Below are 54,846 nucleotides of genomic sequence, written 5' to 3' on the forward strand. Positions count from 1 at the left end.
GAAGAAGGCCGCGACCGTATCCGGCCCTTCGGCCAGGATCAGCGCCTCGAGGTTGGCGGCCATGCGATCGGAGAACTGCTCCTCCGTCTCCCCCTCGGTGTGGAAGCGGTAATAGTGCGGATTGTCGGTATGCTTGAACATCGGCAGCGGGATGTCGAAGCCCGCCCGCATGTGCGGCTGCCCCGAGACGCTGACCGAGGCCACCGTGTTGCCGTGATAGCCGCGCTCGCGGCCGATGATCTTCTTCTTCTCCGGCTTGCCGATGGCGTTGTGATAGTACCAGACCAGCTTGATGGCGGCGTCGTTGGCCTCGGAGCCCGAGCACTGGAACAGCACGCGGCTCATGGGCTTGGGCGCCATCGACAGCAGCTTCTCGGCGAGATCGACGCTGGCCAGATGCCCCTTGTCGAAGAACGTATGATAGTAGGGCAGATCGAGCAGCTGCTTGTAGCCTGCCTCGGCCAGCCGCTTCTCCGAGAAGCCCAGCGACGCGCACCACAGGCCGGCCATCGCCTCGATATATTCCTTGCCCGACTCGTCGATCACGTGGATCCCGTTGCCGCGCGCCATCAACGTACCGCCCTGTTCGCGGTAGGTCTTCAGCTCCGTCTGCTGGTGCACCAGATAGCGCTGGTCGCGCGCGTGCGGCGAGTTGGCGTGCAGTCCGTCCATGATCATCCTCTCTCGATGTAGAAAATTGAGCGCCTGGGCCCGGGCCCAGGCCCGCGCAGCCCTATGTGAGAACTATCCTATCACTCCCGGCCTCATCTCAGGGGCCGCCGGATCGCTGCGCCGACCGCCTCGACCCGATGGCAGCGTACCCACTGACCCGGCACGAGTTCGCGCAGCTCGGGCATGGTCTGGCGACAGGCCGGCTCCGCCACCGGGCACCGTGCGGCAAAGCGACAGCCGGGCGGCGGATTGATGGGACTGGGCGGATCGCCGGTCAGGCGAATGCGCCGTTCCGCCCGCTCGCGTCCGCCGCGCACGGTCGGCACCGCCGACATCAGCGCCACGCTGTACGGATGGAGCGGGCGCGCAAAGAAGGCCGAGCGCGGGGCGCGCTCGACGATCTGGCCGAGATACATGACCGCAACCTCGTCGGCGACGTGCTTCACCACGGCCATGTCGTGGGAAATGAAGAGATAGGTGATGCCGAGCCGACGCTTGAGCTGCTGCAGGAGGTTCAGGATCTGGGCGCGGATCGCCACGTCGAGGGCCGACACCGGCTCGTCGCAGACCAGCAGGTCGGGTGCCGGCGCCAGCGCGCGGGCGATGTTGATGCGCTGGCGCTGGCCGCCGGAGAATTGATGCGGGAAGAGGCCCTGGCTCTCGGGCCGCAGTCCTACCGCCGCGAACAATTCGCTGACCCGCGCCTCGCGCTCGGCTGGCGTCCCGATGCCCAGCACGTCGAGCGGCGAGCGGACGATCGCGCCGGCCCGCACCCGCGGATTGAGCGAGGAGTACGGATCCTGGAAGACGTACTGCATGTGCCGGCGCATGTGGCGCATCTCCTCGCCACGCAACGCCGTGATGTCCGTGCTGCCGAGGACGATCCGGCCCGAGGTGACGGGCACCAGCCGTAGCAGACCGCGTGCGACCGTCGTCTTGCCCGAGCCCGATTCGCCGACGATGCCCAGGGTCGTGCCCTTCCCGACATCGAAGGAAACGCCATCCACAGCACGCACCGTCTCGCGCGGTTTCAGCGGATTGAAGTGCGGCCGGGCGAAATAGACCTCGAGGTCGCGGACCGATAGCAGGGGCGCGCTCACGACTCCGCCCCTTCATGCAGCCAGCACGCCACCCGGTGACCGGCGGCAAGGACGGTCGCAGGCGGCATCTCGGCGACGCAGCGCGGCATCGCCTCGGCGCAGCGGTCGGCGAAGGGACAGCCTTTCGGCAGGTCCCACACCGACGGCACCATGCCGGCGATCTCCAGCAGGTCGCCCCCAGAAACCTCTTCAGCGTCGAGGTCGGGGACACAGGCGATCAGGCCGCGCGTATAGGGATGGGCCGGGGCCGACAGGATGTCGGCGGTCGGTGCTTCCTCGACCACCCTGCCGCCATACATGACCGCGACGCGATCGGTCATCTCGGCGATCACGCCCATGTCGTGGGTAATGAGGATCAACCCCATGCCACTGCGGGCGCGCAGTTCGCGCAGCAGCTCGAAGATCTGCGCCTGGACGGTGACGTCGAGCGCGGTGGTCGGCTCGTCGGCGATCAGGAGCCGCGGCTCGCAGCCGATCGCCATGGCGATCATGACCCGCTGGCGCATGCCGCCCGAGAGCTGGTGCGGATATTCGTCGACCCGGCGCTCTGGCGCGGGAATGCCGACCGCCTTCAGGAGCTCGATCGAGCGGGCGCGCGCCGCGCGGCTATCGAGCTTCAGGTGCTTGATCAGGGTCTCGGAAAGCTGGTCGCCGATCGTCAGCACCGGATTGAGCGAGGTCATCGGCTCCTGGAAGATCATGCCGATGCGATGGCCGCGGACGTCACGCAAGCGTTGCTCCGGCGCCTGGAGGAGATCCTCGCCCTCGAACACGATGCGGCCGCCGGTGATGCGGCCCGGGGGCGACGGCACGAGCCGCAGAATGGCCAGCGCGGTCATGCTCTTGCCGCAGCCCGACTCGCCCACGATCCCCAGGGTCTCGTTTGCCGCGACCACGAGGGCCACGTCGTTCAGCACGCGCGCCGTGCGGCCGCCGCCCGCGAATTCCACCGAAAGCCCCGAAATCTCGAGCAGAGGCGTGCCGGCGCCGGTCATCAGCGACGCTCCCGCAGCTTGGGATTCAGGGCATCGTTCAGCCCGTCGCCGATCAGGCTGACGGCCAGCACGGTGAGAAAGATCATCAGGCCGGGGAAGGTCACGGCCCACCAGCTCGACAGCATGTAGGAGCGGCTCGACCCGATCATCAGGCCCCAGCTCATGCGGTTGGGATCGCCCAGCCCCAGGAACGACAGGCTGGCTTCGAAAAGCACGGCCGTGCCGACGGCCAGGGTGGCGGAGACGACCAGCGGCGGCAGCGCATTGGGCAGGATCACCTTCCACATGATGCGGCCGCGGCGCGCCCCGATTGCCAGTTCGGCGGCGACGAAATCGTACTGCTTGATCTTGAGGAACTCCGCGCGCGTGAGGCGCGCCGTGCCAGGCCAGCTCACCACCCCGATCGCCAGCACGACGGTGGTCAGGGTCGGCGAAAACAGTGTCACCAGCACCATGGCGAAGAGCAACGACGGCAGGACCTGGAAGAACTCGGTGAAGCGCATCAGCACCTCGTCGACCGTGCCGCCGAAATAGCCGGCGACCGCGCCGATCGCGATCCCGATCACGACGGAGATCAGCGCCGCCGCGGCGCCGACCGTCAGGGTTGCCCGTCCGCCATAGATCAGGCCGGTCAGCACGTCCCTGCCCTGCTGGTCGGCGCCCAGCGGCGCGCCTTCGCTGAGGGGCGGCGACAGCGGCGCGGCCACGATGTCGAAGGGATCGGCGACATAGACCAGGGGTCCGACCAGGCTCACCAGCAGGATGGCGATCAGCAGCACCAGACCACCCACCGCCACCGGGCTGCGGGCGAACATGCGCATCGCCTCCAGCGAAGGATGCTCCGTCCTCGGGACTCCCGCGACGCTCATGACGCCTTGATCCGGGGGTCGGCCAGGCGATAGCAGACGTCGACGAGCTGGTTGGCCACGATCACCAGCAGCGAGGAGAAGAAGAGCAGGCCGAGCAGGGTCGGATAATCCCGGCGCAGCACCGAATCGAAGGCGAGACGGCCGAGGCCCGGCCAGTTGAAGACCGTCTCGACCACGATGGCACCGGCCAGCAGGTTGCCGAACTGAAGGCCGACGATGGTGATGATCGGCAGCACGGCGTTGCGGAAGGCATGCTTGAAGAAGACCTTTCGCTCCTCCAGCCCCTTGGCTCGCGCCGTGCGAACATAGTCCGAGCCCAGCACGTCGAGCATGCTGGCCCGGGTCAGCCGGCTGTACTGGGCGAGATAGACAACCGCCAGCGACAGGGCCGGCAGCACGAGATGATGGGCGACATCGAGCGAATCGAGCAGCCAGCCACCGCTCACCGCCGCCGCGGTCATCCCCGAAACCGGCAGGATGGGAAGGACCGAAGCGAACAGAATGATCAGCAGCATGCCCGTCCAGAACACAGGTGCGGAATAGCCGATCACCGAGATTACGGTGATGAACTGCGAGAGAAGGCCATTGGGCCGGCGCGAGGCCAGCACGCCCAGGGTCGTGCCGCTGACAACCGCCGCCACCAATGCCGTCAGCACCAGCAGCAGGGTCGCCGGCAGGCGCTGCAGGATCAGCGACAGGACCGGAAGGTTGAAGAAATAGGAGTAGCCGAGATTGCCGGAGGCGAATCGCTCCAGGTAGATGCCGAGCTGTGCCAGGGTAGGCTTGTCGAGGCCGTATTCGCGGCGCAGGTCGGCCCGAATCTCCTCCGTCATCCCGCCCATCTGCCCTGCCAGCGTGTCGACCGGATCGCCCGGTGCCAGCCGGATCAGCAGGAAACTCAGGATCAGGACCGCGATCACGAGGATCGCGGCATAGAACAGGCGCCGCGCCAGGAAGAGGATCAGCGCCACATCGGCCCTATTTGTCGGAGAGCCAGACGTCCAGCATCGGCGATGCCGTGCCCCAGATGGTCGTCGGCGGATTGTGGACCCGCTTGTTGTAGATCGTGTGATAGGGCAGCTCGGTCAGCCAGAACAGCGGCAGGTCCGCCGTGACGATCTTCTGGAACTCGCCATAGAGAAGCTTGCGCTTGGCTTCATCGGGCTCGCGACCGGCGGCGTTGAGCAGTTCGTCGACCCTGGGGTTCTCGTACTGGGCGTTGTTGGTGAAGACCAGCGGCCGGATGTTGGTCGAGAGGTAGGTTCGGTTGACGCCGATCACCGGGTCGCCCCACGCGAAGGCCGCATCCATGCTGATGTCGAAGTCCTTGGTGGCCATGCGTTTGGCCCACGCCGCGAAGTCGGCCGGCGCACGGACCTCGACCTCGATGCCGACCCGCTTCAGCGCCGGCTTCATGTACTCCGCCAGCCGCTTCTGGCCGTCTTCGTCACCGGGATAGTAGTCGCATGTCACCTTGAGACGGATGCCGTCCGGCCCCTTCTTGAGGCCCGCCGCGTCGAGCAGCTCTTCGGCTTTCTTGAGATTGAGGCTGTATTTGGTGACATCCGGCGAATACTGGGGAAAGCCGCTATGGATCGGACCGGTCGCCACCTTCGACAGGCCCTTGTGCAGCGCCTTGACGATGAAGTCGCGGTCGATGGCATAGGCGAAGGCCTGGCGCACCCGCACGTCATCGAACGGCTTGCGCTTGTTGTTGAAGAGCAGCCAGTTGATTCCGCCCACCGCCGCGTAGCCCTCGTTGGTGATGACGAGCTGCGGATTGGCCTTGGCGCGGTCGAGTTCGAGCACGCGGTTGAAGAAGGGCTGCAACAGGAGCCGTCCCGCCTCGAGTTCGAGGATCGAGGTCTGCGAGTCCGGGTAGGTCTTCAGGATGATGCGGTCGAGATAGGGCCGGTCCTTGATGAAGAACCTGTCGAACCGCTCGAGCACGATCTGGTCGCCCGGCTTGAACTCCACCAGCCTGAAGGGGCCCGAGCCCACGACGTCCCGGGAATTGTTGGGATGGGTCTTGATCGGCCGGCCGTCGCCATAGATGTGCTTGGGCAGGATCGGCATCAGCGGCGGGCCCATGGCGTAGAGCAGCGCGGGGTGAGGATGCTTCAGCCGGATGATGGCGGTGGTGGCGTCGGGTGTGTCGACCCGCTCGACCGGCGCCAGCATCGTGTTGAAGGGATGGTTGTCGCGGATCGTCAGGATAGAGAAGGCGACATCCTCTGAAGTCATCGGCTTGCCGTCGTGAAAGATCGCGTCCTTGCGCAGATGCAGCGTCATCGAGAGAGCATCGGGCGAGAGCTCCCACGACTCGGCGAGGTACGGCTTGGGATTCCACTTGTCGTCGTGCATCACCGGGCTGGCGAAGATCTGCGCGCCCGGCACCATGATGCCGGTTCCCGACCCGACGGCATTGTTGAAGCTGGTGGTACCCGTCGACTGGCCCATCACCAAGGTGCCGCCACGCCTGGGTTCCTGGGCCGAAGCCGTCGCCGCGGCCGCAACGGCCAAAGTCGTGATGAGAGCCGCTATCGCTCGCCGCATGGCTTGTCCCCCAACCTGTGCCCAGGCTGAAACGATAGCTTCACACGTCCCGCAAACGTGCACGTTTCGGCAGGGAACGTCTCCTTTTGCGCCAAAACTTCTTCAGCGCTTGTCGCTGCTGGGCGACCGTCCGAATTCCTTTCGGTAGCAGCGCCAGAAGTAGGAACGCGACTTGAAGCCCGTCGCCATCGCGACTTCGGTCACCGAGGCCTCGGCGTTGGCCAGCATCTGGTGCGCCCGGTCGAGCCGGACCTTGCGGCGAAACCGGGCCGGGCTGGTGGCGAGCTTGTCGGCGAAGATGCGTTGGAGCTGGCGCCGCGACACGCCGATCGTCTGCGCCACCGTGTCCATGCGCGTGAGGCGGGTACCGTCCTCCTCCAGCATCTGCATGGCACGCGCCAGCTTGCGTCCGTGCCGGGCGCCGACCCCGCCGGGCAGATCCCGCTGCGCCGCCCCGGCCGGACGCGGCAGCCCGTGCATGCAATGCTCCGACACTCTCAGGGCGAGCTGGCTGCCGAACCGGAGTTCGATGTCCTTGAGCACGAGATCGAGCGCCGCCGACCCGCCCGCGCAGGTACAGCGCCTGTTGCCGACCTCGAACAGGCGCTCGGTCACGTTCACCTTGGGAAACTGCTCGCGAAAGGTCTGCAGGACTTCCCAATGGGCGGTCGCCGAGAGGCCGTCGAGCAAACCGCCGCGCGCCAGGACGAGGGGGCCGGTATCGACGCCGCCGACGGTCGCGCCGGCGCGGGCGAGCCGCCGCAGGGTCGGCAGGATCGCCCGTTCGAGGCGCCGCGTCGGCTGGGCATCGGCGACGACCAGCAGGGTGCCGATGCTGCCGAGGTCGCCCAGCGCACTGTCGACCGCGACCTTCACCCCGTTGCGATCAGGCACCGGCTCGCCGTCGGCCGATACCAGCACCCAGCGATACGGCCGCGAGATGTAGCGGTTGGCGATGCGCAGTGGCTCGATGATCGATGACAGAGCGATCGACGTGAACTCCGGGATCAGCAGAACCGCGACCGGGCTCGGCAAGAGTTCGGCGACCGGTTTGGCGGGAAGCTTGGGAGAGAGGGACGGCATCGAGAAGGCTCCGGCCAAATCGGACACGGATCTGGCCCAAAAGTATACATAGCGGCCTCGACGCTGCCCTAGACTATTTGCGCGGACGGCCCGCGCGGCCATCCGTCGGGGGTGCAGCTCATGTCGAGAATAACCGTCTTCGTCGCCCGCAAGATCCGGACCATGGAGCCGTCGTTGCCCGAGGCCACGGCCGTCGCCGTGCGCGACGGCACGATCGTCGAGGTCGGCACGCTGGAAACCCTGCGGCCGTGGCTCGAGGCCCATCCGCACACGATCGACCGGACTTTCGAGAAGCACGTGCTGATGCCGGGCTTCATCGACCCGCACCTCCATCCCTCGATGGCGGCCTATCTGCTCCAGTGCGAATTCATCACCGCCATGGAGTGGCAGCTGCCCGACCGGACGGTGGCGCCGGTGCGGACCCGCGAAGCCTTCCTGGCCCGCCTGAAGGAGTTGCACGCGGCGAATGCCGATCCCAAAGAGCCGATCTTCACCTGGGGCTACCATCGCGACTGGCATGGCGAGATCTGGCTCAAGGACCTCGACGCGATCTCCAGGACGCGCCCCCTGATTCTCGTCCACCGGTCGTTTCACGAGACGATCATGAACGACGCCGCGCTCGACTATTTCGAACTCGACCGGGAAAAGCTGCGGGGCGCCCACCAGGTCGATATCGACCGTGGCCACTTCTACGAGGCCGGCAACCGCTTCGTCCGCGCGAAGCTCTCCGCCTACCTCCTGTCGCCACAGCGCCGGGGCCCGGCGATGAAGCGCACCGCCGAGGTCATCCATCTCGGCGGCCACACGACGGTCGGCGACATGGCGTTCGGCATCTTCGATCACGAAGCCGAATGGGCTTCCTCGGTCGCGGCCTTCGACAACGACGACACACCCTTCCGCGTCGAGTTCGTCCCACATGTGGCTTTTGCCGGCACGGGCCTGCGGCAGGAGCAGCTCGCGGCGCTTCCCGAGCGCAACCGGCGCCGGCTGCGCTTCGGCAAACACGTCAAGTTGTTCACCGACGGCGCCTTCTTCTCGCAGCTGATGCAGCTGGGCGGCCCCGGCTATATCGACGGCCACGATGGCGAATGGCTGATGGCGCCGGAGGCGTTCGAAAAGGCGGCCCGCGCGCTTTGGAACGACGGCTACGTCATCCACGTCCATTGCACGGGCGATCTCGGCGTCGAGCTGGCGCTCGATACGCTGGAGAAGCTGCAATGGGAGCGCCCGCGCATCAATCACCGGTTCACGATCGAGCATTTCGGCATCTCGACCCCCGCCCAGGCGCGGCGCATCGCCGATCTCGGCGCCCTCGTCTCGGCCAATCCCTATTACGTGTACGAGCTGAGTGACATCTATGCACGCCGCGGTGTGGGCCACGAGCGGGCCAGCCAGATGGTTCGCCTCGGCTCTCTGTCGCGCCACCGCGTGCCGTTCGCGCTGCACTCGGATTTCACCATGGCGCCGGCCCGGCCGCTGCAGAATGCCTGGATCGCCCTCAACCGCGTGAACGCCGCCGGCGACGTGCTCTGCCCGCAGGAGCGGGTTTCGCTCGACGAGGCGCTGCAGGCAATCACCATCAACGCCGCCTACGTGCTGGGCCTCGAACACGAGATCGGCAGCATCAGCAGCGGCAAGAAGGCCGACTTCACCGTGCTCGAAGCCGATCCCTGCGAAGTCGCCCCGCTGGACCTGCGCGACATTCCCATCTGGGGCACGGTGTTCGAAGGCCAGCCCTATCCGCTGGGCAAGCGATGACTCCCGTCCCCGTCACGACCATCGGCGGCTATCTCGGCGCCGGCAAGACGACCCTGGTCAACGGCCTGCTGGCGGGCGACCACGGGCTGCGCATCGGCGTGCTGGTCAACGATTTCGGTGCGATCTCGATCGACGAGAAGCTGATCGTCTCGCGCGACGACGATGTCGTCACCCTGGCGAACGGCTGCGCCTGCTGCTCGGTCGCCGGCGATCTCGCGGTGGCGCTGGATCGCTTCGCCGGCCGTGCCGACCGCTACGAGCAGATCGTGATCGAGGCGAGTGGCGTGGCCGATCCGGGCCGCATCGCGGCCCTCGCGGGATCGCCCGGCCTGTCTCGCGGCGCCACGGTGGTGGTGGCGGATGCCGCCACGGTGCGGGCCCGCGCCCGCGACAAGTTCGTGGGGCCCCTGGTGCGCCGCCAACTCTCCGCGGCCGACCTCGTCGTCCTGACCAAGATCGACCTCGCCGATCCGACAGGCCTGGAGCAGGCCCGCACCTTCGCCGCGGCACAGGCGCCGGGCGCGCGCCTGATCGAAGTGTTGCAAGGGCGCGTGGACGCCGGGCATCTGTTCGCCGGGGGCACGTCTCGGCGCCGAGGCCTCCCCGCCTGCACGTCGGCCGAGGCCGCCCCAGCCTCCGCCCTCTTCGACAGTCATCACTGGAGCAGCGACGCGCCGGTCGACATCGAGGCCTTGCGCGCCGTCGTCGCCGGGCTGCCGGAGGGAGTCGTGCGCGTGAAGGGCATCCTGGCGATGAGGTCAGGCGGCCATGTCGCTCTGCACCGTGCCGGCGAGGTCGTCAGCCTCGATCCGCTCGACGGTGCGCCGGATACGACAGGCGCCGAGGTCGTCGTGATCGGACGGGCCGGCGCACTCGACAGAACGCAACTCGACGGCGCCTTTCGCGCCTGTCTTCTCCAGAACAGGACCCAGTCTTGAACGCCCTGCCAAGCCACGCCCGCGTCGTCATCATCGGTGGCGGCGTCATCGGCTGTTCGGTCGCCTATCACCTCGCGAAGCTCGGCTGGAACGACATCGTCCTGCTGGAGCGCCAGCATCTCACCTCGGGCACGACCTGGCATGCGGCGGGACTGATCGCGCAGCTTCGCGCGACCGCCAACATGACCAAACTCGCCAAGTACAGTCAGGAACTCTATGGCCGGCTCGAAGACGAAACCGGCCTGGCGACCGGCTTCAGGCGCAACGGCTCGCTGACCGTCGCGCTCACCGGGGAGCGCCTGGAGGAGCTGAAACGCGGCGCATCCATGGCGCGATCCTTCGGCGTCGAGATCGAGACGATCTCGCCCGCGGAGGCGGCCGCGCTCCATCCATTGCTCGACATCGAGGGCGTGGTCGGCGCGGTGACTCTGCCGAAGGACGGCCAGGGCGATCCGACCAACATCGCGCTGGCCCTCGCCAAGGGCGCACGCCAGCTCGGTGTGAAGATCTTCGAGCGTACCCGGGTGACCGGGATCACGAAGGATCGCGACCGGGTAACCGGCGTCACCACCGACAGCGGCCCGATCGCGGCGGAGTTCGTCGTCAATTGCGCCGGCATGTGGGGCAGCACCGTCGGCAGGATGGCGGGTGTGCCCCTGCCGCTGCAGGCCTGCGAACATTTCTACATCGTCACCGAACAGGTCCCCGGCCTGTCGCGCACCCTGCCGGTGCTGCGCGTGCCCGACGAGTGCGCCTACTACAAGGAGGACGCCGGCAAGATCCTGCTGGGGGCCTTCGAACCGGTCGCGAAACCCTGGGCAACAAATGGGATTCCCGAAAACTTCTGCTTCGACCAGCTGCCCGAGGACTTCGACCATTTCGCGCCGATCCTCGAGATGGCGACCCGGCGGATGCCCATCCTGGAGAAGACCGGGATCCATACGTTCTTCAACGGACCCGAGAGCTTCACCCACGACGACCGCTACCTGCTGGGCGAGGCCCCGGACGTCCGGAATTTCTTCGTCGCCTGCGGCTTCAATTCGGTCGGCATCCAGTCGGCCGGCGGTGCCGGCAAGGCACTGGCCGAATGGATCGTCGGCGGCGCCCCGCCGTTCGACCTGTGGGACGTCGACGTGCGGCGGACCTTCCCCTACCAGTCGACGAAATCCTTCATCGAGGCCCGCGTGACGGAGACGCTGGGGCTCCTCTACGCCGACCATTTCCCCTACCGGCAGTTCACCTCGGCGCGGGGCGTGCGCCACACCCCCTTCTACGAGCGCCTGAAGGAATGCGGCGCCTGCTTCGGCGAGACGGCAGGCTGGGAGCGTGCGCACTGGTTCCAGCCGGCCGAACGGCGCGAGGCCGGCGTGGCCCCCGCCTATCGCTATTCGTGGCAGCGCCAGAACTGGTTCGAATTCTCCGCCGAGGAGCATCGCGCCGTCCGAACCGGCCTCGGCATGCTGGACATGAGCGCCTTCGGAAAGTTCCGCGTCGAAGGCCGCGACGCCGAGGCGGTCTTGCAGCGCATTTCGGCCAATGACATCGCTGTCGAACCAGGCCGCATGGTCTACACGCAGTGGCTGAACGAGCGCGGCGGGATCGAGGCCGACCTCACCGTCACCCGCTTGGGTGAGCATTCGTTCCTGGTGATCACGGCCGCCGCAGCGGTGACCCGCGATCTCGCCTGGCTGAGGCGCCACATCCCGGCGGAAGCCAACTGCACCGCCCTCGACGTCACGAGCGGCGAAGCCTGCCTTGCCGTGATGGGGCCACGCTCGCGCGACTTCCTGCAATCACTCACGACAGCAGACTTGTCGAACGCGGCCTTTCCTTTCGCCACAGCCCGCACGATCGAACTCGGCATGGCGCTGGTGCGCGCCCACCGCATCACCTATGTCGGCGAACTGGGCTGGGAACTCTACATGCCGACCGAATTCGCCCGGCAGATATTCGATTTCCTCGTCGGTGCCGGTGCGAAGCACGGCCTTCGCCTCGTCGGCGTGCATGCCATGAACTCGCTGCGGCTCGAAAAGGCCTATCGTGACTTCGGCCACGATATCAGCGACGAGGATCACGTCCTCGAAGCAGGCCTCGGGTTCGCAGTGAAGGTCGACAAGCGGCCCGGCAAGTTTGGCGACTTCCTCGGACGCGCCGCCGTCATGCAGAAGAAGCAGGCCGGTCTCAGCCGTCGCCTTCTGCAGTTCCAGCTCATCGATCCGCAGCCCCTCCTTTATCATGCCGAGCCGGTCTTGCAGGACGGCAAGGTCGTCGGCTATCTGGCATCAGGAGGGTACGGCCATCACCTAGGCGCTGCGATAGGCTTGGGATACGTCCCCCGTGAGACAGGCACGTCGGATGCTGATCTCCTTGCCTCGCGCTATGAGATCGAGGTCGCTGGCGAGAAGGTAGCCGCTATCGCCAGTTTGAAGCCGCTCTACGATCCGATGAACATCCGCATCCGGCAATAACGCATTGTCTGCGCTGCGCCCCGAACGCCTCGTCGAGAAGTTCTGCATCGGAGGCAACCGCGCTCACCCAAAGCCCTGAAAATTGGGCTTTGAGATGTGCAGCCGCGCTACCTGCCATCTTCCCGACCAATCGAATGCTGCCAGGTTGAGCCACTCCAGTGGCCGTTCGGCGAGTTGCGCCTGTGAGCGCATCCTGCACGCTCGACGAGACCAAAACGCAGTCAGTCTTTCGCCGTCGGGTCGTACCCGTAGTCGAAGGTCAGCTCCTCGCCACTGGCGAGGCGGCGGATGGACCAGACCTCGATCATCCAGCGGTCATGGACCTCGACCATCCGCCATTCACAGTTGGGCTCCGGATCGTGATTGATCAGGGAAACGTGACCAATGGCGATCAGGCCGCGCTGGGCGTTGACGGGATGGTCGAAGTAATTGCCGTTCAGGACCGTCTCGGTGACATGCTTGATGTCCCGCCGGGGCAGTTCCCAGGTGAAGCAGTCATCGATCTTGGTCCGCGGCGCGATGATGGAGCAGGCGGTGAGCCCGAGGCCACGACCGGGTATCGCGGTGACCTGATACGGTCGGACGGTCAGAGGGGCGGCGACACGCTTGCCTCGCCGGCGTTTCTTCCCGACGACCGGATCCGCTCCACCCGACGTCGTTCTCGACGTGCGCCGCCTTGTCGCGCGCTCGCTGTCGGAAAAGAGTTCGTTGCCGTCGTGCTCAAGCCGACGGTCCGGCGTCAATTCGGGAGATGGAACTTCTGGAACTCGATTTGATCGCAAAGGGCCTACTTCTCGCCGAACAGCTGCGTGCAGAGGGGGACGTGGCAATACCCGATCGGCCCGTGGCCCATCAAGTAGCGAAGCTCGAACATCCGGTGATGTTGAAGAGGCAGACATCCAGACTTCTTCTGCAATCAGTTCGCCACCTTCTCGATCTCGCACCATGAGCATCGTAGCGGGATCGACCCGCTGACCGGATCCGCCCGGTCGGTGCCGATCGCGCCGTTCAGGTTTGCTGCCAGGGGATGATTGCGATCGTACGGCGTGCCGTCACCCCCATCGACCCACCAGCCATGCTGGCCGAACACGGCCCCCGAGGCGAGCCCCGGCACGAGGGCGGCACGGGCGACCGCGTCTCCGCTCCGCGTCCGGATACGAACCCAGTCGCCCTGCACGATCGAGCGGGCCGCAGCATCGGCCGGCGCAATCTCCAGGATCGGATCGGGCACCAGCCGGCGCAACGAGGCGATGTTGCGATGCTGGCTGTGGCAGTAGGCGACGCTCTTGGCACTGCCGAGCCGCAACGGGTAACCCGGTTCGGCCGGCACGAGATCGTTGGTGTCGAGTTCCGGGATTGGCCGGTGGCCGGAGAGCAGCAGCCGCTCCGAGTAGATTTCGATCTTGCGGGTCGGGGTCGGGTAGCCGCGTGGATGACCGTCCTGCGCGGTCGACTGGGCATCGACCGGCACTACTCCTTCGACCACGATGCCTTCCGGAGAACGGCGCAGCCTCTCCACGGTCAATCCCGTCCGGGCCAGAACCGCATCATGACCGCGATCGACGTCGAGATCGAACATGCGATCCCCAAGGCCGAGCCGCGCGGCCAGCCCCATCACGATGTCGGTGTCGTAGCGGGCCTCGCCGACGGGCGCGACGACCGCGGGTCGCAGCTGGACGTGCCGCAGCCCCTCGAGACTGCCGTCGAAGCCGGTGCGCAGCCCTTCCCGCTCCCACGAGGTGGCAGCGGGCAGGATGATGTCGGCATAGCGGGCCGTCGCGTTGACGAAGAAGTCTGCATGGACGTGGAATTCCAGCGCGGTCAGCGCCTTGCGGGCGGTCTCCGTATCAGGCTGCGACGCCAGGAGATTGGTGCCGAACGACATCAGCATGCGCACCGGATAGGGCGCCTTCCCGAGCACCGCCTTGTAGACGTCGCGGGCCGTCACCCAGCCCTGCAGGCCGGGACCGAGGGGCCGCTCGGCGAGACCGAGCGCCTTGGCGCGCTGTGTCGCCGACAGCAGATCCTGGCCCGAAATATCGGCGAAGGGCGCCGCGCCACCAGGCACGTTGCCGCCCTTGCGGCCATAGCTGCCGGTAAGCGCGTAGAGAATCGAGATTGCCCGATCAGTCTGGGTGGCCGTGACGCTCTGCCCGACACCGTTCCAGGCGTAATAGGAAACCGAGCTGGCGCCGGCGATGATATCGGCAGCCTTCGCAAGTTCGCCGGGCTCGATCCCGCTCACGTCGGCGACTCGCTCCGGTGGATACTCGGCGGCGGCCCGCGCGAACGATTCCAGCGCGGTGTGGCACGGGACGGGTCCGGTCGACGTCTCGACCATGCCCTGCCAGCGCAAGGCGGGCGCGACGTCAGTTTCCGCCCAGCTTCCGCTCACCGGATCGAAAGCCATCAGGCCCTCGCCGGCATGGGAAAAAAGAATGTCGCTTCGACCATCGGCCCGAAGGTCGCTCTCGCGCAGGAACCGGCCGGTATCCGAGCGCACCAGCAGGCTGGCGTTCGTCCAGGTCGCGGCAAACGCGCGATCGAAGCGTCCGCTCGAGACCAGCAGGTTTGCGAGCCCGAGGGCAACCGCCTGGTCGGTGCCGGGGCGCACGCGCAGCCACTGGGTCGCCCGCTTCGCCAGCGCCGTCGGCCGCGGGTCGATCACCACCAGGCGCGCGCCGCGCTTCAGGCCCTTCTGGATCTCCACCTGGCGCGCGAGCCAGGTCGCGGCGGGATTGTTGCCCCACAGCACGATGCAGCCGGAACTGGCGAAATCCGGCGTTCCGATATCGTAGCCGTAGGTGAAGCGCGAGGCGTAATCCTTGTGCCAGTTGCAGATCTCGGTTCCGTAGATCGTGTTCGGGCTGCCGTAGGCACGGATGAATCGCTCGATCCATGAGATCGAATCCGAAATGTGCGACCCGCTGGGCGTGGTGACAGAGAAGGCAACCTGTTCGGCGCCGTGCGCCGCTTGGATATCAGAGAGGCGCGCGGCGATCTCGGCCAGCGCCTCGTCCCAGCCGATCGGCGTCCAGCCGGGATCGGCGGCGCCCTTCGGCTGCGTGCGGCGGAGCGGGCGCGTCACCCGGTCGGGATGATAGACGAGTTCCGGCGCCGCCCGTCCCTTGGGACAGAGCGCCTGGCCGGTGGGATGGCTCGGCAAAGGCTCGATCCCCTGCAGGCGCCCGTCTTCCACGACGGCGACGCAGCCGCAGCGCGACCGGCACTGCGTGCAAAAGGCCGCGATCCTCTGCGCTCCATCCATCTGCAATCTCCCCATCGGGCGACGGTCGCCATCGTCGCGGACTGGCGGCACCGATCGCCGGCCGACGCGAGCCCGAGTGTAGGGCGCGGAAGAACACATCGAAAGCAATGGATACCCCTTCCCAAGGGCGACTTGGCAAGCCACCCGGAGAATGTGGGATAAGCACCGCTGAACTTGTCGGAACGGAAAGCACAATCTCCATGCCTTCGTCCTGGTGGCCCTCGCCCGCGCGGCTATTGCCCGTCAACCCCGCTCGCTACGATGGGCCGTTGCTGTCCTTCTGGCTGGCGATCGTCTGGCTTTGCGTCGTCACCGTGCGCTCCTGCATCCATCTGTTCTCGGCGGACGGGGGCGCGCAGTCGATCGCCACCATCGACGTCGCCGTGGACGGCGGATCGAACATCGTGGCGATGTTCGGCCAGTGGGGGGCGATCCAGCTGCTCCTCGCGCTGCTGCTGTGGGTGCTGCTGCTGCGCTGGCGCGGAACGGTGCCGCTCGTGCTGCTGGTCTTCACGCTCGAGCCGGTGTTGCGCGGGCTGGCCGGAACCCTCAAGCCGATCACGACGATGGGCACGGCGCCGGGCGCCGCGCTCAACTGGTTCACGCTGCCGGTTATGGCGTTCTTCTTGTACCTGTCGCTCTGCCCCGCACGCCGCTAGAGGAAGGAGCGGGCCACACGGAGATCGCGTTGCATCGTCTCCCGAACCAGCGGCGCATCGCCCGCGGCGACCCGCGTGCCCAGCTGGCCCAGCGGGGCGACGAGGGTCTCCGGGAACGGACCCGCCAGGTCGCGGGCGATGCTCCCGACGAAAGATGCGGCCGATCCCGGCGGCGCAAAGACGGAATAGCTGAAGGTATAGGCGCGATGCCGGTCGCCCGTGAGCTCCGCAAACGTCGGCACCGCGGGGAAGGCCAGCGACCGGGCGGCCCCGAAGGTGGCGAGAACGGTGGGTGCCTCGCCGCCGCGTGCCGCGACGGCAGCGATGGAGTCCGTCGTCACGATGCCGATTCCCGCCGAGCCGCTCCGCACGGCTTCGATGATCCGATCGTTACCGGGCGCATCTATGTCGGTCACGCCCGGCGCGGCCGCGGCAACCCAGGCCAGTGCCGGTCCATAGGCCGACAGGCGTCCCGAACCGGCGAGTGCGAGCCCACGTCCGCGGGCGGCGGAAACAACGTCCGCCCAGCTCTTCAGACCACTCGTGGCGCTCGCGATCAAAGCCGTCGAATAGCCGTTGGTCACCTTGGCGACGGGGACCAACCGCTCCACGTCGGACAGCTTGCCCTGTGCCACGCCGTTCATCATCAGCGTGAGCGTATCGGCGACGAGCAGCCGGTCCCCTGCAGCGGCCGCCAGGAAGGGCGCCACGGGACCGAAGCCGTGGTCGCCCGGCATCGCCCGGACGGTCGGCGCTGGCCGTCCCTTGCTCGCCAGGACCGAACCGATGAACCGGGCAACCTGTCCGGTTACGCTGCCAGCCGTATAGCCATGGAGGATTTCGAGCGGTGCATTCGCCCATGCGCGACCGAACGGGACGGCCCCCAGAGCGGTGAGGCCGATAACCAATGCCCGGCGCCGATCAACACGCATGTACGCACTCCTTCGATATCTGCATCAATGATGCTCTAGCGCGCCGACAATCAACATATCATCGACGCCCTCGCAAGAAAGACGGTGCAGCTACCTGATGAAGTTTGCGTGCAGGGGCGCCGCCGAAGGAGAATGGCGAGAAGCAGCATTCGCGGCCCAGAGAAGGGCGCCGCGAGAACAGGGAGAAAGAAGCATGCCCGCGTCGTACGAAACCCACCGCAAGCAGCTCGAACTGATCCTCGAGGCCTGGGGCATGCCGAAGGAGACGGCGGCCGGCACGGCGGAGATCATGAGCTGGGCCGACCTGCACGGGATCGACACGCACGGCATCTCGATGGTGCCGCCCTACGACGAGCGCCGGCGCGCCGACAAGCTCGACGTGCGTGCCGAGCCGCGGATCGTGAAGGAGACGCCGGTGTCGGTATTGGTCGACGGCGGCGGCGGCCTCGGCCATCCCACCGGACGCCGCGCCATGGAGATTGCCATCGACAAGGCGAAGAAGACCGGCATCGGCGTGGCAGCCGTGCGCAACTCCGGCCATTTCGGCGCCTGCGGCTTCTATGTGCTGCAGGCAGTCGACGCCGGCTTCATTGGCCTGGCGACGACCTCGGCGAGCGGCATCAACATGGCACCCACCAACGGCGCGCAGGCTCGCCTCGGCACCGATCCGATCGCCTTCGCCGCGCCGGCCAAGCCGGGCGAACCATTCCTGCTCGACATGGCGACCACGACCGTCGCCGCCGGCAAGATCCGCAACAAGGCGAACGAGAAGCTTCAGACACCGACCGGCTGGCTGGTGACCAAGGATGGCCTGCCCAGCACCGACCCGCACGAAGTCAGCAAGGGCGGCTTCATGACGCCGCTCGGCGGCACGCCCGAAGGTAGCAGCCACAAGGGCTACGGCCTCGGCGCCATGGTCAACATCCTGAGTTCGGCCTTGTCGGGTGGCGTGATGGTGACGGATCCGACGCGCAACACGCGGCCCGGTCCGATCGACATCGGCCATTTCTTCCTGGCGATGGATCCCGGCATGTTCCGCGACACCGCCGACTTCCAGGCCGACGTCGCCGCCTTCTGCGACACGCTGCGCGCCACCCGGCCGGCCGATCCGGCGAAGCCGGTGCAGGTGGCGGGCGATCCCGAGCGCCGCATCGCCGCCGCGCGCATGAAGACCGGTATCCCCGTCGGCTCCAACCTGCTCGCAAAGGTCAAGGAGATCGCGCTCGCCTCGGGCGCCGAGTGGATCATGGAGGGCTGACGACCCGAACGAGCTGCCACTTTAAGGACAATCGCGCTTGTCACAGGACGGGGTGCTCGTCAAAAGGTGAACGATCGGGAGCTTGACGCGGCCGTCGACACGGCTCCCCGTCAAGGTGCGGACCCCGAGCATGACAAGGTCGGAAAGAAAGAACCTGTTCGCCGGTGCGATCGGCAACACGATCGAGTTCTACGACTTCATCATCTACGCATACCTCGCGGTGTTCGTGGCCGAGCATTTCTTTCCCGCCGGCGACAGCGTGACGGCAATGCTGGCGAGCTATGGTGCCTTCGCCTCGGGCATGCTGATGCGGCCGTTGGGCGGCATCCTGTTCGGCACCATCGGCGACCGCTTCGGCCGCAAGGCTGCGCTGCAGCTGTCGGTGCTGTTGATCGCCCTGCCGACCCTGATCATCGGCCTGATGCCGACCTATGCCACCATCGGCGTCGCGGCCCCCGTGATCCTGGTCGTCCTGCGCATGCTGCAGGGCCTGTCGGTCGGCGGCGAATATGCATCGGCCGTGGTCTTCCTGATCGAATCCAGCCCAACCCGTCGCCGCGGCGTCGCCGGCAGCTTCGGACCGCTCGGGGCCGTGGGCGGTCTGCTGCTCGGCACGGTGATGACGTACCTCACCACACTGGCTTTGGGCGAGGAGCGGATGCACGACTGGGGATGGCGCCTGCCATTCCTCGCCAGCGTCGTCCTGACGGGCATCGGCATCGTGCTGCGCCACTCGCTGGCGCCGGAACGGGTCGAAAAGAAGAGCCGCTCGCCACTGCGCGAGGCCTTCACCGGCTACTGGCGCCAGATGCTGGCGATCGGCCTGGCCAACATCTCCACCGCGATCGTCTCGTTCGTCGGTTTCATGTACGTGGTACCGTGGATCGCACGGCACTCATCCACGCCCACATCCGAGGCTTTGATTGCCAATATGTTCGGCCTCATGGCGATCTGTGTGGCGGCACTCTCCGGCGGCTGGATGGGCGACCAGATCGGCCGCCGTCGCACGGCGATGATCGGGTTGGTGGTGTTGGTCACGGTCGCATGGCCGGCGTTTCAGTTGATGCTGAGCGGCAACTTCGCGCTGATGGCGTTCGGCAGCATGCTGCTGGGCGTTGGGCAGGGACTCTTCATCGGTGCCTTCTCGGCCATGATGGTGACGCTCCTGCCGCGGCGTGTCCGCGTCACGGGCATGGCCTTCAGCTACAGCCTGGCCACGGGGGCCCTCGGCGGCCTGGCGCCCCTCCTGTGCGAGTATCTGGTCGATCGCGCCGGCCTCCTGATGGCGCCGGCCCTCGTGATCGCGGTCAGTGCGGCTCTTTCCCTGGCCGTGATCGCCTTGCATCCGCTGTGGCGGCACAATGACGAGAGCCTGCCGGAGGACCATGCCAGGGGAGCGCCCTCCCGCTGGGCCGCCGCCAGCCCTTAGGCTGGAGGTGCCGACGATGGAGAAGTGGCGAGAAGAATGGCGAGACTCAAGCCGGTCCGGTTTCGCCCTCAGGAGCGGCTCAGAAAGTCGAGAAGAGCAGCATTGAACGCGTCCGGCTCGACGACGTTCACGGCATGGCCGCCATAGTCGGCCACGTGCAGGAGCGCATTCGGCAGACTGGCGGCCAGCTCTTCTGACTTGCTGACAGGAACGAGGACATCGTCCCGTGCGCCCATGACGAAGGCCGGCGTCCGGATGGCCGCGAGGGCCGCGGTCGCGTCGAAGTGCAGAAGCGCGCCTATGCGGCGACGCAGGGTCTCCTCTCCCTGGAAATGGGCCAGCCCGTGCGCGTCTTCCCTACGCGCCCGTTCCGCATTCTGCGCCAGCCACAGGGCCGGGTAGAGGAAGATCGGCTGGGCCCGCACATAGGCACCAGGGCCGGCATGGTCCAGCAACAGGAGCCGCGCCTCGAAGCAGCGCTTCGTATGCTCGTCTGCCGTCGCCCAGCCGTTCACGACGGTGAGCGACGTGAGCCGCTGCGGCGTCCGCCGGGCGAGATCCAGCCCGACCAGTCCGCCGAGCGCGTGTCCCACGAAGTGGCAGGCCCCGGTCTTGGTCTCGTCGAGGATCGCCAGCACGTCGTCGGCCATGGCGCCGATCGTGTAATCCTCCGGCAGGTCCCGCCTGGCACGGCCCGTTCCCGCCTGGTCGTAGGTGATCACGCGGAACCGCGCGCGCAACGCGTCGAGCTGCGGCGTCCAGTAGCCCGCCGCACCGCCCAGGCCGGATGACAGCAGGACGGTCGGCGCACCCTCGCGGGTGCTTTCGAGGACGTCGACGCTCACTCAAGCCCTGCCGACATGTGCCGTCGTGGCGATCTCGACCAGCGCGTCCTTCTTCACCAGGCCGCACTGGATGCAGTAGCGCGCGGGCTTGTCGCCGGGAAAATACGTCGCATAGACGGTGTTGATGGCCGCGTAATTCGCCCAGTCCGTCAGGAAGATCTGGTTGAAGGTGACGTCGGCCATCGTGCCGCCGGCCGCCTCGATTACCGACTTGATCTGTTCGAGCACGAACTCGGTCTGCTTGGCGGCATCGCCCACGTGAACGACGTTGGTTTCCTTGTCGAGCGCCAGCGTCCCGGAGACATAGACGATGCCGTCGGCCATCGCGCCGGGCGAGTAAGGCGCCAGGGTCTTGCCGGAACCGGGCGGGATTACGGGCTTCATCGGCATCACTGTGCTCCCTTGGTCGTCAGCGTCGGATTGGTGTTGTCCTTCAGCGCCTTCTCGAACGCCTCGACGGAGGAGACCCAGCCGAAGAACTTCTCGATGTTGTAGAGGGACGCCTTCTGCACGAAGTCCGGACCGGCATGGTGGCAGGCGTCGTGCAGGACCACGCCGAAATATTCGAGGAAGAACCCGTCGCGCAACGTCGACTCGACGCATACGTTGGTCGCGACGCCCGTGAATACGAGGGAGCGGATGCCGCGCGACCGCAGAATGCTGTCGAGGTTGGTGTTGTAGAAGGCTGAGTAGCGTGGCTTGGGCACCACGATGTCGCCGGCCTGCGGCTGCAGTTCCTGTACCAGCTCGTAATCCCAGCCGCCCTTGGCCAGCAGCTTGCCCTGCAGTTCCGGCTTCGCCCGCATGGTCTTGAGCGCGTTCGACTTGTGGAAGTTGGGCGAGCCGGGGCCGCCTGCCTCCACATAGTCGGGATCCCAGCCGTTCTGGAAATAGATGACCGTCACGCCCGCCGCGCGGGCGGCGGCACACGCCTGCTGCGTCTTCTCGATCGCCGCCGCGGCACCCGCGACATCGAAGCCGGCGAGATCGAGATAGCCGCCTTTCGAGGCATAGGCGTTCTGCATGTCGACGACGATGAGCGCGGTCTCCTGCGGGCGAAACAGCAGCGACTCCGGCTGCGCCTCCAGATGGCGGGCGTTCGGATCGTCGGGCGGGAAGTAGCTGACGGGCTTGCTCATTCGCCGGCCTCCGCGACAGGGGCGACAGCCGAGGCGATATGCCGGCGGCTCTTCATCAGCGGCTGGATGCGTTCGCCGAAGATCTCGGTGCCGCTCACGAACTCATCGAAGGTCAGCAAGGTACCCGCCAGGCCGGGGATCGTCGCGACCTCGTCCATCATCCGCGCCACCTTGGCGTGGCTGCCGACGAGGAGTCCGATGTTCAGGTTCACTGCCGACTTCGGGTCGATCATGTGTTTCACATTGGTGTCGGCACCCGACTTCTTGTCCGCGCTGCCCTGATCGGTCAGCCATGCGAGGGCTTCCAGATCCGCGCCGTCCTTGTAGTGCTGCCACTTGGCTTCCGCCTCGGCATCGGTTTCGCCGGTGATGATCATGAACAGCGCATAGGTCGCGATATCGCGCCCCGTGCCGGCAGCAATCTTCTGCATGCGCTCGACGGTTTCGGCACAGGCGGTGGGCGTATTGAAGCCCTTGCCGAAGCAGAAATTGTAGTCGGCGTACTTCGCCGTGAAGGCCATGCCGGCGTCGCTCTGGCCGGCGCAGATCACCTTCATCGGCTGTTGCGGGCGCGGGCTCAGCTTGCAGTCCTCCATCCTGAAGAACTCGCCCTTGAAGTTGGACGTGCCGGTCTCCCACAGCTCACGCATCACCTGGACGTATTCGGCGGCGAAGTCGTAGCGGCGGCCGAAATACTCGTCACCCGGCCAGATGCCCATCTGCGAGTATTCGGGCCGCTGCCAGCCGGTGATGACGTTGAGGCCGAACCGGCCGTTCGAAATAGAATCGATCGTCGAGCACATGCGGGCGGCGATCGCCGGCGGGATCGCGAGCGTCGGCACCGTCGCATAGAGCTTGATGCGGGATGTCACGGCGGCGAGGCCGGCCATCAGGGTGAAGGACTCGAGATTGTGGTCCCAGAACTCGCTCTTGCCGCCGAAGCCTCGCAGCTTGATCATCGACAGGGCGAAGTCGAATCCATACTTCTCCGCATTGAGCGTGGTTTGCTTGTTCAGCTCGAAGCTCGGCCTGTATTGCGGTGATGTCGTCGAGACGATCCAGCCGTTGCTGCCGATCGGAATGAATACGCCGATTTCCAAGTGCCGCCTCCAGGGACGATGACTCCAAGGAGTTTCCCAAATGCCGTCGGCCTGGTCACTTTCTATAGTTCGCGCGATGCGCCGCGATGGCCCGGGAGTTGCATCGGTATCCAACCCGGTGCGGATCAAGCTGCACGCTTGCTGGTGAAGCAGCATGGCCTGCCCCGCGTAGGTACGTGGGGGGCGACGGCTTTGATCTGGAGCAAGGTCGATCGACCGGCAGCAGGGCAAACTCAAGCAATCATTCGAAGGACTTGCCATGCAGTCATCGGGGACATTGCTTGACTATCTGACAATCGTGGACGTCATCGTTTTCGTGGGCGTGCCGCTTTGCCTATTGACCATCGTCCTCGCGCAACAACTTCTCGCGGGCAGGACGACGTCCCCCTTCGGTGGCTCATACCCGCGCCGACCGGCACAGGGGTCGATCATGAAGGATCCGGAGGTGCGGTCTGCTCCCGGAGAATGACTACCGCATGCGGCCCCGCCTGCGCTACTCGCGATACCTCGTACCGGCCTCGGTCGTGATCCTCGTCGTGTTGGGGACGCTTTTCATCTTCTACGTCGCCCTCTTTGGCGCCCGCATGGACTGAGAGGGCAGGATTGCCGCCCGCTTGGTCCGGCCCCAATCACTCCTGCAAGACGTAGGTTCCCGGCGCGTCGCAGAGCGCCACCAATCCCGCCGCGGGATTGCCCATTGGGGGCGGCGGCCGCAGGCCTTCCGAATGAGACGCGAGCCATGCCGCGAGCGTGGGCCACCATGAGCCGTCCCGCCGCGGCGCGATTTCGAGCCACGTCTCGGGATCGACATACCGATCCTCCGCCTTCTTGGTCATCACCTGATGATGCCGGCCGGTGCGGTCCGGTTCCGACACGATCCCGGCATTGTGCCCACCGTTGGTCAGCACATAGGTCACCTCGCTGTCGGCCAGCAGGTGGATCTTGTAGGTCGATCTCCAGGGCGCCACGTGATCCCATGACGTGCCGACGGCGAAGATCGGAACGCGGATGTCCGTCAGCGCAACCGGCCGCCCCTCGACCAGATACCTTCCTTCCGCCAGGTCGTTCGCTAGGAACAGGCCACGCAAATACTCCGAATGCATCCGATAGGGCAGACGCGTCGCATCCGCATTCCATGCCATGAGATCACTCATCGGCTCGCGCGTGCCCATGAGGTAGCGACGCAGGACCACGGACCATATGAGGTCGTTCGAGCGCAGCATCTGGAAAGCCCCCGCCATCTGCTTGGCGTCCAGAAAACCCTGCTCCCACATCATGTCTTCGAGGAATGCGATCTGGCTTTCATCGATGAACAGCATGAGTTCGCCGGCTTCGGTGAAATCGGTCTGCGCCGCCAGCAACGTCATCGTCTTGAGACGCAGGTCGCCGTCCCGTGCCATCGCCGAAGCCGCAATCGACAGCAACGTACCGCCCAGGCAGTACCCCATCGCGTGCACCTTGCACTCGGGAACGACGGTCGCAATGGCATCGAGAGCGGCCATCACCCCCAGACGCCGATAGTCGTCCAGGCCCAGGTCCCGGTCATCGGTGGCAGGATTCTTCCATGAGACCATGAACACGGTGAAACCCTGCGCCGTCAGGTATCTCACCAACGAATTCTGCGCCGAGAGGTCGAGAATGTAGTACTTCATGATCCATGCCGGCACGATCAGCACCGGCTCGGCGTGAACCTGCGCGGTCACGGGTTCATACTGCAGCAACTCCATGAGCCGATTGCGGAAGACGACCTTGCCGGGGGTCGCCGCGACATTGCCGCCCACCACGTAGGCTTCGCTGCCCGCAGGCCTCTTGCCGCTAATGGCCCGCTGCCAGTCTTCGAACAGATGCTGCGCTCCGACGAGGAGGTTCTGGCCTGCGGTCTCGAAGGTGCGTTGCTGGAGTTCGGGATTCGTTGGCAAATAGTTCGAAGGCGCGAAGACGTCGAGGATCTGACGGCAACCGAACCTGACGATCTCCTCGTGATGGCGTGTCACGCCGCGTACGTCGGACGTCGCGTTGTGCCACCATTGCTGCTGCAGCAGGAAGCCCTGATAGAACAGATTGAAGGGCGGATGCTGCCAGGGCTCCCCGGCAAAGCGGCGGTCCTGAGGAAGCGGTTCGATCGCGGTCACACCCTTGCCGGGATGCACCATTTGTTGCGAGGCAAAGTCGGCAAGGCGCATCGATTTCCGTGCCATCTTGTCGAGCAGCTGGAGGCGCTTGCCGGGGGTGGCCATCAGATGGACAAGCCAATCGAGATAGGCCGCAGCAATCGCCGCCGGCGAGAGGCCGAGGGTAAATCGTGCCAAAGCCGCATGCAGGGCGCGATCGGTAATGTCCGACAACGCCGTGACGACGTAGGAGTCACGCGCGGCGGTCGGGGAAACCAAGGATGAACCTTCGTCCGGCGCCATCGGTCAATCACCTTCCGTGCGTGTGTGGAACATCGCCGGATGACGAATGACGGCAGTCGAGACAAGCCAGCCGCGAACCGGCGATCACGGCCAAGCCACTCTGCCTGAAAGGCCGTTGGAGACCTTGACCCAGGTCAAGAAGGGCGCGGCCTCGCCCACTTGGCATCGGCCGCCTGCAGATTAGGCGGGCGCGGACTCGCCGATGGCCTTGGCGCTGAGCAGCGTATCGATGTCGGCCTCGCTGTAGCCGACTTCCGCGAGGATCTCGCGCGTATGCTCTCCCAGCCGGGGCGGCAGGCGGCGGATCGCGGCCGGGCTTTCCGAGAAGCGCGCCGGCGGACGTGCCTGCTGAATCGTTCCTTCCGTCGGATGCTCCAGCTTCTGGAACAGCCCGACGGCTTTCAGATGCGGCTGCTCGCCGACCTCCGTCATCTTCGCGAACGAGGCATGGGGAACATCGATCTTGAGCAGCAGCTCTTCCCACTCCGCAGTGGTCCGCTCGAGCGCGATCTCCTTCATGCGCTTGTAGATCGCGTCGATGTTGGCCGCCCGCTTGATCGGGTCGCGAACCGCGAACTCCTCGATGCATTCGGGATGGCCCACCGTCTCGAAGAAGGTGCACCAGTTGTCGCCCGAATAGGGAAGCATGGTGAGCCAGCCGTCCCTGGTTTTGACCGGCTTGCGTTCCTTGACGCGCTTGTAGCCCGCGGGCCCGATCGGCGGCACGAAGGCGTGGCCGCCCAGCATCTCGATGCTGTTGAAGGCCGCCACCGTCTCCAGCATCGGCACCTCGACGAGCTGCCCCTTGCCGGTACGCTCGCGATACACGAGCGCCGCGGCCACGGCGCCAGCCAGCGCAAGGCCGCAGAGTTTGTCGCCGACGAGGCTTGGCACGAAGGCCGGCTCGTCGTCGGTCCCGATGGAAGAGGCAAGACCTGAGGCCGCCTGGACGATCTCGTCGAACGCCGGCCGCTTGGCCCAGGGCCCGTCCTGGCCGAAGCCGGTCGCCGCCGCGTAGATGATCTTCGGATTGAGCGCCTTGCAGGCCTCGTAGCCGAAGCCGAGCCGTTCCAGCGCGGCGGGCCGAATGTTCGTCACCAGCGCGTCGGCCCGGGCGATGAGACGCCGCAGCACCTCTGCGCCGCCGGCCGTCTTGAGATCGACCGCCACGCTGCGCTTGTTGCGGTTGGCGGCCATGAACTGGCCGCTCATGCCCCTGTTGCGAAACTGGCCGGTATAGCGCCACTGGTCGCCGGTGAGCCCCTCGACCTTGATGAGCTCGGCGCCCCAGTCGCCCAGCGTCTGCGCGCCAAAGGGGCCGAACAGGACGGTCGTCAGGTCCAGAATGCGTAGGCCGGCGAGCGGCCCGGTTGCCTCGGTCATTACAAATCCCGCGGATGGTGGGTTCGACGTCTCAGATAGACAAGGGCGCGTCACAGCGAAAGCGCGGCCAGCCGATCACCGAAATGCACGGCAAGCAGAGGTCTCTTTGCCGCATCCCGCCGACCGAAGGCGGTCGCCCCCATTCAGACGGGGTTCGTCGGGCCCGAGGTCAGGCGCCGCATGTGTCGACGCATGCCGTGATAGTCGTTGATGGCGTTGTGCATGGCGCGCCGGTTGTCCCAGATCGTGAGCGTGCCCGGCTTCCAGTGGACGCGGCAGGTGAACTCGGGTCGCGTGGCGTGCGCCTGCAGCCAGTCGATCATCGGCTTGCTTTCCTCTTGCGTCATGCCCTCGAAGGCGACGGTATGGCCGATGCTGCAATAGAGCGCCTTCTGGCCGGTCTCCTCGACCGTGCGCACGATCGGATGCACCGCTTCGTAGGAATCAGCGTCCTCGGTGCCGGTGATCTTCATGCCGCCGACCACCGCATGATGCGCCTTGCGACCGCCCACATGTTTGAGGCCGGCACTGTTCACGCCCTTCAGAGTGCCCAGCATCTCCTTCAGGCGATCCGAGAGGCTCTCGTAGGCCGCAACCATGTCGCAATAGAGCGTGTCGCCGCCCCGCTCCGGCGTCTCCAGCGCGTAGAGCAAGGTCGCGAGCGGCGGGGTCTTCATGTAGGTCGTGTCGGAATGCCAGCCGCCGCCGAAATTGCGCGTCTCGGACGGCTCCTTGACGATGTCGAACAGGAACGGGAAATCGTCCATGCCCTTCACGAAGGGATAGTGGTTGGGCTCGCCGAACCGTGCGCCCACGTCCATCAGGTCCTGCGGCGACAGATCCTGGCCGCGGATCGCGATCACCTTGTGATCGAGGAACGCCTGGTGGACCTGGGCCCAGTCGTGATTGTCCATGGTGCGCAGGTCGACGCCCGTCACCTCCGCCCCGAGAGAGCCCGCGATCGGCGTCACGGTGATGCTGTTGTTGGCCACGCGATCACTCCTGCTGTTTCCGCGTCCTCGATCTCCGGCGATTAGAGCCCCGGACGGTCCGCGTCGGCAATCGTCCGGCCGCACGGGTCGTCGCAGGGCGGGATTCCGCGCCGCGAGACCCTGCGCATAGCCGGCGGCGTGCGCCTGCGGTTAGATTGCGGGGCAAAATCAAACGGGTCCGGGATGAAAAAAGACAGCAGCACCTACTGGAAGAAGTCGCGGGTGGAACTTCGCGCCGCCGGCTTCGAGCCCGACGAGACCGCGCAGACCAGCGCCGTCGTCACCATCGCCAGCGCCTACACCAACGCCCATCGCTGCAACAACCGGGTGCGCACGATCGGTGACCTGCTGGTCGAGCTTCTGGCCGAGCGCGGCGGAAACGGTTTGATCGTCGGGGCGCCCGCGGTGTCCGATGCGCTGACTCAAGGCACGCCCACCGCCGGCTACAGCCTGGTGTCGCGCGACGTCGTGGCCGACTGTTTCGAGATCGGCCACTACGCCCATCACGGCGACGCAATGATCGTGATCTCGGGCTGCGACAAGACCGGCGCTGCCGCCCTGATGCCGCTCGCCCGCACCAACGCCTTCGGCCTCGTCCTCTATCCCGGCACCAGCTCGCCGGGCCGCGTCTCGTTCGGCGCCTGGGCCTCGAAGGGCAACAACCTCACCATCATGGACTATGTCGAGGGCCGCGCCGCCAACGAGGCGGGCCGGATCTCGGGCGAGGAGTTGCACGAACTCGAAAGCAACGTCATGCCGGGCAGTGGCACCTGCGGGGCGATGTTCACCGCCAACACGATGAGCACGATCGCCGAGGCGATCGGCATGATGCTGCCGCGCGGCGCCTCGCATCCGGCCGACTACAAGGCGGGCAGCGACATCCATGCCGACGTGCGGGCGCAGGCCAAGGCGTCGGTCGATGCGCTCTATCGCCTGATGGAAGCCGGCATCCGCCCGCGCGACATCATGACGGAGAAGGCGTTCGAGAATGCCATCGCGACGGTCTATGCGATGGGCGGTTCGACCAACATGTACCTGCACCTGCTCGCCATCGCGCGCGAGGCGCAGGTGCCGATCACGATCGAGCGCATCCAGCAGGTCGGCGAACGCATGCCGCTGATCTGCAATCTGCAGCCGCACGGCCCCTATGCGATGGTGAGCCTGCACGAGATCGGCGGCGTACCCGTCGTGATGAAGGAGTTGCTGCGCCACGGCTTCCTGCATGGCGACGTCATGACCGTGACGGGCAGGACGCTGGCGGAGAACCTGGAATCAGTGCCGACCCTCGAGGAGATCGGCAAGCAAGATATCGTGCTGCCTGTGTCCAGGCCCGCGGCGCCCGCGAACAACCATATCAGCGTGCTCAAGGGCAACCTCGCGCCGGAGAGCTGCCTGCTGAAGCTCAGCGGCAAGACCCTGGAGAAGGGCGAGTTCCGCGGCACCGCCCGCGTCTTCGAATCGGAGGCCGACACGATGAAGGCCATCCGTGCGGGCGAGATCGTTCCGGGCAATGTCGTCGTGGTGCGCAACGTCGGCCCGGTGGGCGGCCCCGGCATGCCCGAGATGGTGATGCTGACGATCCAGCTTCAGGGACGCGGACTGGGCGAGGACGTGGCGCTGATCACCGACGGCCGCTTCTCGGGCGTCAGCCACGGCATCCTGATCGGCCATATCTCGCCGGAAGCGGCACGCGGCGGCCCGATTGCCGCGGTACGCGACGGCGACACCATCGTCATCGACCCAGGCAAACGCACCCTGAATCTCGAAATCTCCGGCGAGGAGCTGGCCCGGCGGATGGCCGACTGGCGCCCGCCCGCTGCGGCCGACCGCCCGCGCCCTGGCTCCGTGCACGACAAGTACACGAAGCTGGTGTCGTCGGCGCACTATGGGTGTGTGGTCTAGATCACCCTCTTCCCCTTTGCGGAGTCCGCAAAGGGGAAGTGCCCTCGTCTTACGAGGGCGATGGGGTCATGCCCCCTCCGCCACCATCACGACGCCGCAGCAGCGAACTTCATGCGGCTCTTCATCAGCGGCTGGATGCGCTGGCCGAACTGCTCGATGCCGATGATGAAGTCGTCGAAGGTCAGCATCACGCCGGCCAGCCCGTCGATCTCGGCCATCTCGTCGAGCAGGCGCGCGACCGTGGCGTAGGAGCCGATCAGGCGCGAGCCGTTGTTGGGCAGCGGCTCGCGGCGGCGAATGCGGCCGGCCGTCGAGTTCTCGGCGGCGAACTTGTCGGACGCGGCCTGGTCGGAGCGCCAGCCGATGGCGTCGAGATCGACACCCGCCTTGTAGTGCTCCCACTTGGCCATCGCGGCTTCGTCGGTCTCGTCAGCGATGATCATGGTCAGCGCCAGCGCCTTCACGTCGCGGCCGGCGGCGGCGCAGGCGGTCTTCAGGCGGCCCACCGCCTCGGCGCAATCGCGCGGATCGTTGGCCTCGCCCTGGCCGCTGCAGAAATTGTAGGTGCAGTGGCGGGCCGCGAAGTTCATGCCGGCATCGCTGGTGCCGGCCGAGATCAGCCTGATCGGCCGTGACGGTTGCGGTGACAGCCGGCAGTCGTTCATCTTGAAATAGTCGCCCTTGAAGTCGGAGCGGCCGGTCTCCCAGAGTTCCTTCATCACCGTGACGTACTCAGTGACCATCTCGTAGCGATGCTTGAAATGCTCCTCTCCCGGCCACAGGCCCATCTGGTCGTACTCGGCCTTCTGCCAGCCGGTGACGAGGTTCACGCCGAAGCGGCCGTGCGAAATGCTGTCGATCGTCACCGCCATGCGCGCGGCGATCGCCGGCGGCAGGGTGAGCACGGCGACGGTGGCGATGAGGTCGATTCGCGTCGTCACCGCCGCCAGTCCCGCCATCAGGGTGAAGGATTCCAGATTGTCGTCCCAGTGGCGTGATTTTCCGCCGAAGCCGCGCAGCTTGATCATCGACATGGCGAAGTCGAAGCCGTAGCGCTCGGCGCGCTGCACGACCTCGCGGTTGAGATCGAAGCTCGGCGTATATTGCGGCGAGGTCGACGAGATCAGCCAACCATTGTTGCCGATGGGAATGAAGACACCGATTTCCATCCTGCACCTGCCTTTGATACCGGACAGGCAGCAAGCGTCATGCCATCCACGCGCATCGCGGATTCGTGTGGAAAGAGCTATCGCCACGCCCGGTCAGGCGCGGCGCTTTGCTCCGATTGAAGCAGTCTGCCCCACCGCCAGCCCTTGTTTCTCCTCCACGTCGGCGCGATGGCAGGCAACCTCATGTCCGGTCGCAACGGGTTGAAGCTTCGGCGCTGCTTCCTGGCAGGCCGGTACGCCGATCGGACAGCGGTCGAAGAACGAACAGCCAGGCAGGACCAACCTGGGGTTCGGCGGATCGCCACGCACCAGCGAAGGGCCCGACGCCCGGCGCCCGCTCAGTCGCGGCGCCGCCGCCAGCAAGGTGCGGGTGTAGGGATGGGTTGGGTGGCCGAACACGGTCTTCGCCGTGCCCAGTTCGACGATGCGCCCGAGATACATGATCGCCACCCGATCGGAGAGGCGCTCCACCACCGACAGGTCGTGCGAGATGAAGAGATAGGTGAGCGAGAACGTCTCCCGCAATTCGAGCAGCAGGTTCAGCACCGTCGCCTGAACCGACATGTCGAGGCCGGAGGTCGGCTCGTCGAGGATCAGCACACGCGGTTGCAGCAGGAGAATGCGCGCCAGCGCCAGCCGTCTAAGCTGGCCGCCGGAAAATTCGTGCGGATAGCGCCGGGCCGAAGTCGGATCGAGGCCGACCGCCTGCAGCATCGAAGCGACCCGGTCGCGCCGCTCCGAAGCGTTGCGCACGCCGTGGATCCTGAGCCCCTCTTCCAGGGTCCGCCCGATGCTCCACCACGGATCGAGCGCCGCTCCGGCATCCTGATGAGAATATTGCACGATGCTGCGCGCACGCCGCGCCGCCTCGGGCGTGAGCCCGCTCACCCGGCGTCCCTCCAGCAGGATCTCGCCCTCGCTCTCGCGCTGCAGGCCGAGGATGGTGCGGCCGAGCGTCGTCTTCCCGCACCCGGACTCGCCCACCAGCGACAGGATCTCGCCGCTGCGCAGGTCGAGGCTCACCTGCTTCACCGCCTGGACCGGGAGCACCGTGCGTTGCAGGAAGCCTTTCCGGCCTCCCAAACGCACTGACACGTCGCGCAGTGTGAGGATTGGATCGGGCGTCATGTGAATTGCACGCAGCGGACCTCGGCGCCGGAACGCGCCTGCCCCTGAGGCGGCCGCGCGGCGAGACACAGCGCGCGCGCGTCGCCGCAGCGGGGCGCGAACAGGCAGCCCGGCGGACGCGCCAGCGGCGACGGTACCGAGCCCGGAATGCCCAGGAACGTCGTCGCGCGATCGGGATGACAGGCCAGCAGCGCGCGCGTGTAGGGATGCGACGGCGCATCGAGGATCGCCTGCACCGGCCCCGCCTCCACCGTCTGGCCGGCATAGATCACGCAGAGATCGTCGCAAAGCTCGGCGACGACACCGAAATCGTGGGTGACGAACAGGAGAGAGATGCCGAACTCGGCCACCAGCTCGCGCAGCAGCAACAGGATCTGGTGCTGGGTCGTCACGTCGAGCGCCGTCGTCGGTTCGTCGGCGATCACGAGGCCGGGCGCGCAGGCCAGCGCCGCCGCGATCAGCAGGCGTTGACGCTGCCCGCCCGAGAACTGGTGCGGATAACGTTCGAGGGCGGTTTCCGGATCCGGCACCTGCATGCGCTTGAGCAGGCCGACCAGCCGGCCGACATGCGCCCGCTGGCGCGCGGCCCCGCGCAGCCCGTCAGGGGGCGCATGCCAGCGCATGATCTCGAGCATCTGGGTGCCGACCTTGAACACCGGATTGAGCGCCAGCAGCGGATCCTGCGGAATGAACCCGATGCGGCTCGAGCGGACGCCGTCGTTCAGCTCTGCCTCGGAGAAGGCCAGCAGGTTCTCGCCCTCGAACCAGACCTCGCCGCCGTCGACGGTCGCCGCGCGCGGCAGGATGCCCATGATCGAGCGGATCAGCGTGGACTTGCCGCAGCCCGATTCGCCCACCACGCCCAGGATGCGGCCGCGCTCCAGCGTGAGGCCGATATCGTCGAGAATCTCGGCCCGGCCTTCGTCGGTGCGGATCGACACCTTGAGACCGCGAACGCTGAGGACGGGAATCATCGCGACCGCCGGATGCGGGGATCGACGATGTCGCGCAGCCCGTCGCCCAGGAGATTGAAGCCCATCACCGTGATCAGGATCGCGAGGCCCGGGAAGGTCGCGTACCACCAGGCGCGCGGCAGGTAGGTGCGGCTCTCGGCGATGGCGAGACCCCAGTCCGGAGCCGGCGGCGTGGCGCCCATGCCGAGGAAGCCGAGCACGGCCGCCACCAGGATGGTGAAGCCCAGCCCGATGGTGGCGCGCACGATCACCGGCGAGAGCGCGTTGGGCAGGATGTGCAGGAAGACGATGCGGCCGCTGCCCGCACCGATGCCGCGCAGGGCGTCGACGAACAGCGAGGACGAGAGCCGCCGCGTCTCGGCATAGACGATGCGGGTGAAATACGGCCAGTAAGTGAGCGAGAGCGCCAGCATCGCGCTCTCGAGCGAGGGCGACATCAGCTGGGCGAGCGCAAGTGCGAGGATCAGCTGCGGGATCGCCAGCACCACGTCGGTGACGCGCATGATCCCTTCCGACAGCCAGCCACCGCGATAGCCCGCGATCAGGCCCAGGGGCACACCGATCAGCATGGCCGTCGATACGACGGTGAGCGCGATCGAGAGTGCGCCGCGGGCGCCCAGGATGACGCGCGAGAAGATATCTCGGCCGAGATTGTCGGTGCCGAACGGAAAGGCGGCGCTGGGCGGCTTCAGGCGGCGCGCAAGATGCGACGCCGCCGCGTCCTCGGGATAGGGCGCCAGCAGCGGCCCGAAGATCGCGATCAGCAGCACGAAGACCACGATGGCGAGGCCCAGCATCGCCGGGAGGTCGCGCGCGAGCTTGCGGAAAATCGGGCTCATCCGCGCTCCATCAGTCGGGGATCGAGCAGGCCATGCGCCAGGTCGGTGAGGATATTGACGCCGGCATAGACGACGCCGATCAGCAGCGTGACCGCGAGCATGACCTGCCGGTCGCCGGTGAGGATGGCCTGCACCGTATAGCTGCCGATACCCGGCCAGTCGAAGATCGCCTCGACGACCACGCCGCCCGCGATCAGACCGCCGAACAGCAGGCCGATCTGTGTCACCGTCGCGGTCACCGAATTGCGCAGCACGTAGATCCAGACGAGCCGGCGACGGCGATAGCCCATGGCCCTCTCGTAGAAGACGAAATCCTGCTGCAGCGTGTCGAGCACGCCCGCCCGCGTGAACCGCACGATGGTGGCAAGCCCGCCCAGTGACAGCGTCACCGCCGGCAGCACGAGATGGCGCAAGGCATCAGCCATCACATCGAAGCGGCCCGCGATCGCCGCATCCGCCACCACGAAACCGGTGATCCTCGGCGGCCGCTGGATCGTGGCGGAAAGTTCACCGCGCAAGGGCAGCCAGCCCAGCTCCATCGAGAAGAACAGCTGAAGCATGATGGCGAACCAGAAGGCCGCCACGGCTATGCCCATGACCGAGAAGACGCGCAGCAGGTAATCCGGCCAGGTATTGTGCGAGAGCCCGGCCACGACGCCCAGCGGCACACCGACGAAGACCGAGATGGCGAGCGCACAGAAGGTGAGGGTCAGCGTGGCCGGCAGGCGCTGGGCGATGTCGACCGCGACCGCCCGGCGCGAGAAGGCACTCTCGCCGAGGTCGAGCGTGGCGACTTTGCCCACGTAGGAGACAAACTGCTCCCAGATCGGCCGGTCGAGACCATATTGCTGGCGCAGCCGCTCGATCTGTTCGGGCGTCGCGGCGTCACCCGCCATCGCCATCGCCGGATCCGAGGGCACGACGCGGATCAGCAGGAAGGTGACCACCAGCAATCCGAACAGCGACGGCAGCACCAGCATGCAGCGCCGGAGGATGAAGCGCAGCATGCTCAGCCGTCGAGCGTGATCCAGCGCATCTCGGCGCCCTGGCCAACCGTGCAGAAACGACGGCCCTTGACGCGCTTGTTCAGTCCCTGAAGCTGCATGGAATTGTAGATCCAGATGTCGGGCGAATCGGCCATGATCTTACGGATGGCCTCTTCGTAGAGCGGCGCCCGCTCCTCCTGTTTCACGGCGGCGCGGGCCTTGCGCAGCAGCGCGTCGACCTGATCGTTCTTGTAGTAGGACGAGGCCTTCCAGGTGCCGTGGAACTGGCTGTCGTACATCTGGCCGACCCAGTTCTCCGGATCGACGAAATAGGTACTGACCCAGTGGACCCACATGTCGGGCGTGGTGTCCGGCTTGGCCGCCGCAGTCGTCAGGTTCGACCAGATGTTGCCGACCACCTTCAGATTGATACCGATCTGCGCCAGGTCGGACTGGAAGAGCTGGGCGCCCTGCACGCTCTGCTCGTTCTCCGACTGCACGTGCAGTTCCAGCGGACGCTTCATCGGCGCCCCCTCGGCGACGGCCTTGGCGTAATACTCCTTTGCCTTCTTGAGATCGTAGTCGTAGCCCTTGGCATCCTTCGGGATGCCCCACAGGTTCTCGGGCATCGGGTACGGATCGCGCGTCGCGTAGCCGCCCAGAATGTCGTTGATGAAGCCCATGTAATTGAAGGCATGCGCAAAGCACAGCCGCGCATTGAGATTGTTGAACGGCGGCTTGGTGTTGTTCATGCGGATGACGAAGGTCCGCATGACGACGTCCTTCTGGACGTAGGCGATCTTCGAGGCGTTGATTTGCTCCACCTGGTCCGCCGGCAGGTTGGGATCGGTGCAGTCGAGCGACCCGTTCAGCAGCGCCAGCACACGCGTCGAGGTCTCCTTGGTCGGACGGTAGGCGATCTTCTTCACCGGCTTGGGATTGTGGGACCAGCCGAGGAAATGTCCCTCGTTGATCTCCATGTCGAGATATTCGAGCGGCCGGTAGCCGGCGGGAACGATACGATAGGAGCCGGAGCCCGCGCCGTTCGAGGCGAGCCAGCTCTTGCCCCAGTCGCCATTCTTGACGTTGGGCTCGATCTGCCGCGGATTGACGATGGAGATGCTCGGAATCGCCGCAAAGAACGGCGCATAGGAGGTCTCGAGCTTGAACCGAACGGTGAGCGGATCGGGTGCCGCGACATTGTCGGGCTTCAGGATCTTGAGGAACGCGCCGGCCGGCGCCAGTGCCAGCGCCAGCACGCGGCGGAAGCTGTAGACGACGTCTTCCGCCGTCATCGGGCTGCCGTCGTGGAACTTGATGTTGGGCCGCAGCTTGAATTCCCACGAGAGGCCGTCGTCGGAAACGGTGTGGCTTTCGGCCAGCCACGGCACGATCTGCGGCGGGTCGTTCTGGTAACGATAGAGATTGTCGTAGGCGTTCAGCATCATCGACTGCATCGGCACGTCGTAGACCTGATGCGGATCGAGGTTCATCGGCAGCGCGAAACCGCTGACGAAGGTCGAGGCGTCGGCGGCCTGCACCGACCTCATCGTGCCCGCGACGAGAGCACCGGCGGCGAGAGCGGCGGCCTGCCGACGGCCCAGCATCGGTCCGCCGGACTTCCTCTGGCCGCTCATTGCGCGGCGCCCGCAAAGCGATCCGCGTGGAAGCGGCTGATCGGCCGCGGCAGTCCGAGATTCCCGCGCAAGGTCATGGCTTCGTACTCCGTTCTGAACAGACCCCGGCGCTGCAGTTCGGGGATCACGAGATCGACGAAATCGGTGAGCGAGCCCGGCAGCCAGGCCGGCATCACGTTGAAGCCGTCGCAGGCACCGTCCTTGAACCAGTGCTCCATCTCGTCGGCGACCTGAGACGGCGTGCCGATGGTGAGCACGTGGCCGCGCGGGCCGGCATTGGCGAGGCAAAGCTCCCACAAAGTGAGATTGTCGCGGCGCGCCTGGTCGAGCAGGAGACGCTGGCGGCTGAGCGGACCGTTGGTGTCGGGCATTTGCGGCACCGGACCGTCGAGTGGCAGCTTGTCGAGATCGTGCACGCCGATCGTGTGTTCGAGCACGGCGAGACCGACGGTGGGATGGATCAACGACTGCAGGTACTCGAACTTCTCCTGCGCCTCCGAGGCAGTCGGCGCGACGACCGGATAGAGGCCGGGCATCACGAGGACTTCGGCCGGCGAGCGGCCGTAGCGCGGCAGCCGTCCCATCACGTCGCCGTAGAATTCCTTGCCCTGCTCGAAGGTCGTCTGCGCGGTGAACACCAGCTCCGCGAGGCGTGCAGCGACGTCGCGCCCGGTGCCCGAGGCGCCGGCCTGGACGAGCACCGGCCGTCCCTGGGGCGAACGGGCGACGTTGAGCGGTCCGCGGACCTGGAAATGCTTGCCCTTGTGATGCAGCGGATGAAGCTTCGACGGATCGAAGAAGACGCCCGACTCCTTGTCGCGAATGAAGGCATCTTCGTCCCAACTGTCCCACAAGCCAGTGACGACCTCGGCGAACTCGATCGCCCGCTCATAGCGGTCGGCGTGCGCGGGATGCTGTTCGAGGCTGTAGTTGAGCGCATCGTCCTCGTTGTTCGAGGTGACGAGGTTCCAGCCGGAGCGGCCGCCGCTGATCTGATCGAGCGAAGCGAATTGCCTCGCCAGCGTATAGGGTTCGTTGAAAGTCGTCGTGGAGGTGGCGACGAGACCGAGATGTTTCGTGACCGCGGCAAGCGCCGACAGGATCGTCATCGGCTCGAACTTGACCACCTTGCCCATGCGGCCGCGCGACTCGGGCGTTCCCGACAGGCTGACGGCGGCCGTATCGGCCAGGAAGAGAAAGTCGAACTTGCCGCGCTCGGCGGTCTGCGCCACCTCGACCGCGTCGGCAAAGCTCGCGCCCGAATGAAAGTGGGCTTGGGGATGACGCCAGGCAGCAACGTGCTGCCCCGTCTCATGGACGAACGCGCCGAGACGCATCATCCGGCGCTGAGTCTGGTGAAGCACAGCTCGCTCTCCGTTCAGAACGCAGGAAAATCCACGTTCAGAACGCAAGCGTCATGCCAAGCCCTTCAGCACAACAGAGAGGAGGGTGTCCTCCTGTCGTGGGGCGTCCTCTACGCTTGGGTGAGCCCTGTCGCGATCAGCTGTCTACGTCCGCATACTGGCGCTTGGCGCGGCGCATGAAGCCCTCGAAGATGTGGTCGTACGACGTATTCTCGTGCGCTTCCGCCGGCTTTGTCAGGCCGTTCAGCACGACTTGCTGCTCGGCCGGCATCTCCGAAATGATCTTCTCGGAGATGGCTTGGACGCCGGCTGGATTGGCGAGCGCGCGGACCTGGATGCTGCAGGCCTTCTCGAAGAAGTAGAAATAGAAGAACGCCTCACCCATGGTGGCGCCAACGCTCAAGGTGCCGTGGTTCTTGAGGATCAGGACGCGGCCATCCGGTCCCAGCGCCTTGGCCGAAGCCTCGCCTTCGCCCGGCAGCACGACGATGCCGTCATAGTCGAGATAACGGACCTTCGGGTAGACCATGGCGCCATCCTGAGTCAGCGGCTGGAAGCCGCCCTTCATCGCGCCGACCGCCGCGCCGTCCAGCGTGTGGGCATGGATGATCGCGTTGATGTGCGGCGAGGTGAACATGATGCCGGAATGCAGGTTGAAACCGGCCTGGTTCAGCTCGTAGCCGTTCTCGGTCAGGATCTTGCGGTTCTTGTCGACCTTCACGAGGCTCGACGCCGTGATCTCATCGAAGGCCAGGCCGAACGGGTTGAGCAACAGTGCGTCCGGCTCGCCGGGCACCCGGGCCGAGATATGACCGAAGATCGACAGCTCGTAGCCCATTTCGAACGCCGCCCGATAGGCCGAGGCAAGCTGGACACGGACGGCCCATTCCTCCGGCGAAACCTTATCCTTTAAGCTGACGATACTCACGGGAGCCTCCTAGCTGATTTATCAGGCTATGTGCTCGGTCTTAGCGAGAGCCCATTCCGGCGGCAAATGCCCAATACCGCCCCTCGGGATCGCCGAAATTGGCACGCTTCCTGCTGTCTAAACTTGTATAGACAGGCTAAAGGCAAGTCATGCAGATCAGCCCCTCTTTTCCCGAAGCGGACGACTTGGCAGAGCGCTACTCCGAGGACGGCGTCCTGCTGCTGCGCGGCGTCTTCGACGCCTGGATCGAGCCGCTGCGGGCCGGGGTCGATGCGCTGATGGCCAGCCCCAGCCCGCTCGAACGGACGGTCCGGCCTGCCGACGGGTCGGCCCCGTTCTTCCAGGACCTCTGCAACTGGCAGCGCATCCCAGAGTTCGAGGCCTTCGTCTACAAGTCGCCGGCCGCCGAGATTGCCGCCCGCCTCATGGGCTCGCGCACCGCGCGCTTCTTCCATGACCATGTGCTCGTGAAACAGCCCGGCGGCAGCACGGTCACGCCCTGGCACCAAGACCAGCCCTACTACTTCGTCGAGGGCCGGCAGAACGTCAGCTTCTGGATCCCGCTCGATCCCGTGCCGCGCGATGTCGTGATGGAGTGCATCAAGGGCTCGCACACCTGGGGCAAGGGCTTCCGGCCCATGCGCTTCGACGGCACGCGGCTCTATGCCAACGACGATTTCGAGGTGATGCCCGATATCGAGGCGATGCGGCCGACGCTCGACATTGCGGGCTGGGACATGCAGCCGGGCGACGCCATCGCCTTCAACTTCCGCACGGTCCACGGCGCGCCGGGCAACCCGTCGCCACGCGCGCGTCGCGTCTTCTCGGCGCGCTGGGTCGGCGACGACGCGGTCTTCGCGCGGCGCGCGGGCCGGACCTCGCCGCCTTTCCCCGACCTCGGCTTCGAAGACGGCGCACCGTTCGATGCCCCGATCTTTCCCATCGTCTATCGTTCGTAACTCTCACCGTAAACGGAGCTCATCAATGGCCAGGTTCACAGCATTCGCCGCCGCCGTCGCGGTTGCCGCCGTCGCGGGCGGCGCGTCTGTCGCTCAGGCACAGGACACCAAGGTCGCCATCGGCATTTCCGGCTGGACCGGCTTCGCGCCGATCACGCTCGCCAAGGAAGCCGGCATCTACAAGGCCAACGGCCTCGACGTCACGATCAAGAAGATCCCGCAGAAGGACCGCCACCTCGCGATCGCCTCGGGCGACCTGCAGTGCGCCGCCACGACGGTCGAGACCTGGATCGTCTGGAACACCAACGGCATCGCCACCACCCAGCTGTTCAAGATGGACCAGGGCATGGGCTCGGACGGCATCGTCGCCCGCAACAGCATCTCCAAGGTCACCGACCTCAAGGGCAAGACCATCGCCGCCTCGGCCCCGGGCACCAACCCGCACTTCACCCTCGCCTGGATCCTGAAGAAGAACGGCATGTCGCTGAAGGACGTGAAGCTCGTCACGCTCGAGCCGGCGCCGGCCGCCAACGCCTTCGTCACCGGCAAGGACCTCGACGCCGCCGTCACCTACGAGCCCTATCTCAGCCTGGTGCGCGACAAGCCCGAGACCGGCAAGCTGATCGCCGATTCGCTGCAGTACCCGATGGTGTTCGATTCCTTCGGCTGCACGCCCAAGTTCATCAAGGAGAACCCGAAGGCCGCGAAGGCGCTCACCGAGAGCTACTTCCAGGCTCTCGACATGATCCAGAAGGACAAGCAGAAGGCCTTCACGATCATGGGCGCCGACGTGAAGCAGACCGCCGAGCAGTTCGAGAAGTCGCAGTCCAAGATCAAGTGGGCCGACCGCGAAGCCAACAAGAAGTTCTTCAACGGCGAGATCCAGGCTTTCAACAAGGAAGCCGCGGAGCTGCTGCTCGAGATCGGCGTGATCAAGAGCAAGCCCGACAACATGGATACGCTCTTCGACACGACCTACATCAAGTAACGATTGATCCACCTCCCCCGTCATCGGGGGAGGTGCCTCGTCTTGCGAGGTGGAATGATCATGACCCCTCCGTCGGCGTAGGACGCCGACACCTCCTCATTTGAATGGGGAGGCAGTTTGAGAAGAGTCGCATGAAATTGCTGGTTCCCGTCAAACGGGAGAATCGCATCGTCCTGGGCGTGGCGTTCTTCATCGTCTTCGTCGCGCTCTGGTTTCTGATCACCTGGACCGGGGCGGTACCGAAGCACTTCCTTGCCTCGCCGTGGCAGACGCTGGCTTCGGGTTGGGACCTCTTCGCCACCCAGGGCTTCACCAACGACGTCGGCATGACGATCTGGCGCGTCGTCGGTGGCTTCCTGCTGGCCGCCGTCATCGCCGTGCCACTCGGCATCGCGATGGGCGTCTACAAGCCGATCGAGGCCTTCTTCGAGCCCTTCGTCTCCTTCGCGCGCTACCTGCCGGCCTCGGCTTTCATCCCGCTGCTGATCCTCTGGGTCGGAATCGGCGAAGCGCAGAAACTCACCGTCATCTTCATCGGCTGCTTTTTCCAGCTCACCCTCATGATCGCCATGATCGTGAGCGGCACGCGCCGCGACCTGGTGGAAGCCGCCTACACGCTGGGCTGCAAGGATAGCGGCGTGATCCGCCGGGTCGTGCTGCCGGGCGCCGCGCCCGACATCGCCGAGGCGTTGCGCCAGGTGCTGGGGCTCGGCTGGACCTACATCATCGTCGCCGAGCTGATCGGCGCCTCGTCGGGCATCGGCCACATGATCACCGACAGCCAGGCGCTGATGGCGACCGACCACATCATCGCGGGTATCGTGGTGATCGGGCTGGTCGGCCTGCTCTCGGACCTGATGTTCAAGAAGGTGAACCAGCACCTCTTCTCGTGGAGCCTGCTGCGATGAGCCGGCTGTCGATCCGCGACGTCTCCAAGACCTTCCCCGGCCACCGGCGGAATGCGCCGCCGACCCAGGCGCTGCTGCCGATCGGCCTCGAGGTCGGCGACAACGACTTCATCACCGTGCTGGGCCCGTCCGGCTGCGGCAAGTCCACCCTGTTGCGCCTCGTTGCCGGCCTCGAGACCCCGACCACGGGAGAGATCAAGCTCGACGGCACGAAGATCGTGGGCGCCGGCGCCGACCGCGGCGTGGTGTTCCAGAGCTACACGCTCTTCCCCTGGCTCAACGTCCGCCAGAACATCTGCTTCGGCCTGCGCGAGAAGGGCATGAAGCTCTCGGAGCAGAAGGAGATCAGCGACCGCTTCATCGCCCAGGTCGGCCTGCGCGGCTTCGAGGAACATTTTCCCAAGCAGCTCTCGGGCGGCATGCAGCAGAGGGTGGCGATCGCCCGCGCGCTGGCCAACGACCCGAAGATCCTGCTGCTCGACGAGCCGTTCGGCGCGCTCGACAACCAGACGCGCGTCCTCATGCAGGAGCTGCTGCTCGGCATCTGGGAACAGGCGCAGAAGACGGTCATGTTCATCACCCACGACATCGACGAGGCCATTTTCATGGCCAGCAGGGTCGTCGTGTTCAGCGCCCGTCCCGGTCGCATCAAGGCCGAGATCGAGGTCGGCTTCCCCCATCCGCGGCACTATACGATCAAGACCTCGCCGGAATTCATGGCGCTCAAGGCTCGTCTCACCGAGGAGATCCGGGTCGAAGCCATCGCTGCAGCTCACTGAGGGATCGATGGAACCGACCGCGCTCTACCAGCAGGTCGAGGACTATATCGTGCGCCACATCCAGGACGGCTCGTGGCCGCCCGGCCACCGCCTGCCCTCGGAGCACGAGCTTGTGGGCCGCTTCGGCATGTCGCGCATGACCGTCAACCGGGCGCTCCGGGACCTCGTCCAGCAGGGCCGGATCGTGCGCGTCGCCGGCGTCGGCAGCTTCGTCGCCGAGGACAAGCCGCAATCGACCCTGCTGCACATCGCCAGCATCGCCCGAGAGGTGCGGCAGCGGGGGCATGACTATCGCTGCGCCCTGCTGTCGGCGGAACGGGTCGCTGCGCCCGGCGACATCGCCGCCTGGCTCGGCCTGCGATCAGGGCAGTCCGTATTCCATTCGGTGTGCCTTCATCTCGAGAACGAGGTCCCGGTTCAGCTCGAGGACCGCTACGTCAATCCGCAGGTCGTCCCTGCCTTCCTCGATCAGGACTTCGGCGACACGCCGCCCGGAGAGTACCTCGTGCAGAACGTGCCGTTCGACGAGATCGAGCACGTCGTCGATGCCGTGCTGCCGACGCCCGAGCAGGCGAACCGGCTGCAGATCGACCCTGTGGAGCCTTGCCTGATGCTGACCCGGCGCACGTGGACGCGCACGACTCCAGTCACGATGGTCCGTTGCCTGCACCCGTCATCGCGCTACAGGCTGGGCTGCCGCTTCGACGCGGTGGGAAATCAGCGATTTGGTTGAAGAGCCTCGGCGGCGGTATACGCCGCCCACGACCGGGACGCCTGTTGCGCCCATAGCGCCCGCTTCATTTCGGCTTCGAGCCGTTGGCGGGCGGCCGTGTCGACCGGCTCGGCCGTGTCTTCGGGAAGAAGATTATCGCGGGGCATATCGGACAAATGCCGGAGCCGCGAAAAAGTTGCATTACATGATCATGTCGTCTTGAGCTTCATCCCCGGCGGCGGCACCGCGGCCTCCGGATCGACGGCGCGGGTCACATAAGCATGGGCCTCGGGCTCGTACTTCGCCCAGAGACGGGCGAGTTCGGCGATCGGCTGGGCGTGATCGTCGACACGCAGATCGACATAGGGAAACGACTCCCGGTCGACCACGACCAGGGCCGCCGAGGTCACCGGCTGGTACTCGCCGCCCGCGGCTTCGCCGGCCGCAAGCGCATCGAGCAGGCGGCGCGCCAGCGGCCGGTCCGGTGCTGCCTCGAAAGCACCGACCATCGCCTGCGGCAATGACACGGAGCGCACGATGTTGGCAATGGACGCGCAATCCTTGCCCTGCGCCTCGCCGCGCTCGGCGCGGACATTGGCGCCCGAATAGACGGCGGTACGGCCGGCGGTGTCGATCAACGCCAGTTGCCGCCAATGCCGATGCGGTGTCGCGGCGACCACGGCCTGCATGGCTTCGGATGCAGAGAAGCCGTGTGCGAGCAGATCGAGGGCGAGCGGCCCCAGCCGTGGATCGGTGCGGTGCTGAGTCAGCGCCGCGCCGATGCCGGCCCGCGCATGCGAACAGCGCGACCCGACCGAGATCGACGAGGTGGTGACGACAGCGCCCAGCATCCCGGTGCGAGCACAGCGTCCGACGAGCGAGAAGGTCATGCGCGGCTCCTGGAGTCTGTCCGTCTTGAACCAACCAAAACAACCTCCTCAGGATGCGGTCCTTGCCGGGCACATGCCACGTTCCATCGCGATCGAGATTACTTCAAAGACCCGGCAGGTTGAGCCCCTTCTCGCGGGCGCAGTCGATGGCGTCCTGGTAGCCGGCATCCGCGTGGCGCATGACGCCGGTCGCCGGGTCGTTCCACAGGACGCGCTCGATGCGCTTGCCCGCTTCCGGCGTGCCGTCGCAGACGATGACCATGCCGGCATGCTGGGAGAAGCCCATGCCGACGCCGCCGCCATGATGCAGCGAGACCCACGTCGCGCCCGAGGCGCAGTTGAGCAGCGCGTTGAGCAGCGGCCAGTCGGACACCGCGTCCGACCCGTCCTTCATGGCCTCGGTCTCGCGGTTGGGGCTCGCCACCGAGCCTGAGTCCAGATGATCCCGGCCGATCACGATCGGCGCCTTGAGTTCACCCTTTGCCACCATCTCGTTGAAGGCGAGGCCGAGGCGATGGCGATCGCCCAGACCGACCCAGCAGATGCGGGCCGGCAGGCCCTGGAACTTGATCTTCTCGCGGGCCATGTCGAGCCAGTTGTGGAGATGCTTGTTGTCCGGCAGCAGCTCCTTCACCTTCGCGTCGGTCCGGTAGATGTCCTCGGGATCGCCCGACAGCGCGGCCCAGCGGAACGGCCCGACGCCGCGGCAGAACAGCGGGCGGATGTACGCCGGCACGAAACCGGGGAAGCTGAAGGCGTCGGCCACGCCTTCCTCCAGCGCCATCTGCCGGATGTTGTTGCCGTAATCGACGGTCGGCACGCCAAGCTTGTGGAACTCCAGCATGGCGCGCACGTGACCGGCCATCGACTGCTTGGCAGCCTTCGCAACGCCCGTCGGATCGCTGGCCCGCTTGGTTTCCCAGTCGGCCAGGGTCCAGCCCTTGGGCAGGTAGCCGTTGACCGGATCGTGGGCCGAGGTCTGGTCGGTCACGCAATCGGGCCGCACGCCGCGCCGCAGCAAGTCGGGAAGCACGTCGGCGGCGTTGCCCAGCAGGCCGACCGAGACCGCCTTCTTCTCCGCCACCGCCTTGGCGATGATCTGCAACGCATCGTCGAGGTCCTTGGCCTGGACGTCGAGATAGCCGGTGCGCAGCCGGAACTCGATGCTGCTGGGACGGCATTCGATGGCGAGGCAAGAGGCGCCGGCCATCGTGGCGGCCAAAGTCTGCGCGCCGCCCATCCCGCCCAGGCCCGCGGTCAGGATCCAGCGACCGGCGAGGCTGCCGCCGTAATGCTGGCGCGCCATCTCGACGAAGGTCTCGTAGGTGCCCTGAACGATGCCCTGGCTGCCGATGTAGATCCACGAGCCGGCCGTCATCTGGCCGTACATCATGAGGCCCTTGCGATCGAGCTCGTTGAAATGCTCCCAGGTCGCCCAGCGCGGCACGAGGTTGGAGTTGGCGATCAGCACGCGCGGCGCATCGGGGTGGGTGCGGAACACGCCGACCGGCTTGCCCGACTGGACCAGCAGCGTCTCGTCGGCTTCGAGCTTGCGCAGCGCCGCCACGATGCGATCGAAGCTCTCCCAGTCGCGCGCGGCGCGGCCGATGCCGCCATAGACGACCAGCTCGCCCGGCTTCTCGGCGACGTCGGGATCGACGTTGTTCATCAGCATGCGCAGCGGCGCCTCGGTCAGCCAGCTCTTGGCCGTGAGCTCCGTGCCGTGTGGAGCCCGGATGGTACGGGCATTGTCGATGCGGTTCATGGTGTCTCCTGAAGGGCGGGCAGGAAGCCGGGGCCGACGGTTGCGACAAGGGTGCCACTGGCGACGAGAGAAGTGGCCTTCTCCATGTCGGGATGGAAATGACGGTCGTCCTCGAGATGCGGCACGTCGCGGCGCAGCAAGGTGCGTACCGCTTCGAGCGGCGGGCTGGAGGCGAGCGGCCGGTGGAAGTCGCAGCCCTGCGCCGCCGCCAGCAGCTCGATGCCGATGACGGACGAGACGTTGGCCGCCATGTCGAGCAGGCGTCGCGCACCGTGCGCGGCCATCGAGACATGGTCTTCCTGGTTGGCCGAGGTTGGGATCGAATCGACGCTGGCGGGATAGGCGCGCTGCTTGTTCTCGGAGACCAACGCCGCCGCCGTCACCTGCGGGATCATGAAGCCCGAGTTGAGGCCCGGCCGCGGCGTCAGGAAGGCCGGCAAGCCCGACAGGGCCGGATCGACCAGCATGGCGATGCGGCGCTCGGCCAGCGAGCCGATCTCGCACAGCGCCAGCGCGATGATGTCGGCGGCGAAGGCCACCGGCTCGGCGTGGAAGTTGCCGCCGGACAGCGCCTCGTCGGGATCGGTGAAGATCAGCGGATTGTCCGTGACGCCGTTGGCTTCGGTCGCCAGCGTCGTCGCCGCCTGGCGCAGGATGTCGAGCACGGCGCCCATGACCTGCGGCTGGCAGCGCAGGCAATAGGGATCCTGCACCCGCTCGTCGCCGACCAGATGCGAGGCGCGGATCGCCGACCCCGCCATCAGACGGCGCAGCGCTTCCGCCGTCGCGATCTGGCCCGCGTGGCGACGTAATAAGTGGATGCGCGGATCGAACGGCGCATCTGAGCCGCGCGCGGCATCGGTCGAGAGGGCGCCGGTCACCAGCGCCGCGCCGTGCAGGTTCTCGGCCTCGAACAGGCCCGCCAGCGCATAGGCGGTCGAGAACTGCGTGCCGTTCAGCAGTGCGAGCCCTTCCTTGGCGCCCAGCACCAGCGGCTTCAGTCCAAGATCACCCAGCGCCTTGGCGGCCGGCACGACTTCGTCCTCGACGATGAACGAGCCGACACCGATCATGGCCGCGCTCATATGGGCGAGCGGCGCCAGATCGCCCGAGGCACCGACCGAGCCCTGGCAGGGCACGACCGGGGTCAGCCCTTCGGCGAGCATCGTCTCGAGCAGCCGCACCGTCGCGGGCTGCACCCCCGACGCGCCCTGCGCCAGGCTGCCGAGCTTCAGCGCCATCATCAGCCGCACCACCGGCACCGGCATCGGTGCGCCGACACCGGCGGCGTGGCTGAGCACGATGTTGCGTTGCAGGGTTTCGAGATCGGCGGCCTCGATGCGGACGCTGGCCAGCTTTCCGAAGCCGGTGTTGATTCCGTAGACCGGCTGCCCCTTGGCGAGGATCGACGACACCGCCTTTGCCGACCTCTCGATGGCCTCATAGGCGGCGGGATCGAGGCTCACCGCTGCGCCGCGATAGATTTCGCGCCAGTTCGAAAGAGGAACCGTTCCCGGTGTGATGACGACCGCCTTCATCTGCCCCTCCACACCCGCGCGTGCAGCGGATTGAAACCCATGCGGTAGACCAGCTCGGCCGGGCGCTCGATGTCCCAGAGGGCGAGATCGCACCATTTGCCCGCTTCGAGCGTGCCGACACTGTCGAGACAGCCCAGCGCCCGCGCCGCCTCGCGCGTGACACCGGCCAGGCACTCGTCGACCGTGAGCCGGAACAGCGTCGCGCCCATGTTCATCGCCAGCAGCAGCGAGGTGAGCGGCGAGGTGCCGGGATTGCTATCGGAGGCGAGGGCGATCCTGACGCCGTGTTGCCGCAGCAAGTCGACGGGCGGCTTGTGCGTCTCGCGCACGAAATAGAAGGCACCCGGCAGCAGCACGGCGACGGTGCCGGCGGCCGCGAGCGCCTTCACACCCGGCTCATCGACATGCTCCAGGTGATCGGCCGACAGCGCGCCGTAGCGCGCCGCGAGGCTTGCCCCGTGCAGGTTGGAGAGTTGCTCGGCATGCAGCTTGACGTGCAGGCCCTTTGACTTGGCCGCCTCGAACACGCGCTCGACCTGTTGCGGCGTGAAGGCGATGCCTTCGCAGAACGCATCGACCGCATCAGCCAGTCCGGCCCTGGCGACGGCCGGCAGCATCTCGTCGCAGACCGTGGCGATGTAGGCATCCTTGTCGCCGTTCGCTTCCGGCGGCAGCGCATGTGCGCCGAGGAACGTCGTCGTCACCGAGAGCGGCCGCACCTCGCCGATGCGGCGCGCGGCCCGCAGAGACTTCAGTTCGCTGGCGAGGTCGAGCCCGTAGCCCGACTTGATCTCCATCGTCGTGACGCCTTCGCCGATCAGCGCATCGACCCGCGGCAGCGCACTGGCGACCAGCGCCTCCTCCGTCGCCGCGCGGGTCGCCCGCATGGTCGAGACGATGCCGCCACCGGCGCGCGCGATTTCCTCATAGCTGGCGCCGGCCAGGCGCAGCTCGAACTCATGCGCGCGGTTGCCGCCATAGACGATGTGGGTGTGGCAATCGACCAGGCCCGGCGTGATCCAGCGGCCGGCGCAATCGATCGTCTCGGCGGCGTCGATCGGCGGCGCATCGGCCGCCGCACCGACAAAGACGATGCGGCCGTCGCGCGCGGCCACGAGCCCATCCTCGACGAGGCCCAGCCCGTTGCCGGCCAGGGTCGCGAGACGTGCGTTCTTCCAGAGGCGGTCACATTGCATGCGGCCTTTATTATGACTATACATAATAATATGTCCAGAACCGCCCTCTGGTTCCGCTCCCTGCTCCTGCCCGACGGCTGGGCCGACGGTGTGCGCCTCGTCATCGTCAACGGCCGGATTGAAACCTTGATGAAGGACGCTCCCGCCGAGGCCGAGGACGAGCGCCACGAGATCGGACTGCCGGGCCTGCCCAACCTGCACAGCCACGCCTTCCAGCGCGGCATGGCGGGCCTCACCGAGCGGCGCGGGCCCGCGCAGGACAGTTTCTGGACATGGCGCGAGGCGATGTATCGCTTCGTCGACCATATGGGGCCCGAGGAAGTCGAGGCGATCGCGGCGCAGACCTTCCTGGAGATGCTCGAAGGCGGTTTCACCCGCGTCGGCGAATTCCACTACGTGCATCACGACGCGAGCGGCGCGCCCTATGCCGACATCGCGGAACTGGCGACGCGCATTGCCGCCGCCGCGGGCGCAACCGGCATCGCGCTGACCCTTCTCCCCGTCTTCTATCGGCATGCCGGATTCGGCGGCCTCCCTGCCGCCCCCGGTCAGCGCCGCTTCGTCAACGACGTCGATCGTTACTCAAAGCTGATCGAGGCCAGTCGCAAGGCGGCGGCCTCCCTGCCGGGTGCGGTCGTCGGCATCGCCCCTCATAGCTTGCGCGCGGCCACGCCCGAACAGATCGCGGCCATCCTGCCACTGGCAGAAGGCGGCCCCGTCCACATCCATGTCGCCGAGCAGACGAAGGAGGTCGAGGATTGTCTCGCCTGGTCGGGCAAGCGACCGGTCGAACTTCTGCTCGACCGTCTGCCGGTCGATGAACGCTGGTGCCTCGTGCATGCGACGCATGTCACCGACGCCGAGACCGATGGAATCGCGGCACGCGGCGCCGTGGTCGGCCTGTGCCCGATCACCGAAGCCAATCTCGGCGACGGTCTCTTTCCCGCCCAATCCTTCCTGGAACGCGGCGGCCGGTTCGGCGTCGGCTCCGATTCCAACGTCCTGATCGACGCCGCCGAGGAACTGCGTCTTCTGGAGTATGGCCAGCGCCTCTCCCTGCGCACACGCAACGCGCTGGCGCGGGCCGCAACACCTTCGGTCGGCCGCAGCCTGTTCGACACGGCCCTGACCGGCGGCGCGCAGGCGCTCGGCGCGCCGCCGGGCATTGCCGTCGGTCACCCGGCCGACCTCGTGAGCCTGAAGGCCGACGACAATGCGCTCGCCCATCGCCACGGCGATCAGTGGCTCGACGCCTGGATCTTCGCTGGCGGGCGCCGGACTATCGACTGTGTCTGGCGGGCCGGCACCAAGCTGGTGAACGATGGCGTCCATATCCATCGTGAGGCGATCGGTCGGCGCTACCGGCAGGCCCTTGAAAAGGTACTGCACCCATCGTGACCGCTGCGCCGACCTCCCTGCACCAGAAAATCCTCGGCGACCTGCAGGGCAAGATCCTGTCGGGCAAGCTGGCGCCGGGCGCACGCATCGCCACCGAGCACGAGCTGGCCGAGACCTACGACTGTTCGCGCATGACGGTGAGCAACGTGCTGGCCAAGCTGGCGCGCGCCGGCCTGGTCGAGCGCCGCCGCAAGGCTGGCACCTTCGTCACGCGGCCGCAATCGCAGGCGGCGGTCCTCGAGATCCACGACATCAAGGCGGAAGTGCTGGCGCTCGGCCAGGCCTATCGCTTCGAACTGGTCTCCCGCGACTCTCGGCGAAGCACCGCAGCAGATCGCGAACGCCTGGGCAGCGGCTCTGCCGGCCGCGTCGTCGAACTCGTCGTCCGCCATTTCGCCGGCGACAGGGTCTTCTGCCTGGAAGAGCGCCTGATCAATACGGAGGCAGTGCCCGCAGCAGCCCAGGAGCGCTTCCATGACATCGCGCCGGGGCGATGGCTGCTCGACAGCGTGCCCTGGACCGCCGCGGAGCACCGCATCGGCGCCAGCAGCGCCGGCACGGAGCGCGCTGCACTCCTGTCGGTGCCCGCGACGACGGCCTGCCTGATCGTCGAACGCCGCACCTGGCGGGCCGCTTTGCCCGTCACCCATGTCCGGCTCACCTATCCCGGCGATTCGCACCAGCTGGTCGCGCGTTTCACGCCTACGTCCGTCTAACGCCGGCGGGAAATGGCCCGTATCCTGCTCCGGCGGCGCCAGGGAGCGTGACATATGTCAAAAAGCGGTTGGCAGGTCGGGATCGACATCGGGGGAACCTTCACCGATCTGGTGGCTCTGCTGCCGTCGACCGGCGACGTGCGCTCGATCAAGGTTCCGACCCAGCGCAACGATCCCGTCGCCAGCATCCGCGCCGCCCTTGCGGCGGCCCACCTGTCCGCCGAGCGCGTGGACGATCTCGTCCATGGCACCACACTGGTCACCAATGCGATCGTCGAGGACCGGGTCGAACCCGTCGCCCTGGTGGCGACCGCGGGCTTCGAGGATGTGCTCGATATCGGCCGCGCCGGCCGCCAGCATCTCTATCGGCTCGACCTGCTGCCGCGACGCGAGGCGCAGGTGCCGCCCGAGCACCGCATCGCGCTGGCCGAGCGCGTCGATTTTACCGGTGCTGCCGTCCTGACGCCCGATACCGCCGCGATCGAAGAGGTGGTGATGCAGGCAAAGGCGATGGGCGTCGAGAGCATCGCGGTGTCGCTGCTCCACGCCTATGCCAATGCCGACCATGAACGCTCGGTCGGAGCGGCCCTGGCCAAGGCCTTTCCGTTCGTCTCCCTCTCCCACGAGGTCAATCCGGAGACGCGCGAGTTCGAGCGCACGGCGACCACGGTCCTCAACGCCTCCGTCATGCCGATCGCGGCGCGCTATCTCGATCGCCTGCAACGCGAAGTGAAAGGCGCCCGCCTCCACGTCATGCATTCGGCAGGCGGCATGGCCTCGCCCGAGGCCGCAGCGAAGCGGCCGCTGTCGATGGCGCTGTCCGGTCCGGCCGCCGGTATCTCGGCGGCAGCCAGCGTCGCGGCGTCGCTCGACCTGGAGAAGGTGCTGACCTTCGACATGGGCGGCACGACGACCGATGTCTGCCTGATCCTCGGCGGCACGGCTGAGATCTCGACCGATTCCAAGCTCGCGGGACGGCCGGTGCGGCAGCCGATGGTCGCCGTCGAATCGATCGGCGCGGGCGGCGGCTCGCTGGTGACCTTGGGGACCGGCGGCCTGTCGATCGGTCCGCAGAGCGCGGGCGCGGAGCCAGGCCCCGCCGCCTATGGGCGTGGCGGCACGCTGCCGACCGTTACCGACGCCAATGCGGTCCTCGGCTATCTCGATCCGACGAAGCGCCTGGGCGGCGCCATCTCGCTCGACGTCGCCGCGGCCGAAGCCGCCCTCGCGCCCCTGGCCGCCCGTCTCGGCGTCGGCATTGTCGAGCTGGCGCTCGGCGTGCAGAGGGTCGCCAACGCCGCCATGGTACGGGCGCTGGCACGCGTTACCGTGGAGCGTGGTGTCGATGGACGCCAATGTACGCTGCTTGCTTTTGGTGGCGCCGGCCCGATGCATGCCGCACGGCTGGCGCGCGAGTTCGGCATCGCCGAGATCGTCGTGCCGCGCTTCTCCTCCGGCTTCTCCGCGCTGGGCTGCATCGTGGCCGACATGAGCTACACGCAGCAGCAGGCGGTACGGCTGCTCAGCGCACAGTGGGATGCCGCCCGTTTCGCCACGCTGCACGATGGCATGCTCGCAACGCTGACGGCGCCGCTGCACAGCCATGGGCATGGTGCAGACGAGATCACCGTCGAACGCACCGCCCTCGTCCGCTATGTCGGCCAGAGCTATGCCGTCGAGGTCCCTTTCAGCCCACCGCTCGATCTCGAACGGCTGGGCGACGACTTCCGCAAACGCCATCACGAAATCTACGGCTACGCGACCGACGAGCATTGGGAAATGCAGAGCCTTCGCATGCGCGCCCTGGTGGCGCGACGCACCACGTTCGGGCCGCTCGGTGTCGCCAGTGAGAGCGCAGTTCCGACCTCCGTGACTCCGTGCTGGTTCGAGCCCACGGCGCCGCATCCCACACCGCGCTACGATCGCGACCGGCTGCCGGCTGGTGCGCGCATCGCCGGTCCGGCGATCGTCGAGGACGCCTGGTCGACCATCGTGGTGCCGCCCGGCTACACGCTGAGCTCGGATGCGATGGGTCATCTCTGGATTCGCGAGGATGCACGATGAGGAACAGCGTCGATCCGTTCACCGTCGAGGTGATCCGTCATGCCCTGACGGCGGCGGCGGAAGAGATGTCGTTCGTGGTCATGCGCTCGGCCCGCTCGCCGCTGCTGCGCGAGGCGGGCGATCTGTCGTCCGCGCTCACCGACCACAAGGGCGACCTGATCGCCCAGGGCCGCGACATCCCGATCCATCTCGGCGTCATGAGCTTCACCGTGAAGAAGTTCCTGGAGCGCGTTCCGGCCGAGCGTTTGAAGCCGGGCGACGTCTGGTTTCTCAACCTGCCCGAGGTTGGCGGCAATCATCTGCCCGACGTGAAGGCGATCCGGCCGATCTTCCTCGAAGGTCGCCTGTTCGCCTTTGCCGTCAGTCTCGCCCATTGGGGCGATATCGGCGGCGCCTGGGCCGGCAGCTATTTCGCCGCCGCCACCGAGACCTGGCAGGAGGGCGTGCGCATCCCGCCGCTGCGCCTGTTCACCGCCGACGGCATCGACGAGGAGAAGCGCGACTTCCTGCTGGCCAACCTGCGCGGGCCCGCCGAACGCGAAGGCGACCTGATGGCCCAGATGGCCTCGACCCGCGCCGCCGAAGGCCGGCTGCTGCGGCTGGGCGAGGAGCATGGCGCGGCCACCCTGCGCGCCGCGCTCGACCGGCTCGACGATCTCTCGGAGGCGCAGATGCGCGAGGCGATCGCCGGCCTGCCCGACGGCGTCTACGAGGGCGAGGACTTTCTCGACGACGATGGACCGGGCGGCCGGCCCGCAGCCATTCGCGTGCGCGTGGAGATCGCGGGCGACACTGCAAAGTTCGATTTCTCCGGCACCGACGACGCCGTCGCCGGCCCCCTCAACACCACGCCTTTCGTGGCGATGGCCGCAGTCTACTACGCCATCAAGGCGGTGGCCGGACCGGAGATCCAGCCCAATGGCGGCTGCTATCGCCCGCTGGAGATCCGCACGCGGCCTGGCTCGATCCTGGAACCCGGCATCGACAGGCCGGTGGTCGGCGGCAACCACGAGACCTCGCAGCGCGCGGTCGACGCCATCATGCGCGCCTTCGAGAAGGCGGTGCCCGAGCGCCTCACGGCCGGCGGCTCGACCACCGCAGGCCTCCTGATCTTCGGCGGCACGCGGCGTGACGGCGCCATCGGCACCTTCTATGAAACGCATGGCGGTGGCGAAGGCGCGCGCGCGGACCGCGACGGCGCCCCGGTCGTGCGTGTCCATCTGACCAACACGATGAACACGCCGGCCGAGATCGTCGAGGCGGAGTACATGATCCGGGTCGACGAACAGAAGCTGCGGCGGAGCTCCGGCGGCACGGGCCGCCATCGCGGCGGCGACGGCATGCGCCGCGCCTATACCGTCATGGCCGACGGGCTCTCACTCACCACCATGTTCGAACGCAGGGTGATCGCCCCCTATGGGCTGCAGGGCGGCGCCGACGGCGCGCCGTTCCGGGTGACCCTGCATCGCGCCGCGGGCGGCAGCCGCGAACTGTCGGGCAAGGAGAACCTGACGTTGGCAAAGGGCGATCGCGTCGTCATGGAGACATCGGGCGGCGGCGGCTACGGCGTGGCAGAACAAGGGAGATCGTCATGAGTCCTGCATCGAACGAGCCGTTGCTGCGCCGCGCCGGCGCCTGCCCCGTCTCGCGCATCTCGCCGGGCGACACCAACAAGTTCGTGATGCTGGTCGATCCGCTGCGGGACAAAACGCCGTTCGTCTCGGCCGTCGAGATCTTCGACGTTGGTGGCAAGACACCGCCGCATCACCACGCGCAGGCGCATGAGATGTTCTATGTGCTGAACGGCAACGGCCGTGCCCATTGCGGCGGCAAGACCTACGAGATCGCCCAGGGCGACTCGCTGGTGCTGCCGCCCGGCCTCGAACACGTGATCGAGAACACCGGAGAGGAACGACTCTATTGCCTCACCGTGATGGTACCCAACGAAGGCTTCGCCGAGATGATCCGCGACGGCCAGCCGATGACTCTCGACCAGGCCGACCGCGCCATCGTGATCGGCGCCTCGGACTCTTAGAGTCCTCCCGTCTCAAATTTACCTGGCAACCGCACCACCTCATCCTTGTAAGTCGGCGTCTGCCGGATCGGCTAGACTAGCCGGCGCGGTGGCGGCGGGTAGACCGACTTATC

At 66.6% G+C, this 54,846-nt stretch carries 46 protein-coding genes; 17 read left to right on the forward strand and 29 right to left on the reverse strand.

Annotated features, from left to right (window positions below):
* The 7 genes from ACT6UX_RS26670 to ACT6UX_RS26700 all read right to left on the reverse strand — a co-directional run.
* On the reverse strand, nt 1–672 hold a 672-nt coding region (locus ACT6UX_RS26670; protein ID WP_444778187.1), incomplete at its 3' end, for an aminotransferase class III-fold pyridoxal phosphate-dependent enzyme.
* A 92-nt stretch (nt 673–764) separates the two neighbouring features.
* Nucleotides 765–1,772 (reverse strand): ABC transporter ATP-binding protein, encoded by a 1,008-nt coding sequence (locus tag ACT6UX_RS26675; RefSeq protein ID WP_444778188.1) that lies wholly within the window; start codon nt 1,770–1,772, stop codon nt 765–767.
* Entirely contained in the window at nt 1,769–2,767 is a 999-nt protein-coding gene (locus ACT6UX_RS26680) for an ABC transporter ATP-binding protein (RefSeq protein ID WP_444778189.1), read from the reverse strand. Before ACT6UX_RS26680 ends, ACT6UX_RS26675 begins: the two co-directional genes overlap by 4 nt.
* Nucleotides 2,767–3,582 (reverse strand): ABC transporter permease, encoded by an 816-nt coding sequence (locus ACT6UX_RS26685; protein WP_444778190.1) that lies wholly within the window; start codon nt 3,580–3,582, stop codon nt 2,767–2,769. The genes ACT6UX_RS26680 and ACT6UX_RS26685 overlap by 1 nt, the downstream gene beginning before the upstream one ends.
* 50 nt (nt 3,583–3,632) lie before the next feature.
* Nucleotides 3,633–4,607 (reverse strand): ABC transporter permease, encoded by a 975-nt coding sequence (locus ACT6UX_RS26690; RefSeq protein ID WP_444778191.1) that lies wholly within the window; start codon nt 4,605–4,607, stop codon nt 3,633–3,635.
* Nucleotides 4,608–4,614: 7 nt separating this feature from the next.
* A complete protein-coding gene (locus ACT6UX_RS26695) occupies nt 4,615–6,192 on the reverse strand; it encodes an ABC transporter substrate-binding protein (protein ID WP_444778192.1) in 1,578 nt (525 codons plus the stop codon).
* 102 nt (nt 6,193–6,294) lie between these two features.
* A complete protein-coding gene (locus tag ACT6UX_RS26700; RefSeq protein ID WP_444778193.1) occupies nt 6,295–7,275 on the reverse strand; it encodes a GlxA family transcriptional regulator in 981 nt (326 codons plus the stop codon).
* Between the two features lie 120 nt (nt 7,276–7,395).
* Between ACT6UX_RS26700 and ACT6UX_RS26705 the strand changes: the two genes are divergently transcribed.
* From ACT6UX_RS26705 to ACT6UX_RS26715, 3 genes are read left to right on the forward strand one after another with little or no spacing between them, the layout of a single operon-like run.
* The gene (locus ACT6UX_RS26705; RefSeq protein WP_444778194.1) at nt 7,396–9,033 is read left to right on the forward strand and encodes an amidohydrolase; all 1,638 of its coding nucleotides are present in this window, start codon (nt 7,396–7,398) and stop codon (nt 9,031–9,033) included.
* Nucleotides 9,030–9,971 carry a CobW family GTP-binding protein gene (locus tag ACT6UX_RS26710; RefSeq protein ID WP_444778195.1) on the forward strand — a complete coding sequence of 314 codons (942 nt, stop codon included), beginning with the start codon at nt 9,030–9,032 and terminating at the stop codon, nt 9,969–9,971. Before ACT6UX_RS26705 ends, ACT6UX_RS26710 begins: the two co-directional genes overlap by 4 nt.
* Entirely contained in the window at nt 9,968–12,439 is a 2,472-nt protein-coding gene (locus ACT6UX_RS26715) for a GcvT family protein (RefSeq protein ID WP_444778196.1), read from the forward strand. Before ACT6UX_RS26710 ends, ACT6UX_RS26715 begins: the two co-directional genes overlap by 4 nt.
* Before the next feature lie 221 nt (nt 12,440–12,660).
* Here ACT6UX_RS26715 and ACT6UX_RS26720 read toward each other — a convergent pair whose 3' ends face one another.
* Nucleotides 12,661–13,182, reverse strand: a complete 522-nt coding sequence (locus ACT6UX_RS26720; RefSeq protein ID WP_444778197.1) for an SET domain-containing protein-lysine N-methyltransferase — start codon at nt 13,180–13,182, stop codon at nt 12,661–12,663.
* A gap of 173 nt (nt 13,183–13,355) precedes the next feature.
* On the reverse strand, nt 13,356–15,707 hold the full coding sequence (locus tag ACT6UX_RS26725) for a molybdopterin-containing oxidoreductase family protein (protein ID WP_444778198.1): 2,352 nt from the start codon (nt 15,705–15,707) through the stop codon (nt 13,356–13,358).
* A 200-nt stretch (nt 15,708–15,907) separates the two neighbouring features.
* On the opposite strand from ACT6UX_RS26725, the gene ACT6UX_RS26730 reads away from it, so the two are divergent.
* Nucleotides 15,908–16,366, forward strand: coding sequence for a hypothetical protein (locus ACT6UX_RS26730; RefSeq protein ID WP_444778199.1), 459 nt, complete (start codon nt 15,908–15,910; stop codon nt 16,364–16,366).
* On the opposite strand, the gene ACT6UX_RS26735 is transcribed toward ACT6UX_RS26730, so the two are convergent.
* The gene (locus tag ACT6UX_RS26735; protein ID WP_444778200.1) at nt 16,363–17,298 is read right to left on the reverse strand and encodes a tripartite tricarboxylate transporter substrate-binding protein; all 936 of its coding nucleotides are present in this window, start codon (nt 17,296–17,298) and stop codon (nt 16,363–16,365) included. The genes ACT6UX_RS26730 and ACT6UX_RS26735 overlap by 4 nt on opposite strands.
* 193 nt (nt 17,299–17,491) lie before the next feature.
* Here ACT6UX_RS26735 and ACT6UX_RS26740 point away from each other — a divergent pair, with 193 nt between their 5' ends.
* Nucleotides 17,492–18,556, forward strand: a complete 1,065-nt coding sequence (locus tag ACT6UX_RS26740; protein WP_444778201.1) for an Ldh family oxidoreductase — start codon at nt 17,492–17,494, stop codon at nt 18,554–18,556.
* Nucleotides 18,557–18,686: 130 nt separating this feature from the next.
* A complete protein-coding gene (locus ACT6UX_RS26745; RefSeq protein ID WP_444778202.1) occupies nt 18,687–19,985 on the forward strand; it encodes an MFS transporter in 1,299 nt (432 codons plus the stop codon).
* 68 nt (nt 19,986–20,053) lie between these two features.
* On the opposite strand, the gene rutD is transcribed toward ACT6UX_RS26745, so the two are convergent.
* From rutD to ACT6UX_RS26780, 7 genes are all read right to left on the reverse strand, one after another.
* Nucleotides 20,054–20,830, reverse strand: a complete 777-nt coding sequence (gene rutD, locus ACT6UX_RS26750) for a pyrimidine utilization protein D (RefSeq protein WP_444778203.1) — start codon at nt 20,828–20,830, stop codon at nt 20,054–20,056.
* A complete protein-coding gene (gene rutC / locus ACT6UX_RS26755) occupies nt 20,831–21,220 on the reverse strand; it encodes a pyrimidine utilization protein C (RefSeq protein ID WP_444778204.1) in 390 nt (129 codons plus the stop codon).
* The gene (rutB, locus tag ACT6UX_RS26760) at nt 21,220–21,969 is read right to left on the reverse strand and encodes a pyrimidine utilization protein B (protein ID WP_444778205.1); all 750 of its coding nucleotides are present in this window, start codon (nt 21,967–21,969) and stop codon (nt 21,220–21,222) included. Before rutB ends, rutC begins: the two co-directional genes overlap by 1 nt.
* The gene (gene rutA / locus ACT6UX_RS26765) at nt 21,966–23,069 is read right to left on the reverse strand and encodes a pyrimidine utilization protein A (RefSeq protein ID WP_444778206.1); all 1,104 of its coding nucleotides are present in this window, start codon (nt 23,067–23,069) and stop codon (nt 21,966–21,968) included. Before rutA (ACT6UX_RS26765) ends, rutB begins: the two co-directional genes overlap by 4 nt.
* Nucleotides 23,070–23,698: 629 nt before the next feature.
* A complete protein-coding gene (locus ACT6UX_RS26770) occupies nt 23,699–25,483 on the reverse strand; it encodes a PHA/PHB synthase family protein (protein WP_444778207.1) in 1,785 nt (594 codons plus the stop codon).
* Between the two features lie 180 nt (nt 25,484–25,663).
* Nucleotides 25,664–26,866, reverse strand: coding sequence for a CaiB/BaiF CoA transferase family protein (locus ACT6UX_RS26775; RefSeq protein WP_444778208.1), 1,203 nt, complete (start codon nt 26,864–26,866; stop codon nt 25,664–25,666).
* A gap of 143 nt (nt 26,867–27,009) precedes the next feature.
* The gene (locus ACT6UX_RS26780; protein WP_444778209.1) at nt 27,010–27,858 is read right to left on the reverse strand and encodes a TauD/TfdA dioxygenase family protein; all 849 of its coding nucleotides are present in this window, start codon (nt 27,856–27,858) and stop codon (nt 27,010–27,012) included.
* 183 nt (nt 27,859–28,041) lie between these two features.
* On the opposite strand from ACT6UX_RS26780, the gene ACT6UX_RS26785 reads away from it, so the two are divergent.
* Complete coding sequence (locus ACT6UX_RS26785) at nt 28,042–29,760, forward strand: dihydroxy-acid dehydratase domain-containing protein (RefSeq protein WP_444778210.1); 1,719 nt, start codon at nt 28,042–28,044, stop codon at nt 29,758–29,760.
* An 86-nt stretch (nt 29,761–29,846) separates the two neighbouring features.
* Here the strand turns inward: ACT6UX_RS26785 and rutA (ACT6UX_RS26790) are convergent, their stop codons facing one another.
* The 8 genes from rutA (ACT6UX_RS26790) to ACT6UX_RS26825 all read right to left on the reverse strand — a co-directional run bounded on the left by rutA (ACT6UX_RS26790) (nt 29,847) and on the right by ACT6UX_RS26825 (nt 38,785).
* The gene (gene rutA / locus ACT6UX_RS26790; protein WP_444778211.1) at nt 29,847–30,929 is read right to left on the reverse strand and encodes a pyrimidine utilization protein A; all 1,083 of its coding nucleotides are present in this window, start codon (nt 30,927–30,929) and stop codon (nt 29,847–29,849) included.
* 93 nt (nt 30,930–31,022) lie between these two features.
* Nucleotides 31,023–32,057, reverse strand: a complete 1,035-nt coding sequence (locus ACT6UX_RS26795) for an oligopeptide/dipeptide ABC transporter ATP-binding protein (protein ID WP_444778212.1) — start codon at nt 32,055–32,057, stop codon at nt 31,023–31,025.
* Nucleotides 32,054–33,031 carry an ABC transporter ATP-binding protein gene (locus ACT6UX_RS26800; RefSeq protein ID WP_444778213.1) on the reverse strand — a complete coding sequence of 326 codons (978 nt, stop codon included), beginning with the start codon at nt 33,029–33,031 and terminating at the stop codon, nt 32,054–32,056. Before ACT6UX_RS26800 ends, ACT6UX_RS26795 begins: the two co-directional genes overlap by 4 nt.
* Entirely contained in the window at nt 33,028–33,870 is an 843-nt protein-coding gene (locus ACT6UX_RS26805; RefSeq protein ID WP_444778214.1) for an ABC transporter permease, read from the reverse strand. The genes ACT6UX_RS26800 and ACT6UX_RS26805 overlap by 4 nt, the downstream gene beginning before the upstream one ends.
* On the reverse strand, nt 33,867–34,877 hold the full coding sequence (locus tag ACT6UX_RS26810; RefSeq protein WP_444778215.1) for an ABC transporter permease: 1,011 nt from the start codon (nt 34,875–34,877) through the stop codon (nt 33,867–33,869). Before ACT6UX_RS26810 ends, ACT6UX_RS26805 begins: the two co-directional genes overlap by 4 nt.
* Nucleotides 34,878–34,879: 2 nt before the next feature.
* Nucleotides 34,880–36,493 (reverse strand): ABC transporter substrate-binding protein, encoded by a 1,614-nt coding sequence (locus ACT6UX_RS26815; RefSeq protein WP_444778216.1) that lies wholly within the window; start codon nt 36,491–36,493, stop codon nt 34,880–34,882.
* On the reverse strand, nt 36,490–37,857 hold the full coding sequence (locus ACT6UX_RS26820) for an LLM class flavin-dependent oxidoreductase (protein WP_444778217.1): 1,368 nt from the start codon (nt 37,855–37,857) through the stop codon (nt 36,490–36,492). Before ACT6UX_RS26820 ends, ACT6UX_RS26815 begins: the two co-directional genes overlap by 4 nt.
* Nucleotides 37,858–37,993: 136 nt before the next feature.
* A complete protein-coding gene (locus ACT6UX_RS26825) occupies nt 37,994–38,785 on the reverse strand; it encodes a class II aldolase/adducin family protein (protein WP_444778218.1) in 792 nt (263 codons plus the stop codon).
* A gap of 149 nt (nt 38,786–38,934) precedes the next feature.
* Here ACT6UX_RS26825 and ACT6UX_RS26830 point away from each other — a divergent pair, with 149 nt between their 5' ends.
* From ACT6UX_RS26830 to hutC (ACT6UX_RS26850), 5 genes are all read left to right on the forward strand, one after another.
* Complete coding sequence (locus tag ACT6UX_RS26830) at nt 38,935–39,744, forward strand: phytanoyl-CoA dioxygenase family protein (RefSeq protein WP_444778219.1); 810 nt, start codon at nt 38,935–38,937, stop codon at nt 39,742–39,744.
* Between the two features lie 25 nt (nt 39,745–39,769).
* Entirely contained in the window at nt 39,770–40,732 is a 963-nt protein-coding gene (locus tag ACT6UX_RS26835) for an ABC transporter substrate-binding protein (RefSeq protein WP_444778220.1), read from the forward strand.
* Nucleotides 40,733–40,863: 131 nt separating this feature from the next.
* Nucleotides 40,864–41,640, forward strand: coding sequence for an ABC transporter permease (locus ACT6UX_RS26840; RefSeq protein ID WP_444778221.1), 777 nt, complete (start codon nt 40,864–40,866; stop codon nt 41,638–41,640).
* Nucleotides 41,637–42,419, forward strand: coding sequence for an ABC transporter ATP-binding protein (locus ACT6UX_RS26845; RefSeq protein ID WP_444778222.1), 783 nt, complete (start codon nt 41,637–41,639; stop codon nt 42,417–42,419). The genes ACT6UX_RS26840 and ACT6UX_RS26845 overlap by 4 nt, the downstream gene beginning before the upstream one ends.
* A 7-nt stretch (nt 42,420–42,426) precedes the next feature.
* Nucleotides 42,427–43,152 carry a histidine utilization repressor gene (gene hutC, locus ACT6UX_RS26850; RefSeq protein WP_444778223.1) on the forward strand — a complete coding sequence of 242 codons (726 nt, stop codon included), beginning with the start codon at nt 42,427–42,429 and terminating at the stop codon, nt 43,150–43,152.
* 188 nt (nt 43,153–43,340) lie between these two features.
* On the opposite strand, the gene ACT6UX_RS26855 is transcribed toward hutC (ACT6UX_RS26850), so the two are convergent.
* The 4 genes from ACT6UX_RS26855 to hutI all read right to left on the reverse strand — a co-directional run bounded on the left by ACT6UX_RS26855 (nt 43,341) and on the right by hutI (nt 48,520).
* Complete coding sequence (locus ACT6UX_RS26855) at nt 43,341–44,021, reverse strand: DUF1028 domain-containing protein (protein WP_444778224.1); 681 nt, start codon at nt 44,019–44,021, stop codon at nt 43,341–43,343.
* Nucleotides 44,022–44,124: 103 nt separating this feature from the next.
* The gene (gene hutU, locus ACT6UX_RS26860; RefSeq protein WP_444778225.1) at nt 44,125–45,786 is read right to left on the reverse strand and encodes a urocanate hydratase; all 1,662 of its coding nucleotides are present in this window, start codon (nt 45,784–45,786) and stop codon (nt 44,125–44,127) included.
* Entirely contained in the window at nt 45,783–47,324 is a 1,542-nt protein-coding gene (gene hutH / locus ACT6UX_RS26865) for a histidine ammonia-lyase (protein ID WP_444778226.1), read from the reverse strand. The genes hutU and hutH overlap by 4 nt, the downstream gene beginning before the upstream one ends.
* On the reverse strand, nt 47,321–48,520 hold the full coding sequence (hutI, locus tag ACT6UX_RS26870; protein ID WP_444778227.1) for an imidazolonepropionase: 1,200 nt from the start codon (nt 48,518–48,520) through the stop codon (nt 47,321–47,323). Before hutI ends, hutH begins: the two co-directional genes overlap by 4 nt.
* A gap of 30 nt (nt 48,521–48,550) precedes the next feature.
* On the opposite strand from hutI, the gene ACT6UX_RS26875 reads away from it, so the two are divergent.
* The 5 genes from ACT6UX_RS26875 to ACT6UX_RS26895 are packed head-to-tail and all read left to right on the forward strand — an operon-like array spanning nt 48,551 to nt 54,733.
* Nucleotides 48,551–49,918, forward strand: a complete 1,368-nt coding sequence (locus tag ACT6UX_RS26875) for a formimidoylglutamate deiminase (protein ID WP_444778228.1) — start codon at nt 48,551–48,553, stop codon at nt 49,916–49,918.
* Nucleotides 49,912–50,634 carry a histidine utilization repressor gene (gene hutC / locus ACT6UX_RS26880; protein WP_444778232.1) on the forward strand — a complete coding sequence of 241 codons (723 nt, stop codon included), beginning with the start codon at nt 49,912–49,914 and terminating at the stop codon, nt 50,632–50,634. Before ACT6UX_RS26875 ends, hutC (ACT6UX_RS26880) begins: the two co-directional genes overlap by 7 nt.
* Before the next feature lie 54 nt (nt 50,635–50,688).
* A complete protein-coding gene (locus ACT6UX_RS26885; RefSeq protein ID WP_444778229.1) occupies nt 50,689–52,698 on the forward strand; it encodes a hydantoinase/oxoprolinase family protein in 2,010 nt (669 codons plus the stop codon).
* A complete protein-coding gene (locus ACT6UX_RS26890; RefSeq protein ID WP_444778230.1) occupies nt 52,695–54,293 on the forward strand; it encodes a hydantoinase B/oxoprolinase family protein in 1,599 nt (532 codons plus the stop codon). The genes ACT6UX_RS26885 and ACT6UX_RS26890 overlap by 4 nt, the downstream gene beginning before the upstream one ends.
* The gene (locus ACT6UX_RS26895; RefSeq protein WP_444778231.1) at nt 54,290–54,733 is read left to right on the forward strand and encodes a cupin domain-containing protein; all 444 of its coding nucleotides are present in this window, start codon (nt 54,290–54,292) and stop codon (nt 54,731–54,733) included. The genes ACT6UX_RS26890 and ACT6UX_RS26895 overlap by 4 nt, the downstream gene beginning before the upstream one ends.
* The last annotated feature ends 113 nt before the right edge of the window (nt 54,734–54,846 follow it).

The organism is Reyranella sp., from assembly GCF_052439685.1.
In the GTDB taxonomy this organism is placed as follows: Bacteria; Pseudomonadota; Alphaproteobacteria; order Reyranellales; family Reyranellaceae; genus Reyranella.

Excerpts from the sequence above, each read along its gene's own strand:
- ACT6UX_RS26680 (WP_444778189.1), bottom strand. The coding sequence starts at position 2,767 with ATGACCGGCGCCGGCACGCCTCTGCTCGAGATTTCGGGGCTTTCGGTG.
- ACT6UX_RS26685 (WP_444778190.1), bottom strand. The coding sequence starts at position 3,582 with ATGTTCGCCCGCAGCCCGGTGGCGGTGGGTGGTCTGGTGCTGCTGATC.
- ACT6UX_RS26695 (WP_444778192.1), bottom strand. The coding sequence starts at position 6,192 with ATGCGGCGAGCGATAGCGGCTCTCATCACGACTTTGGCCGTTGCGGCC.
- ACT6UX_RS26700 (WP_444778193.1), bottom strand. The coding sequence starts at position 7,275 with ATGCCGTCCCTCTCTCCCAAGCTTCCCGCCAAACCGGTCGCCGAACTC.
- ACT6UX_RS26705 (WP_444778194.1), top strand. The coding sequence starts at position 7,396 with ATGTCGAGAATAACCGTCTTCGTCGCCCGCAAGATCCGGACCATGGAG.
- ACT6UX_RS26710 (WP_444778195.1), top strand. The coding sequence starts at position 9,030 with ATGACTCCCGTCCCCGTCACGACCATCGGCGGCTATCTCGGCGCCGGC.
- ACT6UX_RS26725 (WP_444778198.1), bottom strand. The coding sequence starts at position 15,707 with ATGGATGGAGCGCAGAGGATCGCGGCCTTTTGCACGCAGTGCCGGTCG.
- ACT6UX_RS26730 (WP_444778199.1), top strand. The coding sequence starts at position 15,908 with ATGCCTTCGTCCTGGTGGCCCTCGCCCGCGCGGCTATTGCCCGTCAAC.
- ACT6UX_RS26735 (WP_444778200.1), bottom strand. The coding sequence starts at position 17,298 with ATGCGTGTTGATCGGCGCCGGGCATTGGTTATCGGCCTCACCGCTCTG.
- ACT6UX_RS26740 (WP_444778201.1), top strand. The coding sequence starts at position 17,492 with ATGCCCGCGTCGTACGAAACCCACCGCAAGCAGCTCGAACTGATCCTC.
- ACT6UX_RS26745 (WP_444778202.1), top strand. The coding sequence starts at position 18,687 with ATGACAAGGTCGGAAAGAAAGAACCTGTTCGCCGGTGCGATCGGCAAC.
- rutC (WP_444778204.1), bottom strand. The coding sequence starts at position 21,220 with ATGCCGATGAAGCCCGTAATCCCGCCCGGTTCCGGCAAGACCCTGGCG.
- rutB (WP_444778205.1), bottom strand. The coding sequence starts at position 21,969 with ATGAGCAAGCCCGTCAGCTACTTCCCGCCCGACGATCCGAACGCCCGC.
- ACT6UX_RS26770 (WP_444778207.1), bottom strand. The coding sequence starts at position 25,483 with ATGGCGCCGGACGAAGGTTCATCCTTGGTTTCCCCGACCGCCGCGCGT.
- ACT6UX_RS26775 (WP_444778208.1), bottom strand. The coding sequence starts at position 26,866 with ATGACCGAGGCAACCGGGCCGCTCGCCGGCCTACGCATTCTGGACCTG.
- ACT6UX_RS26785 (WP_444778210.1), top strand. The coding sequence starts at position 28,042 with ATGAAAAAAGACAGCAGCACCTACTGGAAGAAGTCGCGGGTGGAACTT.
- rutA (WP_444778211.1), bottom strand. The coding sequence starts at position 30,929 with ATGGAAATCGGTGTCTTCATTCCCATCGGCAACAATGGTTGGCTGATC.
- ACT6UX_RS26795 (WP_444778212.1), bottom strand. The coding sequence starts at position 32,057 with ATGACGCCCGATCCAATCCTCACACTGCGCGACGTGTCAGTGCGTTTG.
- ACT6UX_RS26800 (WP_444778213.1), bottom strand. The coding sequence starts at position 33,031 with ATGATTCCCGTCCTCAGCGTTCGCGGTCTCAAGGTGTCGATCCGCACC.
- ACT6UX_RS26805 (WP_444778214.1), bottom strand. The coding sequence starts at position 33,870 with ATGAGCCCGATTTTCCGCAAGCTCGCGCGCGACCTCCCGGCGATGCTG.
- ACT6UX_RS26810 (WP_444778215.1), bottom strand. The coding sequence starts at position 34,877 with ATGCTGCGCTTCATCCTCCGGCGCTGCATGCTGGTGCTGCCGTCGCTG.
- ACT6UX_RS26815 (WP_444778216.1), bottom strand. The coding sequence starts at position 36,493 with ATGAGCGGCCAGAGGAAGTCCGGCGGACCGATGCTGGGCCGTCGGCAG.
- ACT6UX_RS26830 (WP_444778219.1), top strand. The coding sequence starts at position 38,935 with ATGCAGATCAGCCCCTCTTTTCCCGAAGCGGACGACTTGGCAGAGCGC.
- ACT6UX_RS26835 (WP_444778220.1), top strand. The coding sequence starts at position 39,770 with ATGGCCAGGTTCACAGCATTCGCCGCCGCCGTCGCGGTTGCCGCCGTC.
- ACT6UX_RS26840 (WP_444778221.1), top strand. The coding sequence starts at position 40,864 with ATGAAATTGCTGGTTCCCGTCAAACGGGAGAATCGCATCGTCCTGGGC.
- ACT6UX_RS26845 (WP_444778222.1), top strand. The coding sequence starts at position 41,637 with ATGAGCCGGCTGTCGATCCGCGACGTCTCCAAGACCTTCCCCGGCCAC.
- hutC (WP_444778223.1), top strand. The coding sequence starts at position 42,427 with ATGGAACCGACCGCGCTCTACCAGCAGGTCGAGGACTATATCGTGCGC.
- ACT6UX_RS26855 (WP_444778224.1), bottom strand. The coding sequence starts at position 44,021 with ATGACCTTCTCGCTCGTCGGACGCTGTGCTCGCACCGGGATGCTGGGC.
- hutU (WP_444778225.1), bottom strand. The coding sequence starts at position 45,786 with ATGAACCGCATCGACAATGCCCGTACCATCCGGGCTCCACACGGCACG.
- hutH (WP_444778226.1), bottom strand. The coding sequence starts at position 47,324 with ATGAAGGCGGTCGTCATCACACCGGGAACGGTTCCTCTTTCGAACTGG.
- hutI (WP_444778227.1), bottom strand. The coding sequence starts at position 48,520 with ATGCAATGTGACCGCCTCTGGAAGAACGCACGTCTCGCGACCCTGGCC.
- ACT6UX_RS26875 (WP_444778228.1), top strand. The coding sequence starts at position 48,551 with ATGTCCAGAACCGCCCTCTGGTTCCGCTCCCTGCTCCTGCCCGACGGC.
- ACT6UX_RS26885 (WP_444778229.1), top strand. The coding sequence starts at position 50,689 with ATGTCAAAAAGCGGTTGGCAGGTCGGGATCGACATCGGGGGAACCTTC.
- ACT6UX_RS26890 (WP_444778230.1), top strand. The coding sequence starts at position 52,695 with ATGAGGAACAGCGTCGATCCGTTCACCGTCGAGGTGATCCGTCATGCC.
- ACT6UX_RS26895 (WP_444778231.1), top strand. The coding sequence starts at position 54,290 with ATGAGTCCTGCATCGAACGAGCCGTTGCTGCGCCGCGCCGGCGCCTGC.